Annotated in this window: 53 protein-coding genes, 1 tRNA gene and 2 rRNA genes (1 of these 56 cut by a window edge); 33 read left to right on the top strand and 23 right to left on the bottom strand. The window is 65.7% G+C overall.

Features of this window, described 5'->3' with window-relative positions; genetic code table 11:
- The 16 genes from J0H39_05105 to ligA all read left to right on the top strand — a co-directional run.
- A protein-coding gene (locus tag J0H39_05105; GenBank protein ID MBN9496110.1) for a UDP-N-acetylmuramoyl-L-alanyl-D-glutamate--2,6-diaminopimelate ligase crosses the window boundary here: on the top strand, window positions 1-327 show its end. It extends 1137 nt beyond the left edge of the window; only the last 327 of its 1464 coding nucleotides appear in the window; its start codon lies off the left edge, out of view; the stop codon is at window positions 325-327.
- Window positions 324-1724: a UDP-N-acetylmuramoylalanyl-D-glutamyl-2,6-diaminopimelate--D-alanyl-D-alanine ligase gene (locus J0H39_05100; protein MBN9496109.1), complete on the top strand. Its 1401-nt coding sequence runs from the start codon at window positions 324-326 to the stop codon at window positions 1722-1724. Before J0H39_05105 ends, J0H39_05100 begins: the two co-directional genes overlap by 4 nt.
- 8 nt (window positions 1725-1732) lie before the next feature.
- Window positions 1733-2815 (top strand): phospho-N-acetylmuramoyl-pentapeptide-transferase, encoded by a 1083-nt coding sequence (locus J0H39_05095; protein ID MBN9496108.1) that lies wholly within the window; start codon window positions 1733-1735, stop codon window positions 2813-2815.
- Window positions 2816-2825: 10 nt separating this feature from the next.
- The gene (locus tag J0H39_05090; protein ID MBN9496107.1) at window positions 2826-4211 is read left to right on the top strand and encodes a UDP-N-acetylmuramoyl-L-alanine--D-glutamate ligase; all 1386 of its coding nucleotides are present in this window, start codon (window positions 2826-2828) and stop codon (window positions 4209-4211) included.
- Window positions 4208-5329 carry a cell division protein FtsW gene (locus tag J0H39_05085; GenBank protein ID MBN9496106.1) on the top strand — a complete coding sequence of 374 codons (1122 nt, stop codon included), beginning with the start codon at window positions 4208-4210 and terminating at the stop codon, window positions 5327-5329. The genes J0H39_05090 and J0H39_05085 overlap by 4 nt, the downstream gene beginning before the upstream one ends.
- On the top strand, window positions 5326-6411 hold the full coding sequence (murG, locus tag J0H39_05080; protein ID MBN9496105.1) for an undecaprenyldiphospho-muramoylpentapeptide beta-N-acetylglucosaminyltransferase: 1086 nt from the start codon (window positions 5326-5328) through the stop codon (window positions 6409-6411). The genes J0H39_05085 and murG overlap by 4 nt, the downstream gene beginning before the upstream one ends.
- Window positions 6408-7832, top strand: a complete 1425-nt coding sequence (locus tag J0H39_05075; protein MBN9496104.1) for a UDP-N-acetylmuramate--L-alanine ligase — start codon at window positions 6408-6410, stop codon at window positions 7830-7832. Before murG ends, J0H39_05075 begins: the two co-directional genes overlap by 4 nt.
- Window positions 7832-8746 (top strand): UDP-N-acetylmuramate dehydrogenase, encoded by a 915-nt coding sequence (murB, locus tag J0H39_05070; GenBank protein MBN9496103.1) that lies wholly within the window; start codon window positions 7832-7834, stop codon window positions 8744-8746. Before J0H39_05075 ends, murB begins: the two co-directional genes overlap by 1 nt.
- Window positions 8743-9687 (top strand): D-alanine--D-alanine ligase, encoded by a 945-nt coding sequence (locus tag J0H39_05065; GenBank protein ID MBN9496102.1) that lies wholly within the window; start codon window positions 8743-8745, stop codon window positions 9685-9687. The genes murB and J0H39_05065 overlap by 4 nt, the downstream gene beginning before the upstream one ends.
- Window positions 9687-10574: an FtsQ-type POTRA domain-containing protein gene (locus tag J0H39_05060; protein ID MBN9496101.1), complete on the top strand. Its 888-nt coding sequence runs from the start codon at window positions 9687-9689 to the stop codon at window positions 10572-10574. Before J0H39_05065 ends, J0H39_05060 begins: the two co-directional genes overlap by 1 nt.
- 16 nt (window positions 10575-10590) lie before the next feature.
- Complete coding sequence (ftsA, locus tag J0H39_05055; protein ID MBN9496100.1) at window positions 10591-11847, top strand: cell division protein FtsA; 1257 nt, start codon at window positions 10591-10593, stop codon at window positions 11845-11847.
- Window positions 11848-11969: 122 nt separating this feature from the next.
- Complete coding sequence (ftsZ, locus tag J0H39_05050) at window positions 11970-13631, top strand: cell division protein FtsZ (protein MBN9496099.1); 1662 nt, start codon at window positions 11970-11972, stop codon at window positions 13629-13631.
- A 180-nt stretch (window positions 13632-13811) separates the two neighbouring features.
- Entirely contained in the window at window positions 13812-14768 is a 957-nt protein-coding gene (gene lpxC, locus J0H39_05045; protein ID MBN9496098.1) for a UDP-3-O-[3-hydroxymyristoyl] N-acetylglucosamine deacetylase, read from the top strand.
- Between the two features lie 55 nt (window positions 14769-14823).
- Entirely contained in the window at window positions 14824-15645 is an 822-nt protein-coding gene (locus tag J0H39_05040) for an outer membrane protein assembly factor BamD (protein MBN9496097.1), read from the top strand.
- A 55-nt stretch (window positions 15646-15700) separates the two neighbouring features.
- Entirely contained in the window at window positions 15701-17392 is a 1692-nt protein-coding gene (gene recN / locus J0H39_05035; GenBank protein MBN9496096.1) for a DNA repair protein RecN, read from the top strand.
- Window positions 17389-19497: an NAD-dependent DNA ligase LigA gene (ligA, locus tag J0H39_05030; protein ID MBN9496095.1), complete on the top strand. Its 2109-nt coding sequence runs from the start codon at window positions 17389-17391 to the stop codon at window positions 19495-19497. The genes recN and ligA overlap by 4 nt, the downstream gene beginning before the upstream one ends.
- Here the strand turns inward: ligA and J0H39_05025 are convergent.
- The gene (locus J0H39_05025; protein ID MBN9496094.1) at window positions 19494-21554 is read right to left on the bottom strand and encodes an aminopeptidase P family protein; all 2061 of its coding nucleotides are present in this window, start codon (window positions 21552-21554) and stop codon (window positions 19494-19496) included. The two genes, ligA and J0H39_05025, sit on opposite strands and share 4 nt — an antisense overlap.
- A gap of 317 nt (window positions 21555-21871) precedes the next feature.
- Here J0H39_05025 and J0H39_05020 point away from each other — a divergent pair, with 317 nt between their 5' ends.
- From J0H39_05020 to modC, 4 genes are all read left to right on the top strand, one after another.
- Window positions 21872-22150, top strand: a complete 279-nt coding sequence (locus J0H39_05020) for a DUF1127 domain-containing protein (protein ID MBN9496093.1) — start codon at window positions 21872-21874, stop codon at window positions 22148-22150.
- A gap of 214 nt (window positions 22151-22364) precedes the next feature.
- Window positions 22365-22751, top strand: a complete 387-nt coding sequence (locus tag J0H39_05015) for a tautomerase family protein (protein ID MBN9496092.1) — start codon at window positions 22365-22367, stop codon at window positions 22749-22751.
- A 64-nt stretch (window positions 22752-22815) separates the two neighbouring features.
- Complete coding sequence (gene modB, locus J0H39_05010) at window positions 22816-23502, top strand: molybdate ABC transporter permease subunit (GenBank protein ID MBN9496091.1); 687 nt, start codon at window positions 22816-22818, stop codon at window positions 23500-23502.
- Entirely contained in the window at window positions 23499-24593 is a 1095-nt protein-coding gene (gene modC, locus J0H39_05005) for a molybdenum ABC transporter ATP-binding protein (protein MBN9496090.1), read from the top strand. Before modB ends, modC begins: the two co-directional genes overlap by 4 nt.
- Here the strand turns inward: modC and J0H39_05000 are convergent, their stop codons facing one another.
- Window positions 24594-26201, bottom strand: a complete 1608-nt coding sequence (locus J0H39_05000; protein ID MBN9496089.1) for a gamma-glutamyltransferase family protein — start codon at window positions 26199-26201, stop codon at window positions 24594-24596.
- 120 nt (window positions 26202-26321) lie between these two features.
- On the opposite strand from J0H39_05000, the gene gpt reads away from it, so the two are divergent.
- Entirely contained in the window at window positions 26322-26825 is a 504-nt protein-coding gene (gene gpt, locus J0H39_04995; protein ID MBN9496088.1) for a xanthine phosphoribosyltransferase, read from the top strand.
- A gap of 6 nt (window positions 26826-26831) precedes the next feature.
- Here gpt and J0H39_04990 read toward each other — a convergent pair whose 3' ends face one another.
- On the bottom strand, window positions 26832-27575 hold the full coding sequence (locus J0H39_04990; GenBank protein ID MBN9496087.1) for a cyclic nucleotide-binding domain-containing protein: 744 nt from the start codon (window positions 27573-27575) through the stop codon (window positions 26832-26834).
- A 168-nt stretch (window positions 27576-27743) separates the two neighbouring features.
- Between J0H39_04990 and J0H39_04985 the strand changes: the two genes are divergently transcribed.
- The 3 genes from J0H39_04985 (at window position 27744) to ggt (ending at window position 30902) form a co-directional block, all read left to right on the top strand.
- Window positions 27744-28364, top strand: coding sequence for a hypothetical protein (locus J0H39_04985; protein MBN9496086.1), 621 nt, complete (start codon window positions 27744-27746; stop codon window positions 28362-28364).
- Window positions 28365-28382: 18 nt separating this feature from the next.
- Entirely contained in the window at window positions 28383-28991 is a 609-nt protein-coding gene (locus J0H39_04980) for a hypothetical protein (protein MBN9496085.1), read from the top strand.
- A 117-nt stretch (window positions 28992-29108) separates the two neighbouring features.
- Window positions 29109-30902, top strand: a complete 1794-nt coding sequence (gene ggt, locus J0H39_04975) for a gamma-glutamyltransferase (GenBank protein ID MBN9496084.1) — start codon at window positions 29109-29111, stop codon at window positions 30900-30902.
- Here the strand turns inward: ggt and J0H39_04970 are convergent.
- On the bottom strand, window positions 30899-31258 hold the full coding sequence (locus J0H39_04970; GenBank protein ID MBN9496083.1) for a hypothetical protein: 360 nt from the start codon (window positions 31256-31258) through the stop codon (window positions 30899-30901). The genes ggt and J0H39_04970 overlap by 4 nt on opposite strands.
- 114 nt (window positions 31259-31372) lie before the next feature.
- Between J0H39_04970 and J0H39_04965 the strand changes: the two genes are divergently transcribed.
- Window positions 31373-32137: a mechanosensitive ion channel family protein gene (locus J0H39_04965; protein MBN9496082.1), complete on the top strand. Its 765-nt coding sequence runs from the start codon at window positions 31373-31375 to the stop codon at window positions 32135-32137.
- 58 nt (window positions 32138-32195) lie between these two features.
- Window positions 32196-32534: a heat shock protein HspQ gene (hspQ, locus tag J0H39_04960; GenBank protein ID MBN9496081.1), complete on the top strand. Its 339-nt coding sequence runs from the start codon at window positions 32196-32198 to the stop codon at window positions 32532-32534.
- Between the two features lie 18 nt (window positions 32535-32552).
- Here the strand turns inward: hspQ and J0H39_04955 are convergent, their stop codons facing one another.
- On the bottom strand, window positions 32553-32909 hold the full coding sequence (locus J0H39_04955; protein MBN9496080.1) for a helix-turn-helix transcriptional regulator: 357 nt from the start codon (window positions 32907-32909) through the stop codon (window positions 32553-32555).
- 100 nt (window positions 32910-33009) lie between these two features.
- Between J0H39_04955 and J0H39_04950 the strand changes: the two genes are divergently transcribed.
- Complete coding sequence (locus J0H39_04950; GenBank protein ID MBN9496079.1) at window positions 33010-33918, top strand: NAD(P)-dependent oxidoreductase; 909 nt, start codon at window positions 33010-33012, stop codon at window positions 33916-33918.
- 166 nt (window positions 33919-34084) lie between these two features.
- On the opposite strand, the gene J0H39_04945 is transcribed toward J0H39_04950, so the two are convergent.
- Together J0H39_04945 and J0H39_04940 are read right to left on the bottom strand one after the other, a co-directional pair.
- Entirely contained in the window at window positions 34085-35815 is a 1731-nt protein-coding gene (locus J0H39_04945; GenBank protein MBN9496078.1) for a SulP family inorganic anion transporter, read from the bottom strand.
- Between the two features lie 72 nt (window positions 35816-35887).
- Window positions 35888-36322 (bottom strand): VOC family protein, encoded by a 435-nt coding sequence (locus J0H39_04940; protein MBN9496077.1) that lies wholly within the window; start codon window positions 36320-36322, stop codon window positions 35888-35890.
- A 78-nt stretch (window positions 36323-36400) separates the two neighbouring features.
- Here J0H39_04940 and J0H39_04935 point away from each other — a divergent pair, with 78 nt between their 5' ends.
- A complete protein-coding gene (locus tag J0H39_04935) occupies window positions 36401-36847 on the top strand; it encodes a winged helix-turn-helix transcriptional regulator (protein ID MBN9496076.1) in 447 nt (148 codons plus the stop codon).
- Between the two features lie 9 nt (window positions 36848-36856).
- Window positions 36857-37516 (top strand): glutathione S-transferase family protein, encoded by a 660-nt coding sequence (locus J0H39_04930; protein ID MBN9496075.1) that lies wholly within the window; start codon window positions 36857-36859, stop codon window positions 37514-37516.
- Here J0H39_04930 and J0H39_04925 read toward each other — a convergent pair.
- Together J0H39_04925 and J0H39_04920 are read right to left on the bottom strand one after the other, a co-directional pair.
- Window positions 37513-38487: an NAD(P)-dependent oxidoreductase gene (locus tag J0H39_04925; GenBank protein MBN9496074.1), complete on the bottom strand. Its 975-nt coding sequence runs from the start codon at window positions 38485-38487 to the stop codon at window positions 37513-37515. The genes J0H39_04930 and J0H39_04925 overlap by 4 nt on opposite strands.
- 4 nt (window positions 38488-38491) lie before the next feature.
- A complete protein-coding gene (locus tag J0H39_04920; GenBank protein MBN9496073.1) occupies window positions 38492-38974 on the bottom strand; it encodes a hypothetical protein in 483 nt (160 codons plus the stop codon).
- A 63-nt stretch (window positions 38975-39037) separates the two neighbouring features.
- On the opposite strand from J0H39_04920, the gene J0H39_04915 reads away from it, so the two are divergent.
- Window positions 39038-39571: an AAA family ATPase gene (locus tag J0H39_04915; protein ID MBN9496072.1), complete on the top strand. Its 534-nt coding sequence runs from the start codon at window positions 39038-39040 to the stop codon at window positions 39569-39571.
- Here J0H39_04915 and J0H39_04910 read toward each other — a convergent pair.
- The 7 genes from J0H39_04910 to J0H39_04880 form a co-directional block, all read right to left on the bottom strand.
- Entirely contained in the window at window positions 39568-39993 is a 426-nt protein-coding gene (locus J0H39_04910; protein ID MBN9496071.1) for a hypothetical protein, read from the bottom strand. The two genes, J0H39_04915 and J0H39_04910, sit on opposite strands and share 4 nt — an antisense overlap.
- A gap of 199 nt (window positions 39994-40192) precedes the next feature.
- Window positions 40193-40651, bottom strand: a complete 459-nt coding sequence (locus J0H39_04905) for a hypothetical protein (GenBank protein ID MBN9496070.1) — start codon at window positions 40649-40651, stop codon at window positions 40193-40195.
- Between the two features lie 127 nt (window positions 40652-40778).
- Complete coding sequence (locus J0H39_04900; protein MBN9496069.1) at window positions 40779-41831, bottom strand: Ldh family oxidoreductase; 1053 nt, start codon at window positions 41829-41831, stop codon at window positions 40779-40781.
- On the bottom strand, window positions 41824-42687 hold the full coding sequence (locus J0H39_04895; protein MBN9496068.1) for an ABC transporter permease: 864 nt from the start codon (window positions 42685-42687) through the stop codon (window positions 41824-41826). The genes J0H39_04900 and J0H39_04895 overlap by 8 nt, the downstream gene beginning before the upstream one ends.
- On the bottom strand, window positions 42684-43499 hold the full coding sequence (locus tag J0H39_04890) for an ABC transporter ATP-binding protein (protein MBN9496067.1): 816 nt from the start codon (window positions 43497-43499) through the stop codon (window positions 42684-42686). The genes J0H39_04895 and J0H39_04890 overlap by 4 nt, the downstream gene beginning before the upstream one ends.
- A complete protein-coding gene (locus tag J0H39_04885; GenBank protein MBN9496066.1) occupies window positions 43499-44539 on the bottom strand; it encodes an ABC transporter substrate-binding protein in 1041 nt (346 codons plus the stop codon). Before J0H39_04885 ends, J0H39_04890 begins: the two co-directional genes overlap by 1 nt.
- Before the next feature lie 69 nt (window positions 44540-44608).
- Window positions 44609-45547 carry a fumarylacetoacetate hydrolase family protein gene (locus J0H39_04880; protein MBN9496065.1) on the bottom strand — a complete coding sequence of 313 codons (939 nt, stop codon included), beginning with the start codon at window positions 45545-45547 and terminating at the stop codon, window positions 44609-44611.
- A 119-nt stretch (window positions 45548-45666) separates the two neighbouring features.
- Here J0H39_04880 and J0H39_04875 point away from each other — a divergent pair, with 119 nt between their 5' ends.
- Window positions 45667-46344 carry a FadR family transcriptional regulator gene (locus J0H39_04875; GenBank protein ID MBN9496064.1) on the top strand — a complete coding sequence of 226 codons (678 nt, stop codon included), beginning with the start codon at window positions 45667-45669 and terminating at the stop codon, window positions 46342-46344.
- A gap of 27 nt (window positions 46345-46371) precedes the next feature.
- Here the strand turns inward: J0H39_04875 and J0H39_04870 are convergent, their stop codons facing one another.
- The 3 genes from J0H39_04870 to J0H39_04860 form a co-directional block, all read right to left on the bottom strand.
- The gene (locus J0H39_04870; GenBank protein ID MBN9496063.1) at window positions 46372-47058 is read right to left on the bottom strand and encodes a fumarylacetoacetate hydrolase family protein; all 687 of its coding nucleotides are present in this window, start codon (window positions 47056-47058) and stop codon (window positions 46372-46374) included.
- Between the two features lie 111 nt (window positions 47059-47169).
- On the bottom strand, window positions 47170-47454 hold the full coding sequence (locus J0H39_04865) for a DUF167 domain-containing protein (GenBank protein ID MBN9496062.1): 285 nt from the start codon (window positions 47452-47454) through the stop codon (window positions 47170-47172).
- Window positions 47451-48224: an alpha/beta fold hydrolase gene (locus J0H39_04860; GenBank protein ID MBN9496061.1), complete on the bottom strand. Its 774-nt coding sequence runs from the start codon at window positions 48222-48224 to the stop codon at window positions 47451-47453. The genes J0H39_04865 and J0H39_04860 overlap by 4 nt, the downstream gene beginning before the upstream one ends.
- 252 nt (window positions 48225-48476) lie before the next feature.
- Here J0H39_04860 and J0H39_04855 point away from each other — a divergent pair, with 252 nt between their 5' ends.
- Window positions 48477-49988, top strand: coding sequence for an ABC-F family ATP-binding cassette domain-containing protein (locus tag J0H39_04855; protein ID MBN9496060.1), 1512 nt, complete (start codon window positions 48477-48479; stop codon window positions 49986-49988).
- Here the strand turns inward: J0H39_04855 and J0H39_04850 are convergent.
- Window positions 49985-52339: a transketolase gene (locus tag J0H39_04850; GenBank protein ID MBN9496059.1), complete on the bottom strand. Its 2355-nt coding sequence runs from the start codon at window positions 52337-52339 to the stop codon at window positions 49985-49987. The genes J0H39_04855 and J0H39_04850 overlap by 4 nt on opposite strands.
- 109 nt (window positions 52340-52448) lie before the next feature.
- On the opposite strand from J0H39_04850, the gene J0H39_04845 reads away from it, so the two are divergent.
- A complete protein-coding gene (locus J0H39_04845; protein ID MBN9496058.1) occupies window positions 52449-52940 on the top strand; it encodes an Lrp/AsnC family transcriptional regulator in 492 nt (163 codons plus the stop codon).
- 60 nt (window positions 52941-53000) lie between these two features.
- Here the strand turns inward: J0H39_04845 and J0H39_04840 are convergent.
- The 3 genes from J0H39_04840 to J0H39_04830 form a co-directional block, all read right to left on the bottom strand.
- Window positions 53001-53077 (bottom strand) — tRNA-Met (locus J0H39_04840).
- A 126-nt stretch (window positions 53078-53203) separates the two neighbouring features.
- A 5S ribosomal RNA gene (gene rrf, locus J0H39_04835) occupies window positions 53204-53319 on the bottom strand.
- 147 nt (window positions 53320-53466) lie between these two features.
- A 23S ribosomal RNA gene (locus J0H39_04830) occupies window positions 53467-56203 on the bottom strand.
- Window positions 56204-56577 lie beyond the last annotated feature (374 nt).

Here is a 56577-nt window from a genome sequence, read left to right as displayed (position 1 = left end):
GATCGCGATGCGGGCAAACGCCCGATGATGGGCAAGATCGCGGTCGAGAATGCCGATCGCGTGATCGTCACCGACGACAATCCGCGCTCCGAAGATCCCGCCGCGATCCGCGCCGCCGTGTTGGCGCAAGCGCCCGGCGCGATCGAAATCGCCCCGCGCGAAATCGCGATCCGCGATGCTGTCGCCGCGCTGGAAGCAGGCGACGTGCTGGCGATTTGCGGCAAGGGCCACGAGACCGGCCAGATCGTCGGCGACAAGGTTTTGCCCTTCGACGACCGCGACGAAGCGCGCAAAGCCATAGCACTGGCCGACGGGGTTGCCGCATGAGCGCCCTCTGGACCTCAAGCGATGCGGCGACGGCGACCGGCGGGCGCTTGGCGGGTGCGGCATGGGCCGCCAGCGGCATTTCCATCGATACGCGCACGCTGAAAGCGGGCGATCTATTCGTCGCGTTGAAGGCCGAAAAAGACGGCCACGATTTCGTGCGCGCCGCTTTCGCCCAAGGGGCGGCGGCGGCGTTGGTGTCGCGTGAGATCGCGGCGAGCGGCCCGCAACTCGTCGTCGGCGATACGCTCGACGCGCTCGGCCGAATGGGTGTCGCGGCGCGCGCGCGTTCGAAGGCGCGCATCGTCGCGGTCACTGGCTCGGTCGGCAAGACGTCGACCAAGGAAGGCCTCGCCCTCGTTCTCGGCAAGCAAGCCGCGACGCATGCGGCAACCGCGTCGTTCAACAACCATATCGGTGTGCCGGTCACGCTCGCGCGCATGCCGGCGGATGCGCGCTACGCGGTGTTCGAAATCGGCATGAACCACGCGCGCGAGATCGCACCCTTGACCGCGATGGTCGCCCCGCATGTGGCGATTGTCACGACGGTCGAAGCGGTCCACGCCGAATATTTCCCCGACGGGATCGACGGCGTCGCTCGTGCAAAAGCCGAGATTTTCGAGACGGGCCAGGGCGGCGAGACCGCCGTGTTGCCCTTCGACAATCGCTATTTCGAAACGCTCGCCAAGGCCGCCCATCTGTTCAATTGGCGCGGCGTGTTGAGCTTCGGCACGCAAGCCGGCGCCGATGCGCGGCTGATCGATTGGAATGGCGATGCCGGCGGCTCGACCGTCACGGCCGATTTCCTGGGCACGCGCGCCACGTGGCGCGTGGGTGCGCCCGGCAAGCATTGGGCGCTGAATTCGCTCGCCGTGCTGCTGGGTGCCCATGCACTGGGTGCGGATTGGCGCCAAGCGGCCGAAGCGCTCGCGACCGCAGCACCGCCGAAAGGCCGCGGCGCACGTCACGACTTGAAACTTCCCGGCGGCGGCAGTTTCGCGTTGCTCGACGAAAGCTACAACGCCTCGCCGCCGTCGATGCGCGCGGCCTTCGCCGTTTTGTCGATGACCGACGCAAAACGGCGCATCGCCGTGCTGGGCGATATGCGCGAGCTCGGCCCCCAGGCCGAAGAGCTTCACGCCGGTTTGGCCGAAGCGATCCTGGCCGAAAAAATCGATCTCGTTTTCTGCTGCGGGCCGTTGATGCGCCGTCTTTTCGACGCATTGCCCGAAGATAAGCGCGGCGCCTACGCGGTCGACTCAGCCGCGTTGGCGCCGATCGTTCTCGACGCCGTTCGCGCGGGCGACGCGGTTTCCGTCAAAGGGTCGCTCGGCAGCCGCATGGGGCCGATCGTCGACGCATTGCTGGCGCTCGCCCCTCGCGCAGCGGCCGGAAGGTAAGGCAACAGATGTTCTTCAACCTCCTCGTCCCGCTGTCCGACGACATCAGCTTCTTCAACCTGTTCCGCTACCTCACTTTCCGGTCGGGCGGGGCGGTGATGACGGCGTTGGTCGTGTCGTTCCTGCTGGGCGAGCCGATCATTCGGTGGCTGAAATCCAAACAGCCGCATGTCGGCGTGCGCGCCGACACGCCCGAAACGCATTTGAAGAAGCGCGGCACGCCGATCATGGGCGGCGTGCTGATCCTGCTATCGATGGGCATTTCGACGCTGCTGTGGGCCGATCTTTCCAACGGCTATGTCTGGGCCGTGCTGACGGTGACGTTCGGCTTCGGCGCGATCGGCTTCTGCGACGATTACCTGAAGCTGACCAAGCGCAATTCCAAGGGCCTGCCCGGCCGCTGGAAGCTCGCCGTGCAGTTCACGATCGCGCTCGCCGCGACGCTGTGGATCGTGTATCTCACGCGCGAACCGCTCTCCACCCAGCTCGCGATTCCGTTCTTCAAGAATCTGCTGATCGATCTCGGCATGTTCTTCATCCCCTTCGCGATGTTCGTGATGGTCGGCTCGTCCAACGCGGTGAACCTGACCGACGGGCTCGACGGCCTCGCCATCGTGCCGGTGATGATCGCGGCAGGCTGCTTCGCGGCCTTCGCTTACGTCGCCGGCAACGCGGTGTTCGCGAATTACCTGCTGATCCACCATGTCCCCGGCTCGGGCGAGCTCGCCGTGCTGTGCGCGGCCTTGGTCGGTGCGGCCCTCGGCTTCCTGTGGTTCAACGCGCCGCCCGCGATGGTGTTCATGGGCGACGTGGGCTCGCTGTCGATGGGCGGGGCGCTCGGCACGGTCGCCGTCATCACCAAGAACGAACTCACCCTCGCCATCGTCGGCGGGCTGTTCGTGCTGGAAGCCGTGTCGGTCATCGTGCAGGTCGCGTCGTTCAAGCTGACCGGCAAGCGCGTGTTCCTGATGGCGCCGCTGCACCATCACTTCGAAAAGAAGGGCTGGGCCGAACCCACCATCGTGATCCGCTTCTGGATCATCGCCTCCATCCTGGCGCTCGCGGGTCTCGCGACGCTGAAGCTGCGGTGAGGGGGAAAGATTGATCCAAGTCGCTTCCTTCGCCGGCAAGCACGTGGCGGTCCTCGGTCTGGGTAAATCCGGACTCGCGGCCGCGCGTGCGCTTGTCGCGTCGGGGGCGAAGGTGATGGCGTGGGACGACAACGCCGCGTCGCGCGATGCGGCGGCGGCGGCGCAAATCCCGCTCGCCGATCTGCGGACCGTCGATCTCGCGGGCGTGACCGCCTTGGTGATGTCGCCGGGCATTCCGCACAGCTTCCCCGCCCCGCACGACGTGGCCGCGCGCGCCAAGGCTTTGGGCATCGACCTGATCAGCGACGTCGAGTTGCTGATGCGCAGCCGCCGCGACGCGGCGTTCATCGGTATCACCGGCACCAACGGCAAATCGACCACGACCGCGCTGATCGGCCATATCCTGAACGCCGCCAAGCGCGCGACGCAGATCGGCGGCAATATCGGCACGGCGGCCTTGTCGCTCGAGCCGCTCGGCCATGACGGCGTCTACGTAATCGAAATGTCGAGCTATCAGCTCGAACTCGTGCCCACCGCGCGTTTCGACGGTGCGGTGTTGCTCAACATTTCGCCCGACCATCTCGACCGTCACGGCGGGATGGACGGCTACGTCGCCGCCAAGCGCAACATTTTCCGCGACCAGAAAAGCCCGCGCTTCGCCGTCGTCGGCATCGACGACGATATCAGTGCTTCGATCTACGCCGATCTGGTCGAAGCGGGCGACAGCATCGTGATCCCGATCTCGGGCCAGGGCGGCGTGCAAGGCGGCGTCTATGCGCAACGCGGCGGGCTTTGGGATTCGCGCCATGGCGAGCCGGTGCGCTTCGCCTCGCTGGCCGATTGCCCGGCTTTGCCCGGCACCCACAACGCGCAGAACGCGGCCGCCGCCGCGGCCGTGGCGCTGCAATTGGGCGTATCGGCCAAGACCATCGCCGACGCGATGAAGAGCTTCCCCGGCCTGCCCCACCGCCAGGAACGCGTGGCCGAACGCGACGGCGTCGTCTTCGTCAACGACAGCAAGGCGACCAACGCGGATTCGACCGCGAAGGCGCTGGGCTGCTATCCGCGCATCCATTGGATCGCGGGCGGGCGGGCGAAAGCCGGCGGCATCGAATCCTTGCGCGGCTTCTTCCCGCGCATCGCCAAGGCCTATCTGATCGGCGAAGCGGCCGAGGATTTCGCGGCGACGTTGGGCGAAGTCCCGCACGAAAAATCCGGCACGCTCGACAAGGCCGTCGCCGCCGCCTGGAACGACGCGCGCGGCGAAGGCAAGGGTGTCATCCTGCTGTCGCCCGCTTGCGCATCGTTCGATCAGTTCAAAAGCTTCGAACATCGCGGCGATGCGTTCCGCGATCTCGCGCGCGACATCGCCCAAGCCGGGAGCGCGGCCGCATGAGTTTCGCGCGCGCCGACAATTCCGTCATCGCCCGCTGGTGGTGGACCGTCGATAAGTGGCTGTTGACGGCGCTGGCGCTGCTGATCGGCACGGGGGCGGTGCTGATCATGGCCGCGTCCCCGGCGGTCGCGACGCGCGTCAATCTCGACACGTTCTATTTCGTGCGCAAGCAGCTGCAATTGCTGCCGCTGGCGGCGTTGACGCTGATCGCCGTGTCGATGCTGAACCCCAAGCAGGTGCGCCAATTGGCGCTGGCGGGTTTCGCCTGCTCGATCCTGTTCCTGATCGCGACGTTCTTCGTGGGCATGGAGATCAAGGGCGCCAAACGCTGGATCTCCCTGCCCGGCTTCTCCCTTCAGCCGTCGGAGTTCCTGAAGCCGACTTTCGCGATCGTCACCGCGTGGCTGTTCGCACTCGCCCGCAAGAAGGAAAACTTCCCCGGCGATCTGTTCGCGATCCTGCTGTACGGGTTGTCGATGGCGCTGCTGCTGGGCCAGCCGGATATCGGCATGGCCTTCGTGGTGAGCTGCGTGTGGTTCGCGCAGTTCTTCCTGGCGGGCTTGCGCATGTTGTGGGTCGTGGGCTTGGGCGGTGCGGGTGCCGCCGCCGCGATCGGCCTCTACTTCACCTTCCCGCATTTCGAAAGCCGCGTGAACCGCTTCCTCGATCCCGCCTCGGGCGACACCTATCAGGTGAACATGGCGATGGAAGCGTTCATGAATGGCGGCTTGCTGGGGCGCGGCCCCGGCGAAGGCACGGCCAAATCCTTCCTGCCCGACGCGCATGCCGATTTCATCTTCGCCGTGGCGGCGGAGGAATTCGGCCTGATCCTGTGCCTGCTGGTCGTGGCGCTGTACGCCTTCATCGTGCTGCGCGGCTTCGCGCGCGCGCTGCAGGAAACCGATCTTTTCGTCGTGCTGGCGATCGGCGGCCTGTGCGTCCAGTTCGGCGTGCAAGCGCTGGTCAATATGGGCTCGACGCTGCACTTGATCCCCACCAAGGGCATGACGCTGCCGTTCGTGAGCTACGGCGGCTCGTCGCTGCTGGCGATTGCACTCGGCATGGGTTTCGTGCTCGCTCTGTCGCGCAAACGCTTCGGCCAGGGGGAGACGCTGTGAACGCACCCCTCGTCATCCTCGCGGCCGGCGGTACCGGCGGCCATGTATTCCCGGCGGAAGCGCTCGCGGGGGCGCTCGACAGACGCGGCTATCGCTTGGCCTTCGTCACCGACGATCGCGGCACGCAATATGGCGGGCGCCTGGGCACGCTCGAAACCCATCGCTTGCCGTTGCGTAAAATGACCGGCGGCGTCGTACAGAAACTTCGCGGCTTCGCTTCGCTCGTCCCCGGCTATTTCGCCGCGCGCCGCGTGATCAAGAAGCTCGCACCCCAAGCCGTGGTCGGCTTCGGCGGCTATCCCAGCCTGCCGACGGTTGCGGCGGCCATCGGCCGTGTGCCCACCGCCTTGCACGAACAGAACGCCGTGCTCGGCCGCGTCAATCGCCTGATCGCGTCGAAGGTCGATGCGATCGCCAGTTCCTTCGCGACCACGCGCCACGCCGAACGCGCGACGCTGACCGGCAATCCGGTGCGCGAGAACGTGATTGCCTTGCGCGACGGCACCTATTGGGTGCCGGAGAAGAACGGCGAGCTTCGCCTGCTGGTGACCGGCGGCAGCCAAGGCGCTTCGATTTTTGGTCGCGTCGTGCCCGACGCGATCGCACGCTTGCCGCAAGAGGCGCGCGCGCGCCTCAAGATCGTTCAGCAGACGCGCAAAGACGATGTCGATGCCGTCCAAGCCGCCTATGCCAAGGCGGGCATCGCGGCGGAAGTGGCGCCGTTCTTCGCCGATTTGCCCCAGCGCATCGCGAACGCGCATCTGGTGATCGCGCGCAGCGGCGCTTCCACCGTGGCCGAACTTGCCTGCATCGGCCGTCCGGCCCTTCTGGTTCCTTACATGCACGCGACCGACGATCATCAGACCGAAAACGCCCGCGCTTTGGCCGATGCCGGCGGGGCGTGGCTGTTGCCCGAACCGCATTTCACGGCCGAGGCGCTGGAGAAACATCTCGCCTCGCTGCTCGCCGATCCGGCGGCGCTGCCGCCGATGGCGCAAGCCGCGTGGAAATTCGGCAAGCCCGACGCCGCCGAACGCCTGGCCGATCTGGTCGCGAAACTCGCGACGGGAGGCCGCGCATGAGGGCGCTGCCGCTCGATATCGGCTTGCTGCACTTCGTGGGCATCGGCGGAATCGGCATGTCCGGCATCGCCGAGATCCTGCACAATCTCGGCTACAAGGTTCAGGGCTCCGACCAGGCCGACAGCGCGAACGTGCAACGCTTGCGCAATCTCGGCATCGCCGTCCATGTCGGCCACAAGGCCGAGAACCTGGGCAACGCCGAAGTGCTGGTCGTGTCCACGGCCGTGAAGCCCGACAATCCCGAAGTGCGCGCCGCGCGCGAAAAGCTGATCCCGGTCGTGCGCCGTGCGGAAATGCTCGCCGAGCTGATGCGCCTCAAATGGGCGGTGGCGATCGCAGGGACCCACGGCAAGACGACGACGACCGGTTTCGTCGCCGCGATGCTGGAAACCGCGGGCATGGACCCGACGATCATCAATGGCGGCATCCTCAACGCCTACGGCACCAACGCGCGCTTGGGTGCGGGCGATTGGATGGTCGTCGAAGCCGACGAAAGCGACGGCACGTTCGTCAAACTGCCCGCGACCATCGCGGTCGTGACCAATATCGATCCCGAACATCTCGATTACTGGGGCACGTTCGAGAACGCAAAAAAGGGCTACCAGAATTTCATTTCGAATCTGCCCTTCTATGGCTTCGCGGCGATGTGCGTCGATCATCCGGAAGTGCAGGCGCTGATCGCGGCGACGCAAGACCGCAAGATCCTCGCCTACGGTTTCTCGCCGCAGGCCGATGTGCGCGGCGTGAATGTGCGCCTCGACGCGTCGGGCGGACATTTCGACGTAGCACTTTCGGGGCGCGCAGGGCCGGAACGCACGATCCGCAATCTGCATCTGCCGCTGGTCGGCAAGCACAATGTCGAAAACTCGCTGGCCGCCGTCGCCGTGGCGATCGAGATGGGGATCGACGAGGCGACGATCCGCAAGGCGCTCGCCGCCATCAAGGGCGTGAAGCGTCGCTTCACGAATACGGGTATGGGGGCGGGCTTGACCGTCATCGACGATTACGGCCATCACCCGGTCGAGATCGCGGCGGTGCTGAAAGCGGCCCGCCAGGCGACGTCGGCGGGCGTGATCGCGGTCGTGCAGCCGCATCGCTATACGCGGCTTGCGAATCTGTTCGAGGAATTTTGCACCTGCTTCAACGACGCCGACGCCGTGATCGTCGCCGATGTTTACGCGGCGGGCGAACAGCCGATCGACGGTGCCAACAAGCAAGCGCTGGTCGAAGGCTTGCGCGGCCATGGCCATCGCAAGGCGATCGCGCTCGAAAATTCGCAAGCGCTCGCGCGCACCGTGCTCGACATCGCCAAGCCGGGCGACATGGTGGTGTGCTTGGGTGCCGGCAACATCACGCAATGGGCGCATGCGCTGCCCGGCGAGCTCGACGCGGCGGTCGCGGCGGCGGGAGGGAAAGCATGATGGTTTCCCCCAAGCCGATGCGGCTAATCGATCGCTTGCCGCAAACGCGCGGCGGTTATCGCGAGAATGCGAGCCTTGCGGCGACGACGTGGTTCCGCGTCGGCGGTCCGGCGGAAGTGCTGTTCCGCCCGGCCGATCGCGACGATCTGGCGGCATTCCTCGCCGCCAAGCCCGCCGACGTGCCGGTGACGGTGCTGGGCGTCGGCTCCAATCTGCTGGTGCGCGACGGCGGCATTCCCGGTGTCACGATCCGCCTGGGCAAAGGCTTCGCCGATATCGCGCGCGACGGGACCATCGTGAAGGCCGGTGCGGCCGCGCTCGACGTCAACGTCGCCAACGCGGCGCGCGATTGGGGCTTGGGCGGTCTCGAATTCCTGGTCGGCGTGCCCGGCACCGTCGGCGGCGCCTTGCGCATGAACGCGGGCGCCTATGGCAAGGAAATGAAGGATGTCGTGCTGGCCGCCGAAGCGATCGACGCCGCCGGCACGCTGCATTACGCGACCAACGGCGCCTTGTGCTTCGAATACCGGTCGAGCTGCATGCCCGACGATTGGATCTTCATCGGCGCCGAGCTGAAAGCCGAGCCCGACGATAGCGCCGCCATCGCCGCGCGCATGACCGATATCCAGGCCAAGCGCGAAGCCTCGCAACCCGTGCGCACGCGCACCGGCGGCTCGACCTTCGCCAACCCGCCGGGTGCGAAAGCCTGGGAATTGATCGACGCGGCCGGCTGCCGGGGTTTGACGCGCGGCGGCGCCAAGGTCAGCGAGAAGCACTGCAACTTCCTGATCAACGACGGCGACGCGACCGCCGCCGATCTGGAGGATTTGGGCGACGAAATCCGCGCGCGCGTCTTCGCGAAATTCGGCGTCGATCTGCGCTGGGAGATCAAGCGCGTGGGGGTGCGGGCATGAAAAAGATCCTGCTCCTCAAAGGCGGCTTATCGACCGAGCGCGAAGTGAGCCTGTCCTCCGGCCACGAATGCGCCAAGGCGCTGCGCGCCAAGGGTTACGACGTGATCGAGCACGATCTCGTTTCGCTCGATGGTTTGACGGCGGCACTCGCCGATAAGCCCGACGTGGTGTTCAACGCGCTGCACGGCCGCTGGGCCGAGGACGGCACGATCCAAGGCGTGCTCGATCTCGCGCGCGTGCCCTACACGCATTCGGGCCTGCTCGCCTCGGCGTTGGCGATGGACAAGCCCGTCGCGCGCGCCGTGTTCAAGGGCCGCGATCTGCCGATCGCCGAAGGCGGCGTGTTCAAACGCGCCGACGTGCTGGCGGGTCGCGCGATCGCGTTGCCCTTCGTGATGAAGCCCGCCAACGAAGGCTCTTCCGTCGGCGTGAAGATCGTTCTGGAAAAGGCCGATCTCGACGCATTGGCGCGCGAGCCTTGGCCGTTCGACGAGGAAGTGCTGGTCGAGACCTATATCCCGGGCCGCGAATTGACGGTCGCGGTGATGGGCTTCAACGGCGAAGCGAAGGCGTTGGGCGTGCTGGAAATCCGCCCGAACAACGGCTTCTACGACTACACGGCCAAATACACCGACGGCAAAGCGATCCATATTTGCCCGGCCCCCATCGACCGCGTCGCCTACGACGAGGCGATGCGCGTGGCGCTGGAAGCGCACCGTGCCTTGGGCTGCCGGGGCGTGAGCCGCGCGGATATCCGTTACGACGACACGCGCGGCGAACCCGGCCGCGTCGTGCTGCTCGAAGTCAACACCCAGCCCGGCATGACGCCGCTGTCGCTTGTGCCCGAAATCGCGGCGGCGTCGGGGATCGCTTTTCCCGAGCTTTGCGCCTGGCTGGTCGAACACGCGACGCATGACGGGCCGAAAGGGAGAGCCGCCTGATGTTCGGCCGCACGAAACGCAACACCCGCAAGCCCGCGCGCCGCACCGGCTGGCGCCGCATCCTCGGCTGGCGCCCGTCGGCGGCGGCGGCAAAGATTATGACCGCGATCGGGATCGCCGCCGTGATCGGCGGCGGCGGCTTATACGCTTGGCGCACCGGCGGGGCGGATCGCTTGGAAGATATGGCGCTGGATCTGCGCCGCGGCATTCTTACAGCGACGACGCGCGCCGGTTTGCAGGTGAGCGAAGTTCTGGTCGAAGGGCGCGAACGCACCAGTTCGCGCGACGTGCTGGCGGTGCTGGATGCGCGGCGCGGCGCGCCCATTCTGACCTTCGATCCGCATCAGGCGAAGGCCGAACTCGAAACCCTGCCCTGGGTGCGCCGCGCGATCGTCGAACGGCGCTTGCCCGACACGATCCATGTGCGCCTGGAAGAACGAGTGCCCCTGGCGCTGTGGCAGCGCGGCGGGCGCTTCGCGGTGATCGACCAGGACGCCAAGGAAATCCCCGGCGTCGATCCCGGCAATTTCGCCAAGCTGCTGATCGTCGTGGGCGACGACGCGCCCGAACATGCCGGCGGCCTGATCGCGCTGCTCGACACCGAGCCCGCATTGCGCAACCGCGTATCGGCGGCCGTGCGCGTCGGCGGGCGGCGCTGGAATTTGAATCTCGACAACGGCGTGGTCGTGAACCTGCCCGAAGCGAATGCGGGAGCGGCCTACGAGCGCCTCGCCGAACTCGAACGCAACAACGGCTTGGTCGAGCGCGATCTCGTCTCCGTCGATCTGCGTTTGCCCGACCGCCTGATCCTGCGCGCGAAGGACGCGGCGCCGTCGACCACGCCGGTCAACGCGCCCGCCCAACGCCGCAACAACCGGCCGACTTAGGAGCACTTCGTCCACCATGTCGAAGAAAAAACGCGCCCGCCGGAACGGAACGATCGCCGCCCTCGACCTTGGCTCGACCAAGGTCGCCTGCTTCGTCGCGAAAGCGGACGGGGACGGCGCGCCGCGCGTCGTCGGCATCGGACATCAGATCAGCCACGGCGTGCGCGGCGGCACGATCGTCGACCTCGACGAAGCCGAACAGTCGATCCTGTCGGCGGTGTCCGCGGCCGAACAGATGGCCGGCGAAACGCTGAAAAGCGTGATCGTCAATCTGGTCGGCGGCGCGCCGGTGTCGCGCACCTTCGGCGTCGAAGTGGCGCTGAACGGGCACGAGATCGGCGACGCCGATCTGCGCCGCGTGATCGAACAGGCGCGCCAGACCCAGACCGCGACGGACAAGCGCATCATCCATCAATTCCCCGTCGGGTTCACGATCGACGGCAGCCGCGGCATTCGCGATCCGCGCGGCATGTGCGGCGAACGCCTGGGCGTGAACATGCACATGGTCGGCGCTTCCAGCGCGTCGGTGCGCAATCTCGAAACCGCCGTCGCGCGCTGCCATCTGGAAATCGAAGAACCGGTCGTGTCGGCTTATGCCGCCGGTCTCGCCTGCCTCGTGCAGGACGAGAAGGATTTGGGGGCCTGCGTCATCGACATGGGCGGGGGCACCACGTCCTTCGCCGTGTTCTTCGACGGGCATTGCGTGTTCGTCGACCAGATCAACGTCGGCGGCAGCCACGTCACCAACGACATCGCGCGCGGCCTGTCCACGCCGCTGGCGCATGCCGAGCGGATGAAGACGCTGCACGGCTCGTGCATCCATTCGGCCAACGACGAGCGCGAGCTGGTCGACGTGCCGCTGGTCGGCGAGGAAGAGCAGACCCAGGCGAACCATGTGCCGAAATCGATCCTGACCGGGATCGTGGCGCCGCGCCTGGAGGAAACCTTCGAACTGGTGCGTTCGCGCCTGGAAGCGTCGGGCTTCGACAAGATCGCGGGCCGGCGCGTTGTCCTCACCGGCGGCGCGTCGCAGCTTCAAGGCACGCGCGAGCTCGCCGCCATGATCCTCGACAAGCAGGTGCGCATGGGCAAACCCAGCAGCCAGCTGACGGGCCTCGCCGATCAAACCGGCGGCCCCGCTTTCGCGGCGTGCGCGGGTTTGATCCTGCACGCGCATCAGAAAGGAACCGAATCCCTGCGTCCCGAAACCGCGGCGGCACCGTCCGCGGGCGTCTTCGGGGGCTTGAGAATGTGGCTGAGGGACAACCTATGACGGGAGGAAACCCAACGCCGCAACGACAACACAGCACCCGTCTACCCGCGCGCGGGCCAGGCATGGATCGGACCGGCCGCCGGCGCGTTACGAACTGAACCCAAGGAGATCGGAGAAGCAAAATGGCAATCACTCTCGCATCGAACCAGCCCGCCGAGCTCAAGCCGCGCATCACGGTCGTGGGCGTGGGCGGGGCCGGCGGCAACGCCGTGAACAACATGATCCGCGCCAAGCTCGAAGGCGTGGAATTCGTCGTCGCCAACACCGACGCGCAGGCGCTGGCGCAGTCGCTCGCCGAGCGCCGCTTGCAGCTGGGCGTGGGCGTGACGCAAGGCCTGGGTGCCGGTTCGCGGCCCGATGTCGGCCGCGTCGCGGCGGAAGAATCCATGCAGGAACTGCTGGAACACGTGCAGGGTTCGCACATGGTGTTCGTCGCCGCCGGTATGGGCGGCGGCACGGGTACGGGTGCAGCACCGGTCATCGCGCGCGCCTGCCGGGAAGCCGGCATGCTGACGGTCGGCGTCATCACCAAGCCCTTCCACTTCGAAGGCCAGCACCGCATGAAGCTGGCCGAAGCGGGGATCGAGGAGCTTCAGCAGAACGTCGATACGCTGATCATCATCCCCAACCAGAACCTGTTCCGGGTGGCCAACGAGCGCACGACCTTCGCCGACGCCTTCAAGATGGCCGACGACGTGCTGTACTCGGGCGTGCGCGGCGTCACCGACCTGATGGTCATGCCGGGCCTCATCAATCTCGACTTCGCCGATATCCGCTCCGTGATGGGCGAGATGGGCAAGGCGATGATGGGAACGGGCGAAGCCGAAGGCGACAACCGCTCGATCGACGCGGCGCAGAAGGCGATCTCCAACCCGCTGCTCGACGACGTGTCGATGAAGGGCGCCAAGGGCGTGCTCATCAACATCACCGGCGGCATGGACATGACGCTGTTCGAAGTCGACGAAGCCGCGAACCGCATCCGCGACGAAGTCGATCCGGACGCGAACATCATCTTCGGCTCGACCTTCGACGAAAGCCTCAACGGCCGCATGCGCGTGTCGGTCGTCGCGACGGGTATCGACGCGGCGCAAGCCGTGCAGCGCCCGCCGCAGGCCACCACGGTCGTCAAGCTCGCCCAGCGCCCGACGATCCGTCCGGTGACGGCGACGGCCCCGGCGATGGCCGCCCCGGCCGCGTCGATGTCGATCCCGGCCGCCCCGCAAACGGGTTCGGTCGCGATGAAGATGGAGCCGGCCGCCGCCCCGGTCGCCCCGGCGCCCGCCCCGGTCGTCGCGGAAGCGGCCCCGGCCCCGGTCATGGCCGAACCCGCCCCGGCCGAATTGCCGGCGGCCCCGGCCGAAGCCTTCATCCCGCCCAAGCCCGTCGAAGTGGCCCCGGCGGCGGCGCAAGCCCCCGCCCCGGTCAATCCCTTCGCGGAAGCCGAGCTGATGAACGCCACGAAGCCGGCCGCGGCGGCGGCACCCAAGCGCCGCCCGTCGCTGTTCGAGCGGATGACCCGCTCGGGCGGCGCGCGGACGGAAGGCGAAGCCCCGCGCGCCCAGCCCACGCTGGTCGCACCCCAGGGCGGCATCATGCCGGCGGCGAGCGCCCCGGCAGCCCCGGTTGCGGCCCCGGCAGCACCGGCCCCGGTTGCCGCCGCCCCGGTGGCCCCGGCCCCGGCGCAGCCGCGTTTGGGCGGGCTCGACCCGACCGATCGCTTGGCGCCGAAGGCCGAGGACGACCTCCTCGAAATCCCGGCCTTCCTGCGCCGCCAGGCGAATTAAGGGTCGCGTGAAAATCACCTGCAACATGGTGAAATAAAAGGTGACTTGAGGCTCCGGCGCCGGTTGGGTACCCAATCAGTCCGGAGCCTCTTTTCTTTTCGGGGAACGAGACTCGTCCCTGGGTCGTTTATCCAAAGCGGCCCCACGAATGACGACCACCCCGCCGGAGTTCAGGTTCAAGTGTTCAACCCGCGTCAGCAAAAACCGCGCACGATCGCCCAGCGCACGTTGAAGGGGCCCATCTCCTGTTCGGGGACGGGGCTGCATTCCGGCCGCAAGGTGACGATGTCGCTGCTGCCCGCGGCCCCGAATTCGGGCATCGCCTTCCGGCGCGTCGATACCGGCGTCACGGTGAAGGCCGATTACCGCAACGTGACCGATACGCGCCTGTGCTCGCTGCTGGGGGCCGCCCCCGGCCCGCGCTTCGGCACGGTCGAACATCTGATGGCCGCCCTTTACGGCGCGTCGATCGACAACGCGATCGTCGAGCTCGACGCCGACGAAGTGCCGGTGATGGACGGCTCGTCCGCGCCCTTCCTGTTCCTGATCGATTGCGCCGGCACGATCGAGCAAGCGGCCCCGCGCCGCGCGATCGAAGTCCTCAAACCCATTTCGCTCGACGATGCGCGCGACGGTGCGGCGATCGAGATTCGCCCCGGGCGCGGATTCGCCGCGACGTTCGAAATCGACTTCCCCACGCCGACGATCGGCCGCCAGAACCTGTCGCTCGATCTGGGGCCCGACGCGTTCCGCCAGGAAATCGCGCGCGCGCGCACTTTCGGTTTCGAGCAGGAAGTCGCGGCGTTGCGCGCGGCCGGCTTGGCGCGCGGCGGCAGCCTCGACAACGCGGTCGTGATCGCGGCCGACGGCAGCGGCCTGCTGAACCCCGAAGGCCTGCGCTTCGACGACGAGTTCGTGCGCCACAAAGTGCTCGATCTGGTCGGCGATCTCTATCTCGCGGGCGCGCCCTTGCTGGGCGAAATCCGCGCCCGGCGCACCGGCCATCGCCACAACAACGCGCTGCTGCACGCGCTGTTCGCCGACGCGGCGAATTGGCGCATGGTCGACTTGACCGAGGCGCATTTTGCGGGCGTTTCCCCCGCCATCGCCCCCGTCCACGCCGACGCCGGGCAGTAACCGTCCGGACTTGCCCGGATTGGCGTTCGGGCCGCGATTCGCCTATATTCCCCGGATGATTCGAAGTCTTAGACCCGCCCTTGCGGCCTTCGCCCTTTTCGCCCTCGCCGCGTGCAGCGGCGAGGAAAAGGAGCAGTATGTCGAGCGCCCGGTCGAGGAGATCTACAACGACGCGGTGAACGCGATGTCGACCGAGCAGTATCGCCGGGCGGCGCGCCTGTTCGACGAGGTCGAGCGCCAGCACCCCTATTCGGTTTGGGCGACGCGTGCGCAGTTGCAGGGCGCCTACGCGCTCTATCAGGTCAATCGCTACGACGACGCGATCAACGCGCTGGACCGCTTCATCCAGCTGAACCCGTCCAGCCGCGACACGCCCTACGCCTATTATCTGAAGGCGCTGTGCTACTACGAGCAGATCGTCGACGTCGCGCGCGACGCGCGCATGACCGAGAATTCGCTGAACGCCCTGCAGGAAGTGGTGCGCCGCTTCCCCGATTCGACCTATGCGCGCGACGCGCGGGTAAAGATCGATCTCACCTACGACCACCTCGCCGGCAAGGAGATGGAGGTCGGGCGCTTCTACCTGCAACGCCAGCAATGGCTCGCGGCGATCAACCGCTTCCGCACCGTCGTCGACAAGTACCAGACGACCAGCCACGTGCCCGAGGCGCTGCACCGCCTGACCGAATCCTATATGGCACTCGGCTTGGTGGACGAAGCACGCCGCACCACCGCCGTGCTCGGCCATAACTATCCGGGCAGCGAATGGTATCGCGATTCCTACGCCCTGGTCGGCACGGGCGAGAATCCGCGCGAAGACCGCCAGGGCATGGTCGGCCGCACCCTGAACGCGCTGAACCCGCTCAATTACTTCTAAGGTTTTCGCTTCGTTCTTGAGCGCGTCGCGAGGCTTGGCTATAGAAAGCAGGCCCATGCTTTCGACGCTTTCGATTCGCGATTTCGTATTGATCGACAAGCTCGACCTCGTTTTCGAGGACGGGCTCGCCGCGTTGACGGGCGAGACCGGGGCGGGCAAGTCGATCCTGCTGGACGCGCTGGGCCTTGCCTTGGGCGGGCGTGCCGATGCCGGCGCGGTCCGTAAGGGTGCGACCGCCGCCACCATCGCCGCCGCATTCGATCTGGGCGCCAACCACCCCGCTTACGCGCTGCTGGCCGAGCAAGGCTTGGAAGCGCCCGAAGACGGCGCGCCGTTGATCTTGCGCCGCCAATTGGGCGCCGACGGCCGCAGCCGCGCCTTCGCCAACGATCAGGCCTGCTCGGTCGGGCTGTTGCGCCAATTGGGCAATCTGCTGGTCGAGATTCACGGCCAATTCGATACGCACGGCCTGTTCGATGCCGCGACGCATCGCGGCCTCCTCGACCAATGGGCGGGCCTCGCCAAGGAAGCCGCCGCGACCGCGACAAGCTTCACCGCGTGGCATGCGGCGCAAGAAGCGCTGGAAGCCGAGCAAGCCAAGCTCGAAGCCGCGCGCCGCGAGGAGGAATATCTGCGCCACGCCGCGCGCGAGCTGGAGGAAGCCGATCCCAAGCCGGGCGAGGAACGCGAGCTTTCCGAACGCCGCGCGATCTTGCAGGCGCGCGAAAAACTCGCCGCCGCTTTGGCCGAGGCGAAAGGCGAGCTTGAAGCGCATAAGGGTGTGGACGGTGCGTTGCGCAACGCCGCGCGCGCGTTGGAGCGCGTCGCGGCCCATGCCGGCGGCAAGTTCGATGCGGCGATCGCGGCCCTCGAACAAGCCCTGGAACAAGCGGTCGACGCCGCCGCCGCGATCGACGACGCGGGCGAGGCGTTGAGCGAAGGCGGCGCCGATCTCGAAAAGACCGACGAACGTTTGCATGCGCTGCGCGGCCTCGCGCGCAAACACCGCGTCGATATCGAGGCTCTGCCCGCCTTGCGCGACGATTTCGTCGCCAAGCTCGCGGCGTTGGACGCGGGCGAAGGCAATCTCAAGAAGCTCGCCCAGGCCGAAAAGACCGCCAAGGCCGCGTATCTCACGGCGGCCAAGGCGTTGTCGGCAGGGCGCAGCGCGGCTGCGACCAAGTTCGAGAAAGCCATTTCCAAGGAATTGCCGCCGCTGAAGCTCGACAAGGCGCGCTTCCGCGCACGTCTGGAAACGCTGCCGGAGGAAAGCTGGAGTGCGGGCGGGTTGGAACGCGTCGCGTTCGAAATCGCCACGCTGCCCGGCGCCGAGCCGGGGGCGCTCGCCAAGATCGCGTCGGGCGGCGAACTTTCGCGCCTGATGCTGGCCCTCAAAGTCGTGCTCGCCCAGGCGGGCGCCAAGCGCGGCGCCATGCCCGCATTGATTTTCGACGAGGTCGATAGCGGCATCGGCGGGGCGGCGGCCGCGGCCGTCGGCGAACGCCTCGCGCGCCTCGCCAAGAACGCGCAAGTGCTGGTCGTGACCCACTCGCCGCAAGTCGCGGCACGCGCGGGCGTGCATTTGCGCGTCGCCAAAACCGCCACCGCCAAATCGGCGGCGACGAGCGTCACAATTCTCGACAAGCCCGCGCGTCGCGAGGAAATCGCCCGCATGCTGGCGGGCGCCACGGTCACCGACGCGGCGCGCGCCGCTGCCGACGCATTGCTCGCCGGCGAAGCGGCATGACCGCGCGCAAGAAGAAACCGGCGGCGAAGGATTTTTCGACGATCGCCGTGGACGATCTGTCGATGGGCCAGGCGGAGGCCGAGCTTGAGCGCTTGGCCAAGGCGATCGTCAAACACGACCTCGCCTATCACGCCAAGGACGCGCCGCTGATCGCGGATGCCGATTACGACGCGCTGAAACGGCGCAACGACGCGATCGAGAAGCGCTTCCCGCTGCTGACGCGCACGGATTCGCCTTCGAAGAAAGTCGGCGCCCCCGCCGCCGCCGGTTTTTCCAAGGTCCGGCACGCGGTGCCGATGCTGTCGCTCGACAACGCCTTCGCCGAGGAGGACCTTCGCGAATTCGTGGCGCGCGTGCGGCGTTTCCTGAGCCTGCCCGACGATTCACCCCTCGCCTATTCCGCCGAGCCGAAGATCGACGGTCTGTCGATTTCGCTGCTCTACGAGAACGGCGTGTTCGTGAAGGGTGCCACGCGCGGCGACGGCGAGGAAGGCGAAGACGTCACCGCCAATCTGCGCACCATCAAGGAAATTCCCGCCAAGCTTCACGGTAAGGCGCCCGAGGCTATCGAAGTGCGCGGCGAAATCTATATGACCCGCGCCGATTTCCTGGCGATGAACGCGGAACAGGAAAAAGCCGGCGACAAGGTGTTCGCCAATCCGCGCAACGCCGCCGCCGGGGCCGTGCGCCAGCTCGACCCGACGATCACCGCGAAACGGCCATTGCGTTTCTTCGCCTATACGATCGGCCGCTACGACGGCCCGGCGATCGAAACGCAAGCGGAGCTGATCCGCCGGCTCGCCGGTTGGGGTTTCGCCACCAATCCCGAAACGCGGACTTGCGATAGCGCCGAAGCACTGCTGGCGTTTTACGACCATATCGGCGCCAAGCGCGCGGCGCTGCCCTACGATATCGACGGTGTGGTCTACAAGGTCGACCGTTTCGATCTGCAACGGCGCCTCGGCTTCGTCGCGCGCAGCCCGCGCTGGGCGATCGCGCATAAATTCCCCGCCGAGCGCGCGCAAACGAAGCTCATCAAGATCGACGTGCAAGTCGGCCGCACCGGTGCGTTGACGCCGGTCGCGATCCTGGAACCCGTCAACGTGGGCGGCGTGATGGTCGCGCGCGCCACGCTGCACAACGAAGACGAGATCGCCCGCAAGGACGCGCGCGAAGGCGACATTGTCGTCATCCAGCGCGCGGGCGACGTGATCCCGCAGATCGTCGAGGTCGTCGCCGACAAGGCGCACGACAAGCGCCCGAAATTCCAGCCTTTCGAGTTCTGCCCGATCTGCGGATCGAAAGCCGTGCGGCCCGACGGTGAAGTGGTGCGCCGCTGCACCGGCGGGCTTTCGTGCGACGCGCAGGTCGTCGAGCGCCTGCGCCATTTCGCGATGCGCACGGCCTTCGATATCGAGGGTCTCGGGGAAAAGAACGTCGAGGAATTGCATTCGCTGGGCTGGCTCAAGCGCCCGGGCGACGTGTTCCGCTTGAAGGACCATTCGGCCGCATTGGCCAAGCGCGACGGCTGGGGCGAGAAATCGGTCGAGAAATTGCTCGCGGCCATCGAAGCGCGGCGCAGCGTGCCGCTCGATCGTTTCATTTTCGCGCTGGGCATTCGCCAGGTCGGCGAAGCCACCGGCCGCCTGCTCGCCCAGCATTACGAAACGCTGGAAAAATGGCGCGAAGCGATGATCGCCGTCGCCAAGGGCGACGAGGCAGCACACGCCGAGCTTCTTGCCATCGATCAGGTCGGCGAAGCGCTCGTCGCCGATATCGCGGCGTTCTTCGCCGAGAAGCACAATCTGGACGCGCTCGACGATTTGGCGAAATTCGTGACCCCCGTGCCGCTCGAAAAGCCGCGCACCGATTCGCCGGTCGCCGGGAAAACCATCGTGTTCACCGGCACGCTGGTGAAGATGGGCCGCGACGAAGCCAAGGCGCGCGCGCAATCGATGGGCGCCAAGGTCGCGGGCTCGGTCTCGAAAAAGACCGATCTGGTCGTCGCGGGACCGGGGGCGGGTTCGAAACTCGCCGACGCGCAGAAACACGGCGTCGAAGTGATCGACGAGGACGCCTGGCTGAAACTCGCCGGGATCGCCTAAAGCTTCGCCGTCGCCGTTTCGAGCCAGGCTTTCGTTTGCGCATCCACCAACGGCCCGATCGTCGCGAAGACGCGCGCGTGATACGCGTCCAGCCAATCGCGCTCGGCTTGATTGAGCAGCGCGAGATCGATCAATTCGCGCGCGATGGGCGCAAGCGTCAGCGTTTCGAAGCCGAGCATCGGGCGTTCGGCGCCCGGCGTTTGCGGCAATTCGGTCACCGCGATCAGGTTTTCGATCCGGATGCCGTATTCGCCGGTTTTGTAATAGCCGGGCTCGTTCGACACGATCATGCCGGGCAGCAGCGCCTGGGTGTTCGGCATTTTGGAAATGCGCTGCGGGCCTTCATGGACCGACAGATACGACCCCACGCCGTGGCCCGTGCCGTGATCGTAGTCGAGCCCCGCTTCCCAGAGCGGCGCACGGGCAAGCGCGTCGAGCTGCGAGCCGGTCGTGCCCTTGGGGAAGCGCACGGTGGCGAGCGCGATATGGCCCTTCAACACGCGGGTAAAGCGGTCCTTCTGCTCCGCCGTCGGCGTGCCGATGGCGAGCGTGCGCGTGATGTCGGTCGTCCCTTCCAAATACTGCGCGCCCGAGTCCACGAGATAGAGCATGTCGGGCGCGATGCGCTTCGACGTGCTGGGTGTGGCGCGATAATGGACGATCGCGCCGTTGGACCCCGCCCCCGAGATCGTGTCGAAACTCGTGTCGCGGAAATTGGCGCCTTCGCGGCGGAATGCGAGCAGGCGTTCGGCCGCCGAAATCTCGTCGACCGTGCCCGATGCGCCTTCGCGCGCGATGAAGGCGAGGAACTTCGCCACGGCGGCCCCGTCGCGGATATGCGCGTCGCGCGTGCCCTGCAATTCGCCCGCGTTCTTGCGCGCCTTGGGCAGCGCGCAAACGCAGGCGTCGCGCGTCGTCACCGCACCGGACGAGGCGAGGGTGGAATCGATCCACGCGGCGGAGGTCGCGCGATCGGTCAGCACACGCGCTTTGCGCTTGCCGAGATCCGCGAGCGCACCGGCGAAGGCTTCGGGCCCGTGCAAACGCACGGCGTTGCCCAGATGCGCATAGGTCGAGGACGGCACTTTGCGCGGATCGACGAAAAGCTCGACCGAGCCTTGCTCGTCCGCGTTCAAAATCGCGAAGCCCAAAGCAAGTGGCGTATGCGGCACGTCGCCGCCGCGCACGTTCAAGAGCCACGCCAAGGAATCGGGTGCGGACACCACCGCCGCATCGAGTTTGCGTTTGCGCAATTCGGCGGCGAGATCGGCGCGCTTCTCGCCCGAGGCTTTGCCCGCGAAAGCGAGATCGTGCGGCACCATCGGCGAGATCGGGGCGGCCGGCTTGTCCGGCCACACGCGATCGATCGGATTGTCGGGCACGGCCACAAGCGTGGCGCCGGCGGTTTCGCAGGCTTGGCGCAAACGCTCGATCCCGTCGCTGCCGTGCAGCCACGGGTCGTAGCCGATCTTGCCGCCCTTGGGCGCGTTCGCGGCGAGCCATTCATGCGGCGGCTCTTCGACCAGATGGCGATATTCGAAGATCGACCCGTCGACTTGGGCGCGTACCTGCAACGTGTAGCGCCCGTCGATGAAGATCGCGGCCTTGTCGGCCAGCACGATCGTGGCGCCTGCCGAGCCGGTGAAGCCGGTGAGCCACGCAAGGCGTTCCGCGCGCGGGCTGACATATTCGCCTTGATGCTCGTCGCCGCGCGGCAGCACGAAACCGGCAAGGTCGCGCCGCGCGAGTTCGCCGCGCAAATCGGCGACGCGCGTTGTCCGCCATTCGCCTTCGCCCAGACCGAACGCGACCTTCGCGCCGAGTTCCGCCTTCAACGCATCAAGCTGGGCGCGCAGCGCATCGGACGGCGCATCGCAGACCAGCGCGTGCCAGGCCTGCGGGTCCTCGCCCGCCGGCGCGGCCAATACGCCGTCCAACAGGGCGCGAACCCCGGCGACGTCCAATTTGGCGCCGTGTTTGGCCAGCAATCCCGCCAGCGCGGTATCGCCTTGATAGGTTTCACGGCAGGCGGCGGTCGTTTGATCACGGGGCGGCATGGTGGGAAACCTAAGCATGCCAAGGCCTTGCGGCAATAGCCGGTCGCGCGACGGCGTTCCGCCCTGCGCACCGCGCAATTGTGTCAGAATGCTGCATGCGCGAAATGCATTGCTGCGGCGCACTATCAACGACTGTTGCGGCGCACAAAATCCCCTACATTGAGCTTGTTCGTTCGTTAGCGAATGATCTGCCGAATGGTCGGCAAGACCGCTAACGAGTTGATAAGGAGATAGAAATCATGTCCGCCCAGTCGCAGTTCAATGCCGTCCCGTCCTTTGGCGCCAACGGCGCCCGGATCGACGAGCTGGAGCTCTCGATGGCGGCCCGTCGTGCGCGCGCCAAGCTGGTCTACGAGGCCGTGCAGGCGCTGGTCGCGAAGTTCAAGTCGTGGAACGAGCGTCGCCAGACGTTCGCGGAACTCGACTCGCTCGACGACCGTACCTTGGCCGATATCGGCATCAACCGCGCCGAGATCGCCCAGATCGCTTCGGGCCATTATGTCCGCGACGGCTACGCGCCGTTCGACGCCTCGGCCGCCCCGGCGGTCCTCGCGGCGAATGTCGTCCAGGTTCGCCCGGCGGCCCGCGCGGCCTAACGCCGAACGGATCAAGCGCCCGTCCCGTTCCTCCTCCCCTTCGGGGCGGAGCTGCCGATCCAGCGGAGCGGCGATGCCTGAAAAGGCGTCGCCGCTCTTCGCGTTTTGGGGCTGGGCGTTTATGGAATTGCGTTCACAAGTCTTGCGCCGCCCCACCCCCTAGGCGCCGGCGCCAAGCGGACTCATCTTCTGCCGACAACGACAGGAGAAGCCCATGCCGCTCGTGCGCATCGACATTCCCGCAGGCAAGCCCGAAGCCTGGATCAAGGCGCTCGCCGACGGCGTGCACGCCGCGTTGGTCGGTACCGGCACGGTGCCCGCCGACGATCGCTTCCAGGTGATCGGCGAACACAAGCAAGGCCGGCTGATCGCCGATCCGAATTACATGAACATCGCGCGCGGACCCGATTTCACGCTGGTGCAGATTTTTTGGAGCGTGGGGCGCAGCGACGACATCAAGCGCGGGCTTTACGCCGCGATCGCGCGCAACCTTGCCGCCGATCCGGGATTGCGCCCCGAAGATGTGATGGTGACGCTGAGCGAGACCAATCGTATCGATTGGTCCTTCGGCCACGGGATCGCGCAATACCGTCCGCAATAGTTGACGTCGCGGGCCTCGCTCGCGCTATATACATTCGGATATAGCGTCGAACGGGGCTTTGCGCATGCTTTCTCCCGCCGAATGGGCGGCGGTGCTTCTATCGCTGGAGATCGCGGCCAAAGCGGTCGCGTTCTCGCTGCCGCTCGCCATCGCGGTCGCCTGGCTGCTCGCGCGCGCCGAATTCCCCGGCAAATCGATCGTCGATGGCCTCGTGCATCTGCCGCTGGTGCTGCCGCCGGTCGTCGTCGGCTACTTGCTGCTGCTGATTTTCGGCGTGCGCGGCCCCGTGGGCGGATGGCTCAACGAATATCTCGGCGTGCGCCTGGTGTTCACCGCCGCCGGCGCTTCGCTCGCCACCGCGACGATGGCGTTCCCGCTGATGGTGCGCGCGATCCGCCTGTCGATCGAAGCGCTCGATCCGGGCCTGGACGAAGCCGCGCGCACGCTGGGAGCGGGCAAATTCGACCGCTTCTTCACCATCGCGCTTCCGCTGATCCTGCCGGGGATCCTGGCGGGCGGCATGATCGCCTTCGCGGCGAGCCTGGGCGAATTCGGCGCGGTCATCACATTCGCGTCGAACGTGCCCGGCGAAACGCAAACGCTGCCGCTGGCGATCTATTCGGCGCTGCAACGCCCCGATGGCGAAGCGATGGCGGCCCGCCTCGCGGCGATATCGATCGCGCTCGCTTTCGCGGGATTGCTGCTGTCGGAATATCTCGCGCGCCGCGTGAAGCGGATGATGGGAAGATGATCGAGATCGACATCCGCAAACAGCTGGGCGATTTCGCGCTGAACGCAAAACTCGAGGCGCCGTCGGACGGTGTGCTGGCGCTGTTCGGCCGCTCGGGCTCGGGCAAGACGTCGATCCTGCGCGCCCTCGCCGGGCTCGCGCGCCCCGATCACGGCCGCATCGCGCTGGACGGGGACGTGCTGTTCGATTCCGCCAACGGCATCGACGTGCCGGCGGAGAAGCGGCGCCTGGGTTACGTATTCCAGGATTCGCGGCTGTTCCCGCATCTCGATGTCGCCGCCAATCTGCGCTACGGCGCGAAACGTGCCCCCGGCGGCGAACGAAGCGCTGATTTCGATGCGATCGTAAAACTGCTCGGCATCGCACATCTGCTGGCGCGCAAACCCGTTGCGCTATCGGGCGGCGAGCGCCAGCGCGTCGCGATCGGCCGCGCGTTGCTGGCGCGCCCGCAGGCGCTGTTGATGGACGAGCCGCTCGCCTCGCTCGACGCCGCGCGCAAAGCGGAACTGCTGCCCTATCTCGACCGGCTGCAAAGCGAAACGAAACTGCCGATCGTCTATGTCAGCCACGCGGCGGACGAAGTGATGCGCCTCGCCGACCGGATTGCGCTTATCGAGAACGGCGAAGTGCGCGCGCTGGACACGATCGCCGAGATGGCGCTGCACCCGGATTTCGCCGCCATCGCCGGACGGTTCGATGCGGGCGGCGTGTTAGAGACGAGTGTCGCCGATCACATGCCGGAATATGCGCTGACGCGACTGACATTCGCCGGCGGCACGCTGGATGTGCCCGCGATCGACGCGGCACCGGGGACGCGCGTGCGCGTGCATGTCCGCGCGCGCGACGTGATGGTGGCGACGAGGAAGCCCGAGGGCTTGTCGGCGCGCAACGCGATCGAAGCGACGATCGCGCGCGTGACGCCAAACACGGACGGCCCCGACGCGGAACTCGCCCTCGTCGCGGGCGGTCAAACGATCGCCGCGCGCCTCACCCGCGCCTCGGTCGCGGAACTGGGCTTGCGCGAAGGCATGCCGGTCTACGCGATCCTCAAATCCGTCGCGGTCGGCAAAAGCGACGCCAGCGCGCGTTAGCTAGAACGTGCCGACTTGTCCGTCGGAGCGCGGATCGGTCGCCCCTTCCAGCAGCGCCTTGCCGCCGCCGGCATCGGGCGTGCGCACGATCATGCCCGCGTGCCCCATCAGATCGGTGTAGTCCGCCGGCGTGACTTCCAGATCGTGACCCATGCCCTTCAGCGCCGAAATCGTGCCGGCGGGGAAACGATTTTCGAGCCGCAGCTTGGTCGTGGCCGTGCCCCAGGTGCGGCCCAGCAGCCAGCGCGGTGCGGTCACCGCCGCTTGCGGCTGCATGCCGTAGAAGGCGTAGCGCGAGAAGATCATCGCCTGGGTCTGCGGCTGGCCGTCGCCGCCCATCGTGCCGTAGACCATCGAGCGGCCGTCGTCGAAAAACGCCATCGCGGGGTTCAGCGTGTGGAAGGGTTTGCGCCCGGCCATCAATTCCTGCGCCGCCCCCTTCTCCAGCGAGAACGACGTGCCGCGGTTCTGCCACAGCAGACCGGTTTCCGGCAGCACGCAGGCCGAGCCGAATTCCCAATAGATCGATTGGATGAAGCTGGCACTGCGCCCTTGCGCGTCGATCGCCCCCATCCAAATCGTGTCGCCTTTCTTGGGCGGCTGCGGCCACGGGCCCGCGAGGTTCGGATCGAACTCCTTCACCAGCGAGGCGACCTTGGCGTCCGACAACAGGCTTTGCGGATCGACGGTCATATAGGCCGGATCTTTGACGTGCTTGTCGCGGATCCGGAAGGCGAGCTTCGTCGCCTCCACCAGCGCATGCACGTATTCGGGGCCGTCGCAGCGTTCGGGCTTGATGCGCGCGAAGATCGCCAGGATCAACAGCGACGCGAGCCCTTGCGTGGGCGGGATCATGTTGTAGAGCCGCGCGCCGGGCACACCCACCGTCAGCGGCTTCACGACCTTCGCCTTGTGGCGCGTGAGGTCGTCGAGCGCCACCGGCGAGCCGATGCGCTTCAAATCCGCCGCGATCGCCTTCGACAATTCGCCGCGATAGAAACTCTCCGTCCCTTCGCGGCCGATCTTGGCGATCGTTTCGCCCAAGGCGGGCTGGCGGAAACGCTGGCCGGGTGTGGGTACCTTGCCGCCGGGCAGGAACGCCGCCTTGAAGCCGGGCTGGTCGATGCATTCGGCCAGTTTCTCGGTCGTGAAACGCACCTGGGAATCGGTCGCGGGGAAACCTTCGCGCGCGTAATGGACGCCCGCCTCGACCAAGCGCGACAAGGGCAGCGTGCCGCCCATCGTTTGCGACAGCGCATACGCCGCCCCCCAACCGGAGACCGTGCCCGCCACGGTGTTGGCGGCCAGCGGCCCGCGCGACGGAATCGTTTCATGGCCCTGGCGGCGATACCAGGCGGGCGACAACGCCAAGGCGGCCGCCCCGCACGCGTCGATCGCCACCGGCTTGCCGCGCCCGTCGTCGATCAGCCAGAACCCGTCGCCGCCCACCGCCGTCATATGCGGGTAGACGACCGGGATCGCCGCCGCCATCGCGATCATCGCTTCGACCGCGTTGCCGCCTTCGCGCAACACGTCGAGACCGGCTTGCGCGGCCAGATGATGGGGGGCGGTGACCATGCCGCCATGGCCGCGGGGACTGCTGAGCATCTCGGGGACTCTCCGTTTCGAAGCTTTGTTTCGTTCTAACATGCAAAGCACGAGCCTTGCCCAGTCCGGATTCCGGGGGTAGAGAGCCCTGGAAACCCGCCCGACCGGAGCACGCCCCAGATGGCCACCGCCGACGAAACCTACAAAAAGATGTTCACCGTCTCCTGGCAGGAGCTGCATCGCGACTGCAAGGCGCTGGCGTGGAAGCTGGTCGCGGGCGGCCCCTGGCGCGGTATCGTCGCGATCACGCGCGGCGGGTTGATCCCGGCGGGCATTATCGCGCGCGAACTGGACCTTAGGATCATCGACACGATTTCGGTCGCGACCTATCAGGGCCAGCAGATCGGCGACACGTCGAAACTGCTGAAGCCGCTGGCGGAAAGCACGATCGACGCGAAGGACGGACCGCGCTGGCTGATCATCGACGATCTGGTCGATACGGGGGCCACCGCCAAGATCGTGCGCGCCCTGCTGCCGGGTGCGCATTTCGCCACCGTCTACGCCAAGCCCGCAGGCAAGCCGATGGTCGATACCTACGTGACCGAGACGAGCCAGGACACCTGGATCATGTTCCCGTGGGATACCGAGCCGCAGTTCGTGCGGCCCATTGTCGCCGCGAAGTAAGCGCGCTCAGCCGCCTTCGGCGATTTCCTCGAGCTCTTCGCGCTTCAGGATATCGACCTTGGTCTGCGACGGCAGGCCGATCGTGCCCTGCTTCTTCAGCTGGGTGAATGTGCGGCTGACCGTTTCGGTCGTCAGCCCCAGATAATCGCCGATATCCGCCCGGCTCATCGGCAGGTCGATTGGCGAGTCCGGCCGGCCGCGCGCGGCGGCGCGGCGCGAAACCATCATCAAGAACGACGCCAGACGCTCGCGCGCCGTCTTGCGGCCGAGCAGCAGCATCTGATCTTGTGCGGCGACCAATTCGTTGCCCGCGACTTCCAACAGGCGATGCTCGAGATTGGGCAATTCGGTCAGCAGATTTTCGAGCTTGCGGCGCGGGAAGCGGCACAGGCGCACATTGCCCATCGCCTCGGCCGAATAGGCGTAGCTCTTGTTCAGCGCCACGCCCAGGAAGTCGCCGGGGAACAGGAAACCGGTGATCTGCCGGCGCCCATCGGGCAGCAGCTTGTAGAGCTTCACCGCCCCTTCGACGACGTTGCACAGATGCTCGGCCGGTTCGCTTTCCTGGAACAAGGTCGTGCCCGGCTGCAGATACATGATCGTCGCGATCTCGCGCATGCGCGCGAGCTGGGCGGGTTCCAGCACTTCGCACACGCTGGTCTCGCGGATCGCGCAATCGTCGCAAGGCGACTCGCGCAGCGCCAGCTTCGCCGCAACCGCCGTAGCGCCCGCCGCCGATCCTGCCGCCATCTGGAATCCCCCACTCAATCCACGTAAATTCGTCGGAGATATTGGACCCGCCAGGGGGCGTCGCGCAAGCCCGGCCGGGCGCCGCAAATCCGGCGCCAAACCGTTGAAATCCCAAAATCACGCGGCGGCGTTGATCTTCCGGCCCGGCGGCGGCGTATACAGCCGGAAATGTCCAGACTTCTCGCCCTTTTCGCGGCCCTGGTGCTGTCCTGGCCCGCCGCCGCCGCCCCGCCGACGCTGGAATTCGACGTGTTGCGCGATGGCGCACCCATCGGCAAGCATCGCGTGACGATCGAGCGCGACGGCACCGAAACCCGCGCCACGATCGAAATCGATATGGCCGTGCGCTTGGCCTTCGTGACGGTCTATCGCTACACCCATCGCAGCACGGAATTGTGGCGCGAGGGGCGCCTCGTTTCGCTCGACGCGCGCACCGACGACAACGGCACGCGCACCCAAGTCAGCGCCCGCGCGACCGATGCGGGGCTTGCGATCGACGGCAGCGGCGGCCGCTATGACGCCCCGGCCGAGACGGTGCCGACCAGCTATTGGAACCGCGAGAAGGTGATGCGTTCGCCGCTGCTCGACACGCAAAGCGGCAAGCTGATCGACGTTTCGGCCATGGCGCTGGCGGCCGATGCCAACGGCACGCGCTATCGCTTGGCGGGCGATCTGGAAGCCGATCTTGTCTACGGTCCCGGCGGCGATTGGACAGGCTTGTCGTTCTCGGCGCGCGGCGCGCGGATCGATTACGTCCGCCGCGATATGGCGGCCTCCGCCGCACGTTGATTTGAATCAAAGACCGGCATGCCCGGCTTTGGCACGCTGGCGCGCATGCTGAAGGAATTCGCCCGTTCCGCCCGCGATCCGGTCATCGCCCCGCAAGCCGCCAATGACGGCGGGCGAAACTACGGCGTGCGGCGTTTGACCGGGCGCGACGTGCTGCGCGCCTTTCCGTTGGCGCGGCTTGCCGCCGGGCATCTGACACTGGCGGCATGGCTGCGTTTCGCGGCGGCCTTGGGCGCCAAGCCGCCGGGAACGAAGGCGCCGCGCAAGACCGCGCCCGGGCCCGCCCAACGCGGGCTTCTGGGCGTCGAAGATCAGCGCGGCTATCTGCACGCGCTGTGCAGCTTCGCGGTCGAACCCGATCTGCGCACCGGACGCCGCCTGACGATCGACAATCTCGTCGCCATGGACCTGATCGACGGCGATATCCCCGCCCAAGCGCTGGTCGGCGCCTTGGACAAACTCGCGCGCGAGCTGGATTGCCCGGCCTATGTCGTCCATTTGCCCGAGGCGACGTCGCGCGGCGGACGGTTCCGCGCCGGCATGACCAGCGGCGGCGGACGCGAACAAATCTGCATCCACCGTTCACTGACGACCGTGGGCGCCGAAACCGGTGCGGGAACCGCTTAAATCGCCCGGAAATCCGCGACTCGTCTCTTGCTAGGCCCCGGGGCGGGCGCCTAAATTACCGGCTTCGCGTGTTCCGGCCGCAAAACCGGCCGTCTGACGAGGTCGCCCGTGCCCGATATCCGCCGCGCGCGTGGTTTTGATCTCGCGCGTGCCCTTGGGCACGGCGCGCGCCTATTCGCATTTTCGGTCATCGTCGCCACGAGCGTTTCCGCCGTCGCGCAAGCGCCCGTACCGCGTGCCCCCGAAGGCACCGCCGCGATCGCCGCCCCGCGCGTCGCCGTCACGGCCGACCGTCAGATGGTCGTCGCGGCCAATCCGCTGGCGGCCGATGCCGGGCGGCAGATCCTGCGTCAAGGCGGTTCGGCGGTCGACGCCGCGATCGCCATGCAGATGGTGCTGACGCTGGTCGAGCCGCAAAGCTCCGGGATCGGCGGCGGCGGGTTCCTGCTGCATTACGGCGCGGAGCGCAAACGTATCGACGCCTATGATGGGCGCGAAACCGCGCCGGCCAAAGCCACCGCCGACATGTTCCTGGATGCCGAGGGCAAGCCGCTCGCGTTCAACGAAGCCGCACTCGGCGGCCATGCGGTCGGCGTGCCCGGCGTTCTGCGCATGCTGGAACTGGCGCATGACGAACATGGCCGTCTGCCTTGGGCGCGGCTGTTCGAACCGGCGATGCGCTTGGCGCTCGACGGGTTCCCGATCTCGCCGCGTTTGGCCAAGCAGATCGCCGATACGCCGCAACTGAAGGAATTCGCCGCGACGCGCGCCTATTTCTTCGACGCCGACGGCAATCCCAAGCCGGCGGGCACGCGGCTCACAAATCCCGATCTCGCCGAAACCTTCCGCGTGATCGCCAATGGCGGCGCGCAAGCTTTCTACAATGGCGGCCTTGCCCGCGCGGTCGCCAAGGCCGTGCGCGAAACCGGCAAGGGCGGCAAGCTCACCGCCGACGATCTCAAGAACTATCGCGCCTTGAAGCGCGAAGCGGTGTGCGGGCCCTATCGCCAGCTGAAGATCTGCGGCATGGGCCCGCCTTCGTCGGGCGGCATCGCGGTTCTCCAGGCGATGACGATCCTGGAGCGTTTCGACCTGCGCGGGCTGCAGCCCAACTCGGCCCCGGCGATCCACCTGATCGCGGAAGCGACCAAGCTCGCCTTCGCCGACCGCAACCGCTACCTCGCCGATCCGGAGTTCGAGCAGATTCCGGTCGACCGCTTGACCGACCGCAAATATCTCGCGGGCCGCGCCAAGCTGGTGAGCGCCGAGCGCGCGTCGGGCCGCGCGGAGCCGGGCCGTATCGCCACGCGCGCCAGCCGTGCCGCCGATACGCTGAGCGAGCTTCCCGCGACGTCGCATTTGTCGGTCGTCGACGTCGCCGGCAACGCGATCGCCTTCACCACGTCGATCGAGCGCGCCTTCGGCAGCTACGTGATGACGCGCGGCTTCCTGCTGAACAACCAGATGACCGATTTCGCACTTCGCCCGCGCGACGGCGATGTGCCCAATATCAACCGCGTCGAACCGGGCAAGCGCCCGCGCTCGTCGATGGCGCCGACCATCGTGCTCGACCGCGAAAGCCGCCTGGTCGCGGCTTTGGGCTCGCCCGGCGGCCCGCGCATCATCCCCTATGTCGTGCAGACGCTGGTCGCGTCGATCGATTGGAACATGGACGCGCAGCGCGCGGTCGCTTTGCCCCATGCGGTCAGCATGAACAACGGCACGATCGAGCTGGAACGCGACACGCCCCTCGTCAATCTCGCCGCCGATCTCAAAGCGCTGGGCCACGAGGTTTCGCTCAACCACCAGACCAGCGGGTTGAGCCTGATCCAAGTCGTTCGCCGCCAAGGCCAGACGCGCCTTGTGGGCGGGGCCGATCCGCGCCGCGAAGGCGAAGCGCTGGGCGATTAATTCCCGTTCGGGCGTATGCCCATCCGCCGCCACAAATCGTCGTCGAGATCGCCTTCGCGCACCACCGTGGGCGGGGTCGGCTTCAACGCGGGCGGCGGCGGGGCCGGCGGATCGATTTCGACGGGTGCGCGGAAATAGACGACCCATGCGGCGGTCGCCAATGTCACCAGCATCGCCGTGCCGAGGCCCGCGAACAGGAACATCCGATAGCGTTGCAGGACGGATTTGGGCGCCGCCGGCGCCTTGGCGGCATCGTCTTTCTTGTCGGGTGCGGGGGCGGCCTTCCCCTTGGCCGGCGGCGGCTTTTTCGCGGCCGGGTCGGGCTTGGATGCGGGCTTGCCGGAAGATGCCGCCATGGGTCCGATCCTACACCCCGCCCCCGGGGCGCCGTCTCGGGATAAACTTGACTTGAACGCGGCGGGGCGCCATTCCTGGTCGCGTCAAATACGCCGCAAAAAAGGGGCCGGGTCATGAATTTCCTCAATCAGCTCAATGAAATGGTCCTGCTCTACGGCCCGCCCTTCCTGTTCGGCGTCGTCCTTCTGGTCGTCGGTTCCTGGGTCGCGGGCATCGCCCAGCGTCTGGTCGAGCGCACGCTGAGCCAAGTCGGCAAGGTCGAGCTCACGCTCGCGCGCTTCCTCGGCAGCCTCGTGCGCTATTTGATCCTGACGGTCGTCGTCCTTGCGGTGCTGTCGCAATTCGGCGTGCAGACGGCGAGCCTGATCGCGGTCTTCGGCGCCGCCGGCTTGGCCGTCGGCTTGGCCCTGCAAGGCACGCTGTCGAATCTCGCGGCGGGCGTGATGCTGCTGCTGTTCCGCCCCTATCGCGTGGGCGACCGCATCGACGCGGGCGGCGTCACCGGCAAGGTCGAAGCGATCGATCTGTTCGTCACCGATCTGCGCACCGACGACAATATCCGCGTGCTGGTGCCCAACGGCAAAATCTGGGGCGACAAGGTCGTCAACCATTCCAGCTACAACGCCAAGCGCCTCGACTTCGAAGTGACCGTGCCCGACGAGGTCGACATCAACGCCGCCTTCGCCAAGGTGCTGTCGCTCGCCGCCGGCGATCCGCGTTCGCTGAAGGAACCGCCCCCGGAAGTGATCGTGTCGAAATATTCGGCCGACAACGTGACGCTGACCGTGCGGGTGTGGACCCCGCCGGGCGAGGAAGGGGCGCTGCGCTCGTCGATGAACCTTGCCTTGCGCAACGCCAGCAAGGCGAAATTCGCCTGATTTTTCGGCAGTTCGAAAGGCTTGATCGCCGCGCAACCGCGAATAAAATCCGCCTCCCATGCGCAGCGCCAAATTCCAAATCGGCCAGATCGTCCGCCACCGCGTCTACCCGTTCCGGGGCGTGGTGTTCGACGTCGATCCCGTCTTCGCGAATACCGAGGAATGGTATCGCTCGATCCCGGCCGAATTGCGCCCGCGCAAGGATCAGCCCTTCTATCACCTCTACGCGCTGAACGAGCGCGAGGGGCCATATCAGGCCTATGTCAGCGAGCAGAATTTGCTGCCCGATGCCGAGAACGGCCCGGTCGATCACCCGGACGTGCAGCGCATGTTCGGCAAGTTCGGCGGCGGCGGTTACAAGCCCAAGCCCGCCGCCTTCAGCGGCGGCTTGCACTGAAATTCTCCGCAAGCGCGATCACGCCGCCGTGATGCGCCCCGTCGCGCGCGCGTAAGCGTCGCCCCAGTCGCAGATCGGCATCAACGCCGCGTTGAGACGGACGCCCCACGCGGTGAGGGCATACTCGACCCGCGGCGGAACTTCGTGGAAGACCGTGCGCGTGACGAGTTGGTCGCGTTCGAGTTCGCGCAATTGCTGGATCAACATTTTCTCGGTCACGCCCGGCACCCGGCGGCGAAGCGCCCCGAAGCGCAGCGGCCCGCCGGCGAGTTCCCAAAGAATGGCGGCTTTCCATTTTCCGCCGACCACGGCGAAGGCGGGCCCGATGCCGCAATCGTAGTTGGGCAACCGCTTCTTTTTCCGGGATCGCTCCATCACTTACCTAAAGGTATGTACCTGACAAAATAGTCGGTACTTGATGAATATATAGCGGATCGCCAGCTTATCGCCAGAACCTCGGAAAGGAACTTCGAGAATGAGCGATGTGACGGTAATCGGACTTGGGCCCATGGGATTGGCGCTTGCGGATTTGGCGCTAAAGGCCGGAAAACGCGTGAGCCTCTGGAACCGCAGCCCTGCGAAAGCGGAACCGCTTGTCCAGCGGGGTGCGGCGTTTGCCGCGACGCCCGCGGCGGCGATTTCCGCAAGCCCGGTGACGCTCGTGTGCGTTTACGACTACGACGCGGTCGAAGCGATCGCGACCGGCGCGGGCTTCGCCGCCGCGTCGCGGGGGCGCCTTATCGTCAATCTCGGCACCGGCAGTCCCGACGACGCGCGGCGCATCGACGCGTTGATCCGCGGTTATGGCGGCCGCTACCTCGACGGCGCGATTCAGGCCGCACCCAGCCAAATGGGGCAGGACAACACACCGATCCTCGTCTCCGGCCCGCATTCCGCTTTCGCCGAGGCGCAGCCATCGCTGAAAATCCTCGCCGGCAACATCGTGCATCTTGGCGAGGATATCGGCGCGGCTGCGGCGATGGATCTTTCCACCCTGTCCTATGTTTACGGCGCATTCGCCGGGTTCCTGCATGGCGCCAGGATCGCGGAATCCGTCGGGATCGACGTCGCGATCTACGGAAAACTCGTCAACGCGATCTCGCCGAGCTTCGGCGCTTTTTTCGAGCACGAGGGTCGGGTGATCGCCTCGGGCGATTTTCGCATCACCGAAAGCCCACTGCGTATTTCCACACCGGCCGTCCGGCGTATTCTGCTGACCTCGGAACGGCTTGGCCTGAATACGGCGCTGCCGACCCTCGTCGATGACTGGCTGACGAAAGCCGAGGCGGCGGGTTTCGCGAACGAGGAAGTCGCAGCCACGATCAAAATACTGCGCAGCGGAACCGCCGCGTCCGCGCCGGAGGAGATGCGCCCGCATTTATGACGCGCTAGACGCGCGTTTCACGCGGGCTTAAGCTCGATGGCGAAAGGTCCTCGCAAGGGGAAAGCCATGAGCCAGATTTTCCAGCTGAAGCTTCTCGACCGGGTGCTCGAAGCGCTGAAACAGCTCGGCGAGGCCATTGCCGATCTGGGCGCGCCGCCACCGGTTCTCAAGCCGATCCGCGTACCGGTTCGCCGGCGCTGATCGCGGCCGAGGGCCCTGTCCGCAAACCGGCTAGGGCCGTTTCGATCGACGCTTCGAACGCGACCGCGGGCGCGGCGATGTCATGCGCGGCAAGATCGCGGCGCACGGCGGGCGATGCCCCCGTAATCACCAGCTTCACATTCCGCCGCGCGGCTTGGTGCATCAGGCCTTCGATCGTGTGCGCGGCCGTGGAATCCACGAACGGCACGGCCGCGAAATCCACGACCAGCGCACGATGCGTATCAGCGATGCGTTCCAACACCGCGCCGATCGACGCGGCCGCCCCGAAGAAGAACGCGCCGGTGATCCGGTAGACGACGATCTCGGGATCGTTGGCCGTGCGCTCGTCATAACCTTGACGCGTACCGTCCGCGTCGTCGGCGCGATCCTCCGACACGAAAGGCGTTTCGCTCGCCACCGCCGTCGTCTGCGACATGCGATGGATGAACAACGCCGAGCCCAGCGCGAAGCCGACCACAATCGCTTCGATCAAATCGCGGAACATGGTCAGCAGGAAGGTCGACATCAGCACCGCCGCATCACCGGGCGACGCGCGCAGCAGCACGGCGAAAGCGTGTTTCTCGACCATGTTCCACGCGACCAGCGCCAACACGCCCGCCAATGCCGCCAGCGGGATATAGGCGGCAAGCGGGGCGGCGAGCAGCACGAAGGCGAGCAGGAACAGCGCATGCAGCATGCCCGCAATGGGCCCATGCGCGCCGGAGCGCACATTCGTCGCCGTGCGCGCGATCGTGCCGGTGACGCAGATCCCGCCGAACAAGGCGCTTGCGACATTCGCGAAGCCCTGCCCGACCAATTCGCAATTGGCGCGATGGCGCCGCCCGGTCATGCCGTCGGCCACCACGGCCGACAGCAACGATTCGATCGCGCCGAGCACGGCGAAACCGACGGCCGCGGGCATCACGCTGACGATCTTCGCCCAGGACAGATCGGGCAATTGCGGCATCGGCAACGACGCGGGAATGCCGCCGAACTGCGAGCCGATCGTCGCGACGTTCAAACCAAAAATGGCGGTCGCCGCGGCGGCGGCCGTCACCGCGATCAACAGACCCGGCCAATGCGGACGCAGACGCTTCACGCCCTCGGCGATCGCGATGGTGGCGACGGCGAGGGCGACGGTCGTGCCGTCGAGCGTGGGCAACGCGTCCCACAGCACGGGGATCTTCTCGAGGATCGGGCGCGGTTCTTCGCCCGCCAGCGTCAGGCCCAGAAGATCTTTGATCTGACTCGCGAAGATGATCGCGGCGATGCCGGCGGTGAAACCGACCGTCACCGGATAGGGAATGAATTTGACGTAGGTGCCCAGGCGCAAATAACCCGCGATCACCAGCAACACGCCCGAGAGCAGGACGGCGAGGATCGCGCCATCCATTCCGTGTTCGGCGATCGTGGCGCCGACCAGCACGATGAAAGCGCCCGCCGGGCCGCCGATCTGAAAGCGGCTGCCGCCCAGCGCCGACACGAAAAATCCGCCGACGATGGCGGTGACGAGGCCTTGGGCGGGCGTGGCGCCCGACGCGATGGCGATCGCCATCGACAGCGGCAAAGCGACGACCGCGACGGTAAGCCCCGCGATCACATCGTTGCGGAACTGCGCTGGTCCGTAGCCTTCGCGCAGGATGGTGACGAGTTTGGGCGTGAAAAGTTCGGCGAAGCTCGGCGCGCGTGAATTCATCGGCGGGACCCCCCGATCCCAGCGCTTAGACTAAGCGATGGGATCGGGAACAGCCAATGTCCCGCGCGCGGCTCAGCCTTGCCCGGGCATCGGCATCGGCACGTAGATCATCCAGTTCATGCCGAATTTGTCGGACGCCATGCCGAAGGCCGGCGAAAAGAACGTCGGCCCGAACGGCATCATGATCTTCCCGCCCTCGGCCAGCGCGTCGAACAAACGTTTCGCGTCGTCCGGATCCTTGGCGAGGATATTGAGCGCGACGCCTTTGAATTCGGGCTTTCCGCTGGCCCCGCCGTCGGAGGCGAAGATCGTCGTGTCGCGCAATTTGAACTCGGCATGCATGATCTTGTCGGGCGGCGGCGCCGGGCAGCCGGGCTGTTCGGGCCCGCCTTTGGGGGCCGCGTCGTAGCGCATCATCATCCCGATCTCGGCGCCCAATGCGGTGCGATAGAATTCGAGCGCTTTCTCGCAATTTCCTTCGAAAAACAAATACGGCGCGACGGTCATGTATCCATTCCTCCTCGTTGACAAATACGTTGATATCAACATATATTGACGGAGTCAAATCGAGGGGTAAACGGCGAAATGCCGAGCCGGACCGGACCCAGCCACGAAACGACGATCGAAGTGCGCGACGGCTGCTTGTGCCTGCATGTGCAGCGCGCGGCACGCGCGCTCGCCCGGCGCTTCGACGCGGCGTTCCGCGATATCGGCCTGTCGCAAGGCCAGTTCTCGCTGATGATGGCGTTGAACCGGCCCGCGCCGCCGCCGCTCGGCCCCCTCGCCGATTTCCTGGCGATGGATCGCACGACGCTGACCGCGTATCTCAAAGTTCTCACCGCGCGCGGCTGGGTCGATATCGCGACGGACGCGGACGACAAGCGCGTGCGCCGCCCGTCGCTCACCGCGGCCGGCCGCGCGGCGCTGAACGCCGCCGTGCCGATCTGGCGCGCGACCCACGCCGAGCTCGACCGCGAATTGGGCGAGACGCGCGTCGACACGATGCGCAAATCCCTGCGTCTCGTCGCCTGAAGGAACAACATGTCCCTCGTCCTGCACGCCCATCCGTTGTCGAGCTATTGCCAGAAGGTCTTACTTGGCTTGCGCGAGAACGGCATCGCCTTCGACTATCGTAAAATCGAATTCGGCGACGCGGCACATGGCGCCGAACTCGAACGCCTCTGGCCGATGAAGCGTATTCCCGTGCTGGTCGAGAACGGCACGCCGATCGTCGAATCCTCGATCATCCTCGAACATGTCGACCGGGCGTATTCGGGCCAAACGAAGTTGATCCCCGCCGATGCGGCGATGGCGCTGGAAGCGCGCTTCATGGATCGCGTGTTCGACAACTACGTGATGACGCCGATGCAGGCGATCGTGTTCGAGGCTTTGCGCCCAGCCGAAGCGCGCGATCCGTTCGGCGTGGCCAAGGCGCGCAAGGAACTCGACACGATCTATGCCTGGCTCGACGCCAAGCTCGAGGGGCGCGAATGGGCGGCCGGGCCCGCATTCACGCTGGCCGATTGCGCGGCCGCACCGTCGCTATTCTACGCCGATTGGACGCAACCCATTCCGGCCATGTATGCGCGGCTCAAAGCCTATCGCGCGCGCTTGTTGGCACGACCGGCATTCGCGCAAATCGTCGACGAGGCGCGGCCCTATCGGCAGTTCTTCCCGCTGGGCGCCCCCGACCGCGACTAAACGAACGGCAACGCGTCGCGCAGACTGGATTCCACGTCATGGGCGGGGCGATAGCCGAAATCCTTCGCCGCCGCCGAAATGTCGAACGCGTAATCGCGCGGCCAGGGGAACCCGGCGAAACCCGTCGGCGGCACATCGGCCGTTTCGATCGCCAGATCGGGCCGCACGCGCTTGGCCGCCGCGACGAAATCGGCGACGCTGGTCATCCGGCCCGACGCGATGTTGTAGACGCGCGAGGGCAAAGCCGGCGCATCCAGGGCCGCGACATTCGCCGCCGCCACGTCGCGCGCATCGACGAAATCCTCGCCGCGCGTCCAAAGATAGAGCTTGTCCTCGACGCGCGCTTTGCCGCCGATCGCACCCTGCCCCAGCAGCTTCGACATCAAGCCGCCGGGCACGGAGTTATTCGGTCCCGCCCAGAGGCCGAGCACGGCGGCGTAGCGCAGCGCCGCCCAATCGAGCCCGAATTGATCGCCGTAGAGCCGCACGAACCATTCGCCGGCGAGCTTGGCGGCGGCGTAAAGCGAGCGCGGCGCCTGGCTCGCCACGCGCATCGCCAGATCCTCTTTGACCGGGGCGGTCAGGGGATCGCCGAAAGTCGAATAGGCGACAGTGGTGGACGAGGCGTAGAGAAAGCGCTTCACGCCCGTGGCGCGCGCGGCTTCGAGCAGCGCCACCGTGCCGCCGAGATTGACGTCGAAGGCGAGCGTGGGGCGTTCGCGGATCGCCAGGCTCAACGCCGCCGCCGTGTGCACGACCTTGGTGACGCCGTGGCGTTCGAACAGTTCGCGCATCGCCGCGCGATCCGACACGTCGCCCGCGACGATCGTCGCCCGGCCGTCGGGAACGAGCGAAGCGATCGCCGCCGCGTTGGGCCGCAGATCGAGCAAAACCGGCTTCTCGCCCCGCGCCGCCAAAAGCGATGCCGTGCGGCAGCCGATCAGCCCCGCGCCCGTAATCAGAATCGTCATGAATTCACACTCGATAACGCCGCACGGCGAGATAACCCAAGCCAAGCGCCGTGACCAGCCAAATGCCTTGCGCGATGGCGAAGGGCGGCTCGCCTTGCGTGGGCGCGAGCGCCGTCAACGCCGGCACTTTCAGGAAGCCTTGGACGATCAGCACGAAGACGTTGAGATAAAGCGCCAGGATGCCGCCGATCACATAGGCCAAGCGCCAGCGCCCGGCGAGTTGGGCGCCATATAACCCGTAGATCGCCGCCGCCAGCACGATCAGCGAGATCACGCCGAACAGATGCGACGGCAGGAATTGCGTGGCGGGAAACATGAAGCCGGTGACGCTGGTCAGGACCGTCGTCGCCAGGAACGCCGCCGTCAGCTGTTGGCGCGCGCGATTGCCGATCAGATCGGCGAGCCATGCGATGCCACTCGCGATCGCGATCAGACTGATCAGCACGTGTAGCGTCGTAAACGCCTCGATCGACATTCCCAGCATCATGGTCCGGCTCCCTTGTTTCCCCAAAGGATGCTAAATCCGGGCCATCCGCAACGAAAGGTCGTTATGCGCGACAATCTCGTTTTGATCACCGGCTGCTCGGGTGGCGGCAAGTCGAGCCTGCTCGATCGCTTGCGCGCCCGCGGCCATCGCGTCGTCGAAGAGCCGGGGCGGCGCGTCGTGCGCACGGAACAAGCGCAAGGCGGCAATGCTCTGCCCTGGATCGATTTGCCCGCGTTTCTGCACCGGGCATTGGCGCTGGCGCAAAACGATCTGGATGCGGCGCGCGGCGCGACGGATTTCGTGTTCTTCGATCGCGGCGTGATCGACGCGGCATCGGGCTTGGCGGAACTGACCGGTACGCCGGTGTTGCGCGACGTGAATGCCGCGTCGCTCTATCGCCGCGAGGTCTTCCTTGCCCCGCCCTGGCCGGAAATTTTCGCGAACGATCCCGAGCGCCGCCACGGCTTCGACGACGCGACGCGCGAGTATCGCCGCCTCGCCGACACGTTGCCGCGCTTGGGCTACACGGCCATCGAGCTGCCGAAAACGACGCCGGAAGCGCGTGCCGATTTCGTGCTGTCGACGCTTCGGCGCTAGACGGAAAGAACGATCCCGGCCTTGCCGCCTTGCGCGCGGCGCATCGCATCGACCGTCCATTCCAGCGCCTGCGCCAGTTTCTCGTTGCCGAACCAGCGCGCGCCGTCGGCCCCCTTGGCGGCGATGTCGGTGAAGTCGTAGCGCGTCGCGTCGGTGTCGATATCGACCGATTGCTTCGTATAGGCGGAGATCTTGATCGTCATACCGACGAAGGGCGTGCTTTCGTCGAGCGTCATGCGACCGCCTTTGATCTCGCCATTGACCCAATCGATCAACTCCTTGCGGGTCATCGACGTGAAATCGAGTTTGCGGCCCGGCGACGCTTCGGACGCGGCCGGATCGGTCTCGGCGGCGGCGGCAGATTTGGGATGGGCGGCGAAACTGGCGAACGCGGCGGTGGCGAAAGACGTGTTGATCTGCACGATACGGACCTCGGACTCGTTTGCTTGGCCGGCTTGTCGTCACCGGCCCGGCTTCGTCTTTCGCAGGACGCGTGCCACACCTATCCTATTGATTAAAAACGACTTATAGACGCACCCCGGCGCTTGTTACACGGCATAATCTGCCGCCCCGGCAGTCTCTGCCCCCGCGCTTAGGGTTAATTTCGGCGCAACCAACCGCTCAGCCTTCGGTCAGATTCTCGATCGCATCGAGCACCATGCCGGTACCGATCGCCAGCAGCAGGATATCGGCGCCGGCGCGCACATAGCGCCCGCCGGCAGGCACGTTGAGGCGCAGTTCCAATTCGCGCGGCAAGGCATGGAAGACGACGTCGCGCGGCAGCGGACGGCCGATCTGCCATTTGCGCGCTTGGCCCGGCGGCATGCAGCCATTGTTCTTCTTGGCGAGACCCGGCGGGCAATGGCCGCCGCGAAATTGCGCGTCGTAATAGCTGCGGATTTCGCGCCGATCGGGATCGCCGATAACGATCGAAACGGACACGTTGCTGCGCCCGTCGCGCTCGTAGCGGCCGTCGCGTTGCTCGCCGCCGCGCTTCCACGGCGGCTCGGCGAAAGCGGGCGTTGCCGCGAAGCCGGCGGCAAGAATCAAAGCGAAGGTGGCGCGAGGGCGGTTGAACATGACAGCGACTCCTTTCCGGGGCCGACCGGAAAACGCGGAAAGCGATTCGGCTATTCCGGCGGCCGAAGGAGAGTCTTCCGCCCGAAGATGGCCCGAATACGGCGAAATTTTCGCGGATTCTCGGCTTTTATAGCGCCGCGACGCCGATCTCGCCGGCGATGGCGTCGAGTTCCTTGCGCAAGGCGGCGTGAATTCTCACGCCATGCTCGGCGGCATCGGCAAGCCGCCCGCCCCGCCCTTCGCCGGGAATGCGCACGGGATCGTGGCCGGGCAACGGCGCGGACGCTTTCAGTTCCGCGAATACCGTGCGGCACGCGGTCTCGAACGCGGCGACGCCGACCAACGCGCCGATATCGATCGCGGCGACGAATTGGCCGGTGTTCGTGGCGCTCTTCGTATCCTTGGTGAAGTCGACGACGTTCGACCCGAACGCCGCCCCGTTCAACACGCCCGCGAGCAAGCCGATCGCCAGCGACAAGCCATAGCCCTTGGCGCCGCCGATCGGCAGCAGGAACCCATCGTCGCGTTTGGCGGGATCGGTCAGGGGCTTGCCGTCGCGGCCGACCATCCAGCCTTCGGGCATTGATTGCCCGCGCTGGGCGAGCGTCTTGATCTTGCCCATCGCCGCGACGGTCGTCGCCATGTCGAGCACGAAAGGATCCGGCCCGCCGCTGGGCGCGCCGATCGCGATCGGATTGGTGCCAAGCAAAATATCCGTGCCGCCGAACGGCGCCACATGGTTGGCGCTGCCCACGGCGGCGCACAGGCCGACCATCTTCGCTTCGGCTTGCGGGCGCACGTAAAGCGCCGCCGGCCCGGCGTGATTGCCGCCGCGAATGCCGACCCAACCGATGCCGGCGACCTGCGCCTTCTCCATCGCCAGGCCGCAGGCGTGGCGCATCGCCAGATGGCCGAGCCCGTTATCGCCGTCGATCAGCGCGGTCGCCGAGGTTTCGGACACCACGGAAATCCGCGCGGCGGGATTGCAGCCGCCGTCGCGCAAGCGATTCACGTATTGACGCAGGCGGAACACGCCATGCGTGTCGTGGCCCAGCGCATCGGCCTCCGCCATCAGATAGGCGACGCTGCGCGCGTCCGCCTCGGGCACGCGCAGCGCCACGAACACGCGCGCGAGGAACGCTTCCAGTTCCCCGCGCGGAACGCGGGCCGGTTCAGCCATCGCCGCCGACGACGCGGTCCTTGTGCCAGAACACGAAGCGGCGCTGGATCCAGACCACGAGACCGAACAGCGTCATGCCGACGATGCTGAGATAGATGATCAGCGAAAAGACGCGCGGCGTGTTGAGCTGGGTGGCCGCCACGCGGATCAATTCGCCGAAGCCGCGCCCGCCGCCCAGGAATTCGCCGGTGATGGCGCCCGCCATCACGCCGACCGCGCCGATCTTCAAGCCCGTGAAGATCTGCGGCAGGCCGGTGGGCAGCTTCATCTTGAACAAGGTCTGCCAGCGCGAAGCGCCCATCGTCTTGAACAACATACGCGCGTTGGTGTCGGCGGCGTGCAGGCCGGCGGCCGTGCCCACGACGATCGGGAAGGTCGCGATGAACGCGGCCAGCGCCACTTTCGACGCGATGTCGAAACCGAGCCACGAGATGAACAAGGGCGCGAAGGCGACCTTGGGCATCGTGTCGATCGCGACCAGATAGGGCATCACCGCCCGTTCGCCGAAGCCGGTCTCGCCGACCAGAATGCCGAGCGAAAAGCCGATCGCCATGGCGAGGGCGAAGCCGTAGATCACTTCCTTGATCGTGACCCACAGCGCCGCGAGCATGTATTCGCCGCCGATCAGATTGCGCCCGACGAAGACGATATCGCGCAGAGTTTCGCCCGGCGTGGGCAGAATGATCGGCGAGACGACGCCCAGGCGCGTGACCATTTCCCACAGGCCGAAAAACACGGCGGCGAGGAAGATCATCGCGATGGCGCGGGGCACGCGATCGTACCACGGGATCGTTTCGGCCCAGATCGTGTCGGCGCCGGAATCCGCCGGGGTCGCGGTGTTGGCGGGAGCCGTCATTTGAACGCCTCTTTGTCCAGGCGGCTGCGGATGCGTTCGACCAGCGCGCCGAATTTCGGCGTCGTGATCATGTCGAGCGTGCGCGGGCGCGGCAGATCGATCGCCACTTCCTCGGCGATATGCCCGGGGCGTGGGCGCATGACGTAGACGACGTCCGACAAAATCACCGCCTCGGGGATCGAGTGGGTGACCAGGAACGCCGTCGCCGCGCGCGAGGCGCAGATACGCTGCAATTCCATGTTCATGAAATCGCGCGTCAGCTCGTCGAGCGCCGAGAACGGCTCGTCGAGCAGCAGCACGGCGGGTTCGGTGATCAGCATCCGGCAGATCGCGGCGCGCTGCGCCATGCCGCCGGAAAGCTCGCTCGGGTAGTTCTTCTCGAAGCCTTTGAGGCCGACGAGGTCGAGCAAGGCCCGCGCGCGGTCGTGGGCGGCCTTCGCCGCGTCGCGACCGTCGCGGATCTCGATCGGCAGGACGATGTTCTCCAGCGTGGTGCGCCAGGGAAACAACGTCGCTTGCTGGAACATCATGCCGATGTCACGCCGCGCACCCGTGACGGGTTGTCCTTGAAGGACAACCCGCCCCGAGCTCGGGGGGATGAGGCCCGCCATGATCTTCAGCAAGGTCGATTTGCCGCAGCCGCTCGATCCGATCACCGACGAGAAGCTGCCTTGGCGCAGGGTAAGATTGATCCCTTCCAACGCCACGATGGCGTTGCGCGCATAGGTCTTGCCCACGTTCGTAAGCTCGTAGACGGTCTTGCCGACCGGCTCCGGCGGCGGCGCGGGCGCGAAGGCCACGGCTCCCGACATCAGCGGATCCCGGCGTTCCACGCCGCCACGAACTGGTTCGTGAAGGCGGCGGAAAGGTCGGGCAGCGGCGCTTTCAGATCGCCGGTTTCGATCAGGCTCTTCTGCCATTCCGCCCACACTTCCGGCGGCTGATAGCCAAGGCCCTTCGACGCGTCGATCGGGATCGTCTTCGACATGACCGCGTCGAACAGCGCCGAGGCGAACGCCGGATCCTCGCTTTCCTGCGGGTTGCCGGCCTTCATATGCGCCAGCACCTTGGCCTTGTTCTCCGCCTTCAGCGCGAAGGCGTGGCCGCGCGCGAAAGCCCGGCCGAATTTGGTGACGAGGTCGGGATTGTTGCGCACCGTTTGGCCCATCGTCACCAGGCCGTTGCCGAAGAACGACTGGTATTCGACCGGCGTCAGGTCGCGCACCTTCATGCCGCGATGATTGAGGATCGCGGCATCGGCGGTCGAGGCCGCATAGGCCGAGATGTCGTTGCGCTGGAACGCGGCCGTGGCCGGGCCGCCGTCGCCGACGGTCAGGAACTTGAAGTCGGTGCCTTCGGTAAGGCCCGCCCCGCGCAGCACGTTGCGCGCGAAGCCCACTTCCGCGCCGTCGGCCGTCCCCACGCCGATCGTCGTGCCCTTGAGGTCGGCGGGCTTTTGATAGTTCGAGCCTTCGCGCACGACGACGCCGAAATTCGTACGTGCCGCGACGTTGTAGATGAACATCACATCCACGCCGCGCGCGCGGGCCGCCAGCACGGGCCCCGGGCCGGGGCGGCCGAACTGCGCTTGGCCGGCGGACAAGGCTTGGAGCACCGGCCCCGAACCGTTGATCGATTCGACGCGGACATTCAGGCCTTCCTCGCGGTAATAGCCTTCGCCGATCGCGACGAAGACGGGGAAGGAATTGATCGCCGACGGACTCGGCTGAACGAAGGTGACGTTCTGCGCCTGCGCGGCGGCGCGGAACGAAACGGCGGGTGCGGCGATTGCGGCGGCGGCGCCGGCGAGAACGGTCCGGCGGCCAAACGCATGTCGTGTCGACTTGCTCATGACGTTCCTCTCCTTCAATTCGTTATTGTTGTTCGTTGGACGCGCCGGCCGAAATCGGCCGGGCGTTTCTCACGCGGCGCTCGAGGCGGGGGCCTGCGCCGTCGCGAAACCGTTGGAAAGCTTGCCGATGCCGTCGATTTCGCATTCGACGACGTCGCCCTGCTTCAGGAAACACGGCGGGTTCATCGCGTAACCCACGCCCGACGGCGTGCCGGTCGCGATCAGATCGCCCGGCTCCAGCGTCAAGCCTTCGGACAGCGAGGCGATCAGCGTCGGGATATCGAAGATCATCGCCGACGTATTGCCGTTCTGACGCAACTCGCCGTTCACCCGCAGGCGAATGCCGAGATTGCCGGGGGACTTCACCTCGTCGGCCGTGACGATATGCGGGCCCATCGGGCACGAGCCGTCCAGGCCCTTGCCCTTGAAATACTGGCCGCCATGGCGGCGCTGCACGTCGCGCGCGGTCACGTCGTTGACGATCGTGTAGCCGTAGACATGCTCGAACGCGCGCGCGCGGGGAATATCGCGGCCCGGTTTGCCGATCACGACGGCGAGCTCGACCTCGTAATCGATTTGCGCCGACAGATGCGCGAACAACGGCACCGTCTCGCCCGGGCCGACCACGGCGGTCGCGGGCTTGGTGAAGAACACCGGATGTTCGGTGATGCCGACCTTGATGTTTTGCGCGCGCTCGCCCTCGGCGATGTGCTCGGCGTAATTGCGGCCCACACAGAACACGTTCTTCGCGGTGCGCGGCAGCGGCGCGGCGAGTTCGATCTTCGCCGCCGGCACGATCGCGGCGCCCAGCGACGCCGCCTTGGCGGTCAGCATGCGCACGGCGTCGAGGCCTTGCGCGCCCGCTTCGATCAAGCGTTGCATCGACGCGAAATGGTCGGCGGGCGACGACGTCGCGCGCGCGGCGGCGGCCAAACGCAACGCCGAGCCATCGGCCAAAATCGCCGCGCATTCCAATAGACCGTTGTGCCGAATCGTCGCGAGACGCATCGTCGAATTTCCTCCCGTTAGCGCGCGGGCATTTTCGCCACCCGTTGTTGTATGTATATTGGGGTGCCGAAGAAGAACTGAAAAGACGGCTTGGTTAACCAATTGGGAGATTGGTGGTCGTGTCCGAAAACCATTCGATCGGTTTGACCGAACGTTTGCGCCGCCACATCCAGGACGGCGGATACGAGCATAATCAACGCCTTCCGCCCGAGCGCGAGCTATGCGGCGATTTCGGCGTGTCGCGCGGGGAACTCAGAAAGTCGCTCGCGGAGCTGGAGAACGACGGGTTGATCTGGCGCCATGTCGGACGCGGCACGTTCATCGGCGCAAGGCCGGTGATCAACATGGACGACGTCGCCTATCTCGAGCAGCTCGCGCGGCCGATCAAGGTGATCGAGGCGCGCATGGCGATCGAGCCGGAGCTCGCGCGCCTATCCGTGGCGCACGGCACGAAGGCGGATTTCGACGAAATCGCGATGTGCGCGCGCCGTTGCCGCGAGGCGAAGGATTGGCGCACCTACGAGGCGTGGGACAACAAGTTCCACCTGGCGATCGCCAAAGCGACGCACAACAAGGTGCTGTTCCATCTGTTCGAAACGCTGAATGTGGTGCGGCGTTCGATCGCCTGGGGACAGTTGCGCGCGTCGAAAGCGCCGCCCCGCAATCACGCCAGCTTCGCCGAACACGACGCGATCATTGCCGCCATCGCGTCGCGCGACGCGGTCACGGCCGCGTCGCTGATGCGGGCACACCTCAAATCGGTGCGCGACCGCGTGCTGCCGGCGCTGGGGGTTTGACCCCCGCAACGCCGGCACGCGTTTCGTTCAGACCACGTCGACTTTCAGCGTGCCCACGCCGTCGATCGTCGCCTCCATCGTGTCGCCCGCGACCACCGCCGCCACGCCCGAGGGCGTGCCGGTCATGATGATGTCGCCGGCCTTCAACTCGAAATACTCCGACAGATACGAGATCATTTCCGGCACTTTCCAGATCATCTGGTTCATGTCGCCGGTTTGCTTGACCTTGCCGTTGACCTTCAACTCGACCTTGCCCGACGACGGGTGGCCGATCTGCGACGCGGGCACGAAGGCGCTCATCGGCGCCGAACGCTCGAAGGCTTTGCCGATTTCCCAGGGGCGGCCCATATCCTTGGCGATGCCCTGCAGATCGCGGCGCGTCATGTCGAGACCGACGGCGTAGCCCCAAACATGATCGAGCGCCTTGTCGATCGCGATATTGGTGCCGCCCTTGGACAGCGCCACGACCAATTCGATTTCGTGATGCACGTCCTTGGTCTTGGTCGGATACGGGAACTTGCCCGTGAAATCGATGTTGTCCGGGTTCTTCTGGAAAAAGAACGGCGGCTCGCGGTTGGGATCGTGCCCCATCTCGATCGCATGGGCCGCGTAGTTGCGGCCGATGCAGTAGACGCGGCGGACCGGGAACAGCTTGTCGCTGCCCTTGACGGGGGCGGCGTTCACGGCCGGCGGATCGATGATATAGGCGGGCATCGTTCGGCTCCTGGATGATTTCGCGGGCTTTTCAGTTATCGCGTTTCCGGCGGCGGATCAATTTGCCGGAACGCAAGGCAGCCTAACCAATTCGTCGATTGGGTTTGACCGTCAACGTATCGCGACGTCGAGCCGCGCGCGCAAGGCCGCGTCGTCGAGCCCCGCGATTTCGACCATTTTGAGCCGCGATTGGGGCCCACGCGCCAGCGTCACCGCCGATTTCGGCAGGTCGAGTGCCTTCGCTAGAAATTTAACTAGCGCTTCGTTCGCCTGGCCTTCGATCGGCCGGGCGCGCACGCGCACTTTCAACACTGCGCGGCCCGACGGATCGGCATCCCAGCCGTCGATCCGGTCGGCGGACGCACCGGGCTGAAGCTTGATCGCCAGCGACGTCATCGCGCGGCGCGGAACTCGGCGAGCAGGCCCGCGACGGAGTCGGGCGCCTCCAAACTCGGCAGATGGCCGAGCCCCGGCAACATCTTCAGTTTCGCGCCCGGAATCGTCGCCGCCAAATGCCGGCAGCGCGCTTGAATATGCGGGAAGTCGAGATCGCCGCACAGGACCAGCGCCGGCAACGCGATATCGGCTAGGCGATCGTAATTTGGTGCCACGTCGATATCCTTGCCCGCCGAGCGGATGGCTTCGTTCATCGCGAAGAACGTCGCACGCGCCGCACCATCCACACGGTTCTCGGCCGATAGCGCGCCATCGAGCCAAAGCCGCGCCTTCAACTCGATGCTGGCGGGCTGAATCGCCATCAAGGGCGCGATCTCCAGCGGATAGACGGGATCGGATCCGCCGGTGACGGAAGGTGCGATCAACACGATCCCCCGCAAGCGTTCGGGAAAGCGCAACGCGGCATCGATGACGATCCGCCCGCCTTGCGAACAGCCGACCAGTACGGGCTTCCGGCCGCCTGCCTGGGCATCGATCAAGGCGGCGAGATCGTCGGTCGACGAATGATCTTCGACCGGTGCCGTCGTTTCGCCGAAGCCGCGCCGGTCATAGGCGATCGTGCGATGCGTCGCGGCGAGAAGCGCGGCCGTGTCGCGCCACATCCGCCGGTCGGCGACGGCGGCGTGGAGAAAAATCACCGGATCGCCCGAACCGGCGATTTCGGCGGCGAGCACGGCGTTCCCGGATTTGATTTTCGCAATCTCGACCATGGGGCGAGGATAGCGCAACGGCGCGTATCGGCGCAGGTAAGTTGTCAATCCGGCGGGGTTTGGATTAGATTGCCCGCATGTCCGATTCCCAAGGGAAGAAGCTGCCGTTCCGGCGCTTCCATCATCGCTGCCGTGGACCTGTGTTCGCCCCGCGCTTGATCTCGCGGGGCTGACAAGGGAACGCGCCGTCGTCTCGTCGTCAGCCTTTTTCGGGCGCAGGTCGCTGCGCCATTCCGGCTCGATGAGACCACAATGTCCCTTCTCTCCGTCAAAGACCTTTCCCTCACCCGCACCGAAACGCTTTTCGCGGGCCTCGATTTCTCGATCGCGCAAGGCGACCGCCTCGGTCTCGTTGCCGCCAACGGACGCGGCAAATCTTCGCTGCTGCGCATTTTGGCGGCGGAGGAGGAAGCGACCGCCGGCGCCATCACGCGAATGCGCGGCCTGACCGTCGCCTTCGCGCCGCAAGATCCGCCCGCACGGCTTTTGAGTTTCGGCTTTCGCGACGGCGTGCGCGATGCCCTCGCCCCCGAAATCGCCGAAGCCGAAGCCTGGCGGATCGACGTTCTGCTGGATTCGCTCGAAGTGGATCCCGCTCTTCGCGACCACCCGATCGGCGCGCTCTCGGGCGGCTGGCAGCGCAGCTTGCTGCTCGCGCGCGCGGCCATCGTCGAGCCCGATCTGCTGCTGCTGGACGAGCCGACGAACCATCTCGATATCGGCCGGATCGGCGTGCTCGAACGTTTCCTTGCCGCCCTGCCCGGCAGCTGTGCGGTGATCGCCGCCAGTCACGATCGCGCCTTTCTCGACAGCGCGACCAGCCGCACTTTGTTTTTGCGTCCGGCGGCGAGCGAGGTTTTCGCGCTGCCTTATTCGCGTGCGCGCACGGCGCTGGACGAGCGTGATGCGGCACGCGATCGGCAGTTCGAAAACGACATGCGCAAGGTCAAGACGCTGCGCCAGCAAGCCGCGAAGCTCAAGAATATCGGCGTCAATTCGGGGTCCGATCTGCTTGTCGTGAAGACCAAGCAGCTGTCCGAACGCGCCGACAAGCTCGAAGCGCGCGCGCAACCGGCGCATCGCGAGCGCTCGGCCGGGGCGATCCGCCTTGCCAATAGCGGCACGCACGCCAAAGCGCTGGTGACGATCGACGAGACGATCATCGCCACGCCGGACGGACGGCCGTTGTTCCGCACCGGCAAACTGCGGATCGGCAACGGCGATCGGATCGTGCTGCTCGGCGCCAACGGGACCGGCAAAACCCGGTTGATCGAAAGGTTGCGCGCGGCCCTGGCCGGCGGCGATCCGAACATCCGCGCGGCCGCAAGCCTCAAGCCCGGCTTTTCCGACCAAGCGCTATCCCAGCTCGACGCGTTCGCCACACCGTGGGCGGCGGTGAAGCAGGCGAGCGATTTGGCCGACGCGCAAGCGCGTTCCCAGCTTGCGGCATCGGGGATCGGCATCGATGCGCAAACCGCGCCGCTGGCGCGGCTTTCCGGCGGCCAGCGCGCCAGGCTCGCGATGCTGCTCTTGCGCCTCGCCCAGCCGAATTTCTATCTGTTGGACGAGCCGACCAACCATCTCGATATCGAAGGACAGGAGATGTTGGAGGACGAATTGGTCGCGCAAGGCGCCGCCTGTCTTCTGGTCAGTCACGACCGGGCCTTCGTGCGCAACGTCGCGACGCGGGTTTGGACGATCGCCGGCAAGCGGTTGATCGAGGTCGACGACCCGGAGCCGATCATGGCCGAACTGAGCGGCTAGACGATGCCCGCGAGATGCCGGATCGGGCGGCCGGGTGCGATGGCTTGCGCGGCGCGCAGGATCGCTTCGGCATCGATACCGTAATGGCGGTAGAGATCGGCGATCGTGCCGGTCTGGCCGAACGAATCGACGCCCAGCGCGCGCACACGATGCCCGGCAACGGCGCCGAGCCAACCGAGCGTGGCCGGGTGTGCATCGGCGACAGTGACCAGCGCGCAATCGCCGGGCACAGCGGCGAGCAAGCGTTCGATGGGGGCGAGCGCATCCGCCTGCCCCGCTTCGCGCGCTTGGCTCGCACGCGTCCATTCGGCATGCAGGCGATCGGCCGAGGTGACGGCCAACAAGCCAACATCGCGCCGGTCCTCGGCGAGCAGCCCGACCGCCGCGATCGCTTCGGGCGCCACGGCGCCGGTATAGGCGATCACCACGCGCGCGGACGGGCCCGGCGGGCGCAGCCAGTAGCCGCCTTCGACGATTTCGGCCGCGCGAGCCGCGTCGATCTGGCGCATCGGTTGTTCCAGCGCGCGCGAGGACAGACGCAGATAGACCGAGCCGCCATCCTTACCGTCGCGCTGCGCATACTCGAACGCGAAGCGCAGGATTGCGGCCAGCTCGTCGGCGAAGGCGGGTTCGTAGGACAGCAAACCGGGCTGGGACATGCCCACCAGCGGCGTGCCGATCGATTGATGCGCGCCGCCTTCGGGGGCGAGCGTGATGCCCGAGGGCGTGGCGACCAGAATGAACCGCGCATCCTGATAGCAGGCGTAGTTGAGCTGATCGGCACCACGCAGGATGAAGGGATCGTAGACCGTGCCGATCGGCACGATACGCTCGCCGAACAGCGACGCGGTCAAGCCGAAGGCCGACAGCGCCAGAAACAGATTCGATTCGGCAATGCCGAGCTCGACATGCTGGCCGTCGGGCGATCGGTCCCATTTGAATGTCGACGGAATACGCTGGGTGCGGAACAGATCTTCCGCCGCTTCGCGCGCGAAGAGTTTACGCCGATTGACCCAGGGCCCGAGATTGGTCGAAACGGTCACGTCGGGCGACATCGTCGCCACGCTATCGGCGAATTCGCTGTCGCCGCGGCCGAGTTCGTTAAGCATGAGCCCGAACGCCGCCTGGGTGGAGATCGTCTTCTCCGCCGGCGGCGCGATCGCCGGCACGTCCAAGACCGGGGCCGTATAGCGACGCATGCCCTTCGCGGCGAAGGGAACCGCATCGAGGAAGCGCTGCAACGCCTTGGCGCCGGTCGCGAGACCTTCGAACTTCTCCCATTCCTGGCCTGGGCGAATGCCGCACGCCGAACGGAACGCATCCATCTGCGCATCGGTCATCAAGCCGGCGTGATTGTCCTTGTGCCCGGCGAGCGGCAGACCCGCACCCTTGATCGTGTAGGCGATGAAGCAGACCGGCCGGTCGTGGGTGCGCGCCTTCGCGAACGCGTCGAGCAAGCTCGGCAAATCGTGGCCGCCGAGATTGGTCATCAAGCGCGCCAGCGCGTCGTCGTCATAGGAAGCGATCAGACTTGCGAGCGCGTTGTCGCCCGTGTGATCGGCGAGCAGGCGCTGGCGCCACGCAGGCCCGCCTTGATAGGTCAGCGCGGAATAAAGCTCGTTCGGGCAATTGTCGATCCAGGCGCGCAGCGTCGCGCCGCCGGGCTTGGCGAACGCCGCTTCGAGCAGCGCGCCGTATTTGAGCACGACGACATCCCAACCGAAGGTCGCGAACACGCTTTCCAAACGCGCGGCGAGACCTTCATGGATCACGCCGTCGAGGCTTTGGCGGTTGTAGTCGACCACCCACCAGGTGTTGCGCAGCCCATGTTTCCGGCCTTCGACCAAGGCTTCGTAGATATTGCCTTCGTCGAGCTCGGCGTCGCCGACCAAGGCCACCATCTTGCCGTCGGGCAGGTCGGCGGCCCGGCCCTTCGCCTTCAGAAAATCCTGCGCGATCGAGGCGAACACGGTTTGCGCCACGCCCAAGCCGACCGAGCCCGTCGAGAAATCGACGTCGTCGATATCCTTGGTGCGCGAGGGGTAAGATTGCGCACCGCCGAAGCCGCGAAAGTTTTCGAGCTTCGCCCGCGTTTGATGGCCCAAGAGATATTGGATCGCGTGGAAGCACGGACTGGCATGCGGCTTCACGGCGACGCGATCTTCGGGGCGCAACGCGTCGAAATAGAGTGCCGTCATGATCGCGGCGAGCGAGGCCGACGAGGATTGATGGCCGCCGACTTTCAGCCCGTCCGGATTCGCGCGCAGGCGATTCGCGTTGTGGATCGTCCAGCTCGACAGCCACAGCACTTTGCGTTCGAGATCGCGCAGAATTTCCAGCCGGTCCGCCATGGGGGCCTCCTCCGATGGAAGGATGAAGCCACCGATTCGCCGGAATTAATTTGCCATTTCAGCCAAGAAGACGGAGCTTATTGGCATAATCTGCCAATACGAGGCCGAAATGACCGCGACCGAGCTCGACGCGATCGATTTGAAGATCCTGAAAGCGCTGCAGGAAGACGGCAAGCTCACCAACAACGCGCTGGCCGAGCGCGTGGGCCTGTCGCCCTCGCCCTGCCTGCGCCGGGTGAATCTATTGGAGGAGAAAGGCGTCATCGCGCGCTACGTGGCGCTGGCCGACTCGGCCAAGCTGGGCTTGCCGGTGAACGTGTTCGTGCGCGTGACGCTCGATCGGCAGATCGAGGAGAATCTCGACGCGTTCGAGGTCGCCGTCACCAAGCGCCCCGAGGTGATGGAGTGCTATCTGATGACCGGCGAATCGGATTACCTGCTGCGAATCGTCGTGCCGGATCTCGCGGCCTATGAGCGATTCCTCAAACAGCATCTGACGCGCATTCCCGGCGTCGCGAACATAAGATCGAGCTTCGCGTTGAAACAGGTGCGCTATCAGACGGCCCTGCCGCTTGCGCATCTGCGCCCGGCCGCCGGCTGATCAATCGCGACTCCGAAAAGCAAAAACCCCGATGCCGCGAGGCACCGGGGTTTTTCGATTTGGTTGCGGGGACAGGATTTGAACCTGTGACCTTCAGGTTATGAGCCTGACGAGCTACCGGGCTGCTCCACCCCGCGTCAAAATCGTATCTCCCAAAAACAAACGCCCACCGAGGTGGGCGCTGTTAGGGAACATGTCGAAGAGGGTATGCGGTTAGCAGTGCGATGTAGCTCTATTCTTCTTGCGATCGCTCCGATGAGAAGGCTCGGCGGCGACTTACTCTCCCATGCCTTGAGACATAGTACCATCAGCGCTGAGAGTTTTCACGGCCGAGTTCGGAATGGGATCGGGTGGAGCACCTCTCGCTAAGACCACCGAGCCGTCCCATCGGAACGAGCAAGAAAAACAGAGGGTATCGCGTGTGTCGGATGGAGAATTCAAGCGCAAGCGCTGGCTTCCGTGACCCGGAAGCCGGGGCCCCTTGGACGGGGGCCTCGACGCTGCGTGCGAAACTGCGACGACGGAGGAGATCAAGCCTATCGGACTATTAGGACCAGTAAGCTCAACGCATTGCTGCGCTTACACACCTGGCCTATCAACGTGGTGGTCTTCCACGGTCCTCAGGGATACCTGGTTTCGAGGCGAGTTTCCCGCTTAGATGCATTCAGCGGTTATCTCTTCAGCACATAGCTACCCGACTGTGCCGCTGGCGCGACAATCGGTACACCAGAGGTGCGTCCATCCCGGTCCTCTCGTACTAGGGACAGCTCCTCTCAAGTATCCTACACCCACGGCAGATAGGGACCGAACTGTCTCACGACGTTCTAAACCCAGCTCACGTACCACTTTAATCGGCGAACAGCCGAACCCTTGGGACCTGCTCCGGCCCCAGGATGTGATGAGCCGACATCGAGGTGCCAAACGACGCCGTCGATATGGACTCTTGGGCGTCATCAGCCTGTTATCCCTAGAGTACCTTTTATCCGTTGAGCGATGGCCCTTCCACATGGAAACCACCGGATCACTATGGCCGACTTTCGTCTCTGCTCGACCTGTCGGTCTCGCAGTCAGGCGGGCTTATGCCATTGCACTCGAGGGCTGATTTCCGACCAGCCTGAGCCCACCATCGCGCGCCTCCGTTACTCTTTGGGAGGCGACCGCCCCAGTCAAACTGCCCACCACGCAGGGTCCTTAGCCCGGATAACGGGCCGAAGTTAGATATCAGAAACCGTAAGGGCGGTATTTCACCGGTGCCTCCATCAGAGCTGACGCCCCAACTTCATTGGCTCCCGCCTATCCTACACATCCAGTTCCTAATACCACTGCGAAGTTGCAGTAAAGGTTCATAGGGTCTTTCCGTCTAACCGCGGGTACTCCGCATCTTCACGGAGAATTCAATTTCACTGAGCCGGTGCCGGAGACAGTGGGGAAGTCGTTACGCCATTCGTGCAGGTCGGAACTTACCCGACAAGGAATTTCGCTACCTTAGGACCGTTATAGTTACGGCCGCCGTTTACCGGGGCTTCGATTCAAGCCTTGCAGCTCTCCTCTTAACCTTCCGGCACCGGGCAGGCGTCAGACCCTATACGTCCTCTTACGAGTTCGCAGAGCCCTGTGTTTTAAGTAAACAGTCGCTACCCCCATTTCTGTGCCACCCGACAAAGCTTGCGCTAAGCCGGGTCTCTCTTATCCCGAAGTTACGAGAGCAATTTGCCTAGTTCCTTCGACACCGTTCTCTCAAGCGCCTTGGTATATTCAACCAACCCACCTGTGTCGGTTTCGGGTACGGCCTATACGCTGGGGCTATTTCCTGGAAGACTTGACCGGCCCGCGGAATCCAATAACCGCGAACAAGCTGCCATCTCCGTCAACACCCAGCAGGCCCAGGAATATTAACCTGGTTTCCATCGACTACGCCTTTCGGCCTCGCCTTAGGGACCGGCTTACCCTGCGCGGATTAACCTTGCGCAGGAACCCTTGGGTTTTCGGCGACAGGGTTTCTCACCCTGTTTATCGTTACTCATGTCAGCATTCTCACTTCCGATACCTCCAGCAGACCTGACGGTCCACCTTCACAGGCTTACGGAACGCTCCGCTACCGCGTGCTTGCGCACACCCGTATCTTCGGTGCCTAGCTTAAGCCCCGTTACATTTTCGGCGCAGGACAGCTTGACCAGTGAGCTATTACGCTTTCTTTAAAGGATGGCTGCTTCTAAGCCAACCTCCTGGTTGTCTAAGCCGTCCCACATCCTTTACCACTTAGCTAGGACTTGGGGACCTTAGATGACGGTCTGGGCTCTTTCCCTCTCGGCGACGGACCTTAGCACCCGCCGCCTGCCTGCCGATCTGTACTCCTCGGTATTCGGAGTTTGGTTAGGTTTGGTAAGGCTTGCGCCCCCCTAGCCCATCCAGTGCTCTACCCCCGAGGGTAATCAATCGACGCTCTACCTCAATAGATTTCGCGGAGAACCAGCTATTACCGGCCTTGATTGGCCTTTCACCCCTAGCCACAGGTCATCCCCTGCTTTTTCAACAGAAGTGGGTTCGGTCCTCCAGTGCGTGTTACCGCACCTTCAACCTGCCCATGGCTAGATCGACCGGTTTCGGGTCTAATCCTAGTGACTACTCGCCCTATTCAGACTCGCTTTCGCTGCGCCTACGCCTATCGGCTTAAGCTCGCCACTAAAACTAACTCGCTGACCCATTATACAAAAGGTACGCCGTCACGGGACAAGCCCGCTCCGACTGCTTGTAGGCATCCAGTTTCAGGTCTATTTCACTCCCCTCATCGGGGTGCTTTTCACCTTTCCCTCACGGTACTTGTTCGCTATCGGTCGGTAAGGAGTACTTAGGCTTGGAGGGTGGTCCCCCCATCTTCAGACAGGATTTCACGTGTCCCGCCTTACTCAAGGATCTCTGCGCTTTCTACCCGTACGGGGCTATCACCCTCTATAGCCGCCCTTTCCAGAGCGTTCCGGTTCTTACGCAAAAATCACTGGCCTGGTCCGCGTTCGCTCGCCACTACTAACGGAGTCTCGGTTGATGTCCTTTCCTCCGGGTACTGAGATGTTTCAATTCCCCGGGTTTGCTTCCACGCCCCTATGTATTCAGGACGGGATCATCCTTGCGGATGGGGTTGCCCCATTCGGAAATCCACGGATCAACGATCGCTCGCATCTCCCCGTGGCTTATCGCAGCGTGCTACGTCCTTCATCGCCTCTTACCGCCAAGGCATCCACTAAATGCCCTTGTCACGCTTGATCTCTTAGTCGTCGAAGCAGATCACAATCCGAAGACCGCAACCTACGTCTATGTCGTCGTTAAGTGCGCTGGCCTAGGCGACCAACACGCACTCGCTCAGTTTCGCACGCAGAGTCGAAGCTCCCGAACCGGTCTTGCGACCAGGTCGAAAACCCAAGCTCTACGCGCTTGAATTCTCCATCAGACACGCCGGTACATTCCTTCGGCAACCATCACTAATCGCCGAACCGCTTCACATACCCTCGGCTTCGGTGCCTGCGATCGCTCGCATCACCGTTGCGTTCGGGTACGTTCCACAAGAACGTACCAACATACCCTCTTCACCATGTCAAACAGCACAGGATATCAGCCAGCGAACCCGGGAGACCTTGCGGTC

Source organism: Alphaproteobacteria bacterium (genome assembly GCA_017308135.1).
In the GTDB taxonomy this organism is placed as follows: domain Bacteria; phylum Pseudomonadota; class Alphaproteobacteria; order CACIAM-22H2; family CACIAM-22H2; genus Tagaea.
Note: the sequence above shows the minus strand (reverse complement) of the source record. Positions and strands in the feature narration are given on the sequence as shown.

Coding starts and splice junctions, on each gene's coding strand:
- J0H39_05100 (MBN9496109.1), top strand. CDS start 324: ATGAGCGCCCTCTGGACCTCAAGCGATGCGGCGACGGCGACCGGCGGG.
- J0H39_05095 (MBN9496108.1), top strand. CDS start 1,733: ATGTTCTTCAACCTCCTCGTCCCGCTGTCCGACGACATCAGCTTCTTC.
- J0H39_05085 (MBN9496106.1), top strand. CDS start 4,208: ATGAGTTTCGCGCGCGCCGACAATTCCGTCATCGCCCGCTGGTGGTGG.
- J0H39_05075 (MBN9496104.1), top strand. CDS start 6,408: ATGAGGGCGCTGCCGCTCGATATCGGCTTGCTGCACTTCGTGGGCATC.
- murB (MBN9496103.1), top strand. CDS start 7,832: ATGGTTTCCCCCAAGCCGATGCGGCTAATCGATCGCTTGCCGCAAACG.
- J0H39_05065 (MBN9496102.1), top strand. CDS start 8,743: ATGAAAAAGATCCTGCTCCTCAAAGGCGGCTTATCGACCGAGCGCGAA.
- J0H39_05060 (MBN9496101.1), top strand. CDS start 9,687: ATGTTCGGCCGCACGAAACGCAACACCCGCAAGCCCGCGCGCCGCACC.
- ftsA (MBN9496100.1), top strand. CDS start 10,591: ATGTCGAAGAAAAAACGCGCCCGCCGGAACGGAACGATCGCCGCCCTC.
- ftsZ (MBN9496099.1), top strand. CDS start 11,970: ATGGCAATCACTCTCGCATCGAACCAGCCCGCCGAGCTCAAGCCGCGC.
- J0H39_05040 (MBN9496097.1), top strand. CDS start 14,824: ATGATTCGAAGTCTTAGACCCGCCCTTGCGGCCTTCGCCCTTTTCGCC.
- recN (MBN9496096.1), top strand. CDS start 15,701: ATGCTTTCGACGCTTTCGATTCGCGATTTCGTATTGATCGACAAGCTC.
- ligA (MBN9496095.1), top strand. CDS start 17,389: ATGACCGCGCGCAAGAAGAAACCGGCGGCGAAGGATTTTTCGACGATC.
- J0H39_05025 (MBN9496094.1), bottom strand. CDS start 21,554: ATGCCGCCCCGTGATCAAACGACCGCCGCCTGCCGTGAAACCTATCAA.
- J0H39_05020 (MBN9496093.1), top strand. CDS start 21,872: ATGGCGGCCCGTCGTGCGCGCGCCAAGCTGGTCTACGAGGCCGTGCAG.
- J0H39_05015 (MBN9496092.1), top strand. CDS start 22,365: ATGCCGCTCGTGCGCATCGACATTCCCGCAGGCAAGCCCGAAGCCTGG.
- modB (MBN9496091.1), top strand. CDS start 22,816: ATGCTTTCTCCCGCCGAATGGGCGGCGGTGCTTCTATCGCTGGAGATC.
- modC (MBN9496090.1), top strand. CDS start 23,499: ATGATCGAGATCGACATCCGCAAACAGCTGGGCGATTTCGCGCTGAAC.
- J0H39_05000 (MBN9496089.1), bottom strand. CDS start 26,201: ATGCTCAGCAGTCCCCGCGGCCATGGCGGCATGGTCACCGCCCCCCAT.
- gpt (MBN9496088.1), top strand. CDS start 26,322: ATGGCCACCGCCGACGAAACCTACAAAAAGATGTTCACCGTCTCCTGG.
- J0H39_04990 (MBN9496087.1), bottom strand. CDS start 27,575: ATGGCGGCAGGATCGGCGGCGGGCGCTACGGCGGTTGCGGCGAAGCTG.
- J0H39_04985 (MBN9496086.1), top strand. CDS start 27,744: ATGTCCAGACTTCTCGCCCTTTTCGCGGCCCTGGTGCTGTCCTGGCCC.
- J0H39_04980 (MBN9496085.1), top strand. CDS start 28,383: ATGCCCGGCTTTGGCACGCTGGCGCGCATGCTGAAGGAATTCGCCCGT.
- J0H39_04970 (MBN9496083.1), bottom strand. CDS start 31,258: ATGGCGGCATCTTCCGGCAAGCCCGCATCCAAGCCCGACCCGGCCGCG.
- J0H39_04965 (MBN9496082.1), top strand. CDS start 31,373: ATGAATTTCCTCAATCAGCTCAATGAAATGGTCCTGCTCTACGGCCCG.
- hspQ (MBN9496081.1), top strand. CDS start 32,196: ATGCGCAGCGCCAAATTCCAAATCGGCCAGATCGTCCGCCACCGCGTC.
- J0H39_04955 (MBN9496080.1), bottom strand. CDS start 32,909: ATGGAGCGATCCCGGAAAAAGAAGCGGTTGCCCAACTACGATTGCGGC.
- J0H39_04950 (MBN9496079.1), top strand. CDS start 33,010: ATGAGCGATGTGACGGTAATCGGACTTGGGCCCATGGGATTGGCGCTT.
- J0H39_04945 (MBN9496078.1), bottom strand. CDS start 35,815: ATGAATTCACGCGCGCCGAGCTTCGCCGAACTTTTCACGCCCAAACTC.
- J0H39_04940 (MBN9496077.1), bottom strand. CDS start 36,322: ATGACCGTCGCGCCGTATTTGTTTTTCGAAGGAAATTGCGAGAAAGCG.
- J0H39_04935 (MBN9496076.1), top strand. CDS start 36,401: ATGCCGAGCCGGACCGGACCCAGCCACGAAACGACGATCGAAGTGCGC.
- J0H39_04930 (MBN9496075.1), top strand. CDS start 36,857: ATGTCCCTCGTCCTGCACGCCCATCCGTTGTCGAGCTATTGCCAGAAG.
- J0H39_04925 (MBN9496074.1), bottom strand. CDS start 38,487: ATGACGATTCTGATTACGGGCGCGGGGCTGATCGGCTGCCGCACGGCA.
- J0H39_04920 (MBN9496073.1), bottom strand. CDS start 38,974: ATGATGCTGGGAATGTCGATCGAGGCGTTTACGACGCTACACGTGCTG.
- J0H39_04915 (MBN9496072.1), top strand. CDS start 39,038: ATGCGCGACAATCTCGTTTTGATCACCGGCTGCTCGGGTGGCGGCAAG.
- J0H39_04905 (MBN9496070.1), bottom strand. CDS start 40,651: ATGTTCAACCGCCCTCGCGCCACCTTCGCTTTGATTCTTGCCGCCGGC.
- J0H39_04900 (MBN9496069.1), bottom strand. CDS start 41,831: ATGGCTGAACCGGCCCGCGTTCCGCGCGGGGAACTGGAAGCGTTCCTC.
- J0H39_04895 (MBN9496068.1), bottom strand. CDS start 42,687: ATGACGGCTCCCGCCAACACCGCGACCCCGGCGGATTCCGGCGCCGAC.
- J0H39_04890 (MBN9496067.1), bottom strand. CDS start 43,499: ATGTCGGGAGCCGTGGCCTTCGCGCCCGCGCCGCCGCCGGAGCCGGTC.
- J0H39_04885 (MBN9496066.1), bottom strand. CDS start 44,539: ATGAGCAAGTCGACACGACATGCGTTTGGCCGCCGGACCGTTCTCGCC.
- J0H39_04880 (MBN9496065.1), bottom strand. CDS start 45,547: ATGCGTCTCGCGACGATTCGGCACAACGGTCTATTGGAATGCGCGGCG.
- J0H39_04870 (MBN9496063.1), bottom strand. CDS start 47,058: ATGCCCGCCTATATCATCGATCCGCCGGCCGTGAACGCCGCCCCCGTC.
- J0H39_04865 (MBN9496062.1), bottom strand. CDS start 47,454: ATGACGTCGCTGGCGATCAAGCTTCAGCCCGGTGCGTCCGCCGACCGG.
- J0H39_04860 (MBN9496061.1), bottom strand. CDS start 48,224: ATGGTCGAGATTGCGAAAATCAAATCCGGGAACGCCGTGCTCGCCGCC.
- J0H39_04855 (MBN9496060.1), top strand. CDS start 48,477: ATGTCCCTTCTCTCCGTCAAAGACCTTTCCCTCACCCGCACCGAAACG.
- J0H39_04850 (MBN9496059.1), bottom strand. CDS start 52,339: ATGGCGGACCGGCTGGAAATTCTGCGCGATCTCGAACGCAAAGTGCTG.
- J0H39_04845 (MBN9496058.1), top strand. CDS start 52,449: ATGACCGCGACCGAGCTCGACGCGATCGATTTGAAGATCCTGAAAGCG.